49 protein-coding genes are annotated in these 42,937 nt (G+C 73.7%); 24 read left to right on the plus strand and 25 right to left on the minus strand.

The window, feature by feature from the left end; genetic code table 11:
* Both HF577_RS17020 and HF577_RS17025 read left to right on the plus strand, forming a co-directional pair.
* The coding region (locus tag HF577_RS17020) for a DUF6636 domain-containing protein (RefSeq protein WP_169396852.1) at positions 1-617 on the plus strand (617 nt) is incomplete at its 5' end.
* Positions 618-665: 48 nt separating this feature from the next.
* Complete coding sequence (locus HF577_RS17025; RefSeq protein WP_169396853.1) at positions 666-1,460, plus strand: SDR family NAD(P)-dependent oxidoreductase; 795 nt, start codon at positions 666-668, stop codon at positions 1,458-1,460.
* Here HF577_RS17025 and HF577_RS39290 read toward each other — a convergent pair.
* Positions 1,436-1,708, minus strand: coding sequence for a helix-turn-helix domain-containing protein (locus HF577_RS39290; RefSeq protein ID WP_407692215.1), 273 nt, complete (start codon positions 1,706-1,708; stop codon positions 1,436-1,438). The genes HF577_RS17025 and HF577_RS39290 overlap by 25 nt on opposite strands.
* Before the next feature lie 278 nt (positions 1,709-1,986).
* On the opposite strand from HF577_RS39290, the gene HF577_RS17035 reads away from it, so the two are divergent.
* A complete protein-coding gene (locus tag HF577_RS17035; protein ID WP_211174410.1) occupies positions 1,987-2,367 on the plus strand; it encodes a hypothetical protein in 381 nt (126 codons plus the stop codon).
* 7 nt (positions 2,368-2,374) lie between these two features.
* On the opposite strand, the gene HF577_RS17040 is transcribed toward HF577_RS17035, so the two are convergent.
* The gene (locus HF577_RS17040; protein ID WP_169396855.1) at positions 2,375-2,830 is read right to left on the minus strand and encodes a pyridoxamine 5'-phosphate oxidase family protein; all 456 of its coding nucleotides are present in this window, start codon (positions 2,828-2,830) and stop codon (positions 2,375-2,377) included.
* A 72-nt stretch (positions 2,831-2,902) separates the two neighbouring features.
* Positions 2,903-3,508: a TetR/AcrR family transcriptional regulator gene (locus HF577_RS17045; protein WP_169396856.1), complete on the minus strand. Its 606-nt coding sequence runs from the start codon at positions 3,506-3,508 to the stop codon at positions 2,903-2,905.
* A 105-nt stretch (positions 3,509-3,613) separates the two neighbouring features.
* On the opposite strand from HF577_RS17045, the gene HF577_RS17050 reads away from it, so the two are divergent.
* On the plus strand, positions 3,614-4,330 hold the full coding sequence (locus HF577_RS17050) for an SDR family oxidoreductase (RefSeq protein WP_169396857.1): 717 nt from the start codon (positions 3,614-3,616) through the stop codon (positions 4,328-4,330).
* Positions 4,331-4,367: 37 nt separating this feature from the next.
* On the opposite strand, the gene HF577_RS17055 is transcribed toward HF577_RS17050, so the two are convergent.
* The 3 genes from HF577_RS17055 to HF577_RS17065 all read right to left on the minus strand — a co-directional run bounded on the left by HF577_RS17055 (position 4,368) and on the right by HF577_RS17065 (position 7,423).
* Positions 4,368-5,501: an aminotransferase class I/II-fold pyridoxal phosphate-dependent enzyme gene (locus tag HF577_RS17055; protein ID WP_169396858.1), complete on the minus strand. Its 1,134-nt coding sequence runs from the start codon at positions 5,499-5,501 to the stop codon at positions 4,368-4,370.
* Positions 5,498-6,142, minus strand: coding sequence for a helix-turn-helix transcriptional regulator (locus HF577_RS17060; RefSeq protein ID WP_169396859.1), 645 nt, complete (start codon positions 6,140-6,142; stop codon positions 5,498-5,500). Before HF577_RS17060 ends, HF577_RS17055 begins: the two co-directional genes overlap by 4 nt.
* Positions 6,143-6,289: 147 nt before the next feature.
* Positions 6,290-7,423 carry an NAD-dependent epimerase/dehydratase family protein gene (locus HF577_RS17065; RefSeq protein WP_169396860.1) on the minus strand — a complete coding sequence of 378 codons (1,134 nt, stop codon included), beginning with the start codon at positions 7,421-7,423 and terminating at the stop codon, positions 6,290-6,292.
* Positions 7,424-7,474: 51 nt separating this feature from the next.
* Here HF577_RS17065 and HF577_RS17070 point away from each other — a divergent pair, with 51 nt between their 5' ends.
* On the plus strand, positions 7,475-8,635 hold the full coding sequence (locus tag HF577_RS17070) for a geranylgeranyl reductase family protein (RefSeq protein ID WP_169396861.1): 1,161 nt from the start codon (positions 7,475-7,477) through the stop codon (positions 8,633-8,635).
* Positions 8,636-8,647: 12 nt separating this feature from the next.
* On the opposite strand, the gene HF577_RS17075 is transcribed toward HF577_RS17070, so the two are convergent.
* Positions 8,648-9,484, minus strand: a complete 837-nt coding sequence (locus HF577_RS17075; RefSeq protein WP_169396862.1) for a UbiA family prenyltransferase — start codon at positions 9,482-9,484, stop codon at positions 8,648-8,650.
* 27 nt (positions 9,485-9,511) lie between these two features.
* On the opposite strand from HF577_RS17075, the gene HF577_RS17080 reads away from it, so the two are divergent.
* Positions 9,512-10,237, plus strand: coding sequence for a methyltransferase domain-containing protein (locus tag HF577_RS17080; protein ID WP_312859191.1), 726 nt, complete (start codon positions 9,512-9,514; stop codon positions 10,235-10,237).
* The gene (locus tag HF577_RS17085) at positions 10,234-11,301 is read left to right on the plus strand and encodes a type III polyketide synthase (RefSeq protein ID WP_169396864.1); all 1,068 of its coding nucleotides are present in this window, start codon (positions 10,234-10,236) and stop codon (positions 11,299-11,301) included. The genes HF577_RS17080 and HF577_RS17085 overlap by 4 nt, the downstream gene beginning before the upstream one ends.
* Positions 11,302-11,429: 128 nt before the next feature.
* Here the strand turns inward: HF577_RS17085 and HF577_RS17090 are convergent, their stop codons facing one another.
* Entirely contained in the window at positions 11,430-12,944 is a 1,515-nt protein-coding gene (locus HF577_RS17090) for a bifunctional 3-(3-hydroxy-phenyl)propionate/3-hydroxycinnamic acid hydroxylase (protein ID WP_169396865.1), read from the minus strand.
* Between HF577_RS17090 and HF577_RS17095 the strand changes: the two genes are divergently transcribed.
* The 3 genes from HF577_RS17095 to HF577_RS17105 all read left to right on the plus strand — a co-directional run bounded on the left by HF577_RS17095 (position 12,912) and on the right by HF577_RS17105 (position 15,410).
* Positions 12,912-13,145 (plus strand): YciI family protein, encoded by a 234-nt coding sequence (locus tag HF577_RS17095; RefSeq protein ID WP_169396866.1) that lies wholly within the window; start codon positions 12,912-12,914, stop codon positions 13,143-13,145. The two genes, HF577_RS17090 and HF577_RS17095, sit on opposite strands and share 33 nt — an antisense overlap.
* Positions 13,146-13,162: 17 nt before the next feature.
* Positions 13,163-14,371: an RNA polymerase sigma factor gene (locus tag HF577_RS17100; RefSeq protein ID WP_169396897.1), complete on the plus strand. Its 1,209-nt coding sequence runs from the start codon at positions 13,163-13,165 to the stop codon at positions 14,369-14,371.
* Positions 14,372-14,486: 115 nt separating this feature from the next.
* Positions 14,487-15,410, plus strand: a complete 924-nt coding sequence (locus tag HF577_RS17105; protein ID WP_312859192.1) for an SGNH/GDSL hydrolase family protein — start codon at positions 14,487-14,489, stop codon at positions 15,408-15,410.
* Positions 15,411-15,429: 19 nt separating this feature from the next.
* Here HF577_RS17105 and HF577_RS17110 read toward each other — a convergent pair whose 3' ends face one another.
* On the minus strand, positions 15,430-15,864 hold the full coding sequence (locus HF577_RS17110) for an SRPBCC family protein (RefSeq protein ID WP_169396867.1): 435 nt from the start codon (positions 15,862-15,864) through the stop codon (positions 15,430-15,432).
* Positions 15,861-16,190, minus strand: coding sequence for an ArsR/SmtB family transcription factor (locus HF577_RS17115; RefSeq protein ID WP_169396868.1), 330 nt, complete (start codon positions 16,188-16,190; stop codon positions 15,861-15,863). Before HF577_RS17115 ends, HF577_RS17110 begins: the two co-directional genes overlap by 4 nt.
* Before the next feature lie 129 nt (positions 16,191-16,319).
* Between HF577_RS17115 and HF577_RS17120 the strand changes: the two genes are divergently transcribed.
* From HF577_RS17120 to HF577_RS17130, 3 genes are read left to right on the plus strand one after another with little or no spacing between them, the layout of a single operon-like run.
* Positions 16,320-16,667, plus strand: a complete 348-nt coding sequence (locus tag HF577_RS17120) for an ArsR/SmtB family transcription factor (RefSeq protein WP_169396869.1) — start codon at positions 16,320-16,322, stop codon at positions 16,665-16,667.
* Positions 16,651-17,115 (plus strand): SRPBCC family protein, encoded by a 465-nt coding sequence (locus tag HF577_RS17125; protein ID WP_169396870.1) that lies wholly within the window; start codon positions 16,651-16,653, stop codon positions 17,113-17,115. The genes HF577_RS17120 and HF577_RS17125 overlap by 17 nt, the downstream gene beginning before the upstream one ends.
* Positions 17,112-17,774, plus strand: a complete 663-nt coding sequence (locus tag HF577_RS17130; protein ID WP_169396871.1) for a DUF899 family protein — start codon at positions 17,112-17,114, stop codon at positions 17,772-17,774. The genes HF577_RS17125 and HF577_RS17130 overlap by 4 nt, the downstream gene beginning before the upstream one ends.
* 15 nt (positions 17,775-17,789) lie before the next feature.
* Here HF577_RS17130 and HF577_RS17135 read toward each other — a convergent pair whose 3' ends face one another.
* Together HF577_RS17135 and HF577_RS17140 are read right to left on the minus strand one after the other, a co-directional pair.
* On the minus strand, positions 17,790-19,382 hold the full coding sequence (locus HF577_RS17135; protein ID WP_169396872.1) for a bifunctional 3'-5' exonuclease/DNA polymerase: 1,593 nt from the start codon (positions 19,380-19,382) through the stop codon (positions 17,790-17,792).
* A complete protein-coding gene (locus HF577_RS17140; protein WP_169396873.1) occupies positions 19,379-20,953 on the minus strand; it encodes an FAD-dependent oxidoreductase in 1,575 nt (524 codons plus the stop codon). Before HF577_RS17140 ends, HF577_RS17135 begins: the two co-directional genes overlap by 4 nt.
* Before the next feature lie 70 nt (positions 20,954-21,023).
* Between HF577_RS17140 and HF577_RS17145 the strand changes: the two genes are divergently transcribed.
* The gene (locus HF577_RS17145; protein WP_169396874.1) at positions 21,024-21,860 is read left to right on the plus strand and encodes an LLM class F420-dependent oxidoreductase; all 837 of its coding nucleotides are present in this window, start codon (positions 21,024-21,026) and stop codon (positions 21,858-21,860) included.
* 74 nt (positions 21,861-21,934) lie between these two features.
* Here the strand turns inward: HF577_RS17145 and HF577_RS17150 are convergent, their stop codons facing one another.
* From HF577_RS17150 to HF577_RS17160, 3 genes are all read right to left on the minus strand, one after another.
* A complete protein-coding gene (locus HF577_RS17150) occupies positions 21,935-22,315 on the minus strand; it encodes a hypothetical protein (RefSeq protein ID WP_169396875.1) in 381 nt (126 codons plus the stop codon).
* A complete protein-coding gene (locus HF577_RS17155; protein ID WP_169396876.1) occupies positions 22,312-22,551 on the minus strand; it encodes a YlcI/YnfO family protein in 240 nt (79 codons plus the stop codon). Before HF577_RS17155 ends, HF577_RS17150 begins: the two co-directional genes overlap by 4 nt.
* Positions 22,552-22,621: 70 nt before the next feature.
* A complete protein-coding gene (locus tag HF577_RS17160) occupies positions 22,622-24,133 on the minus strand; it encodes an MFS transporter (RefSeq protein ID WP_312859193.1) in 1,512 nt (503 codons plus the stop codon).
* Between the two features lie 197 nt (positions 24,134-24,330).
* Here HF577_RS17160 and HF577_RS17165 point away from each other — a divergent pair, with 197 nt between their 5' ends.
* Positions 24,331-24,675, plus strand: a complete 345-nt coding sequence (locus HF577_RS17165; RefSeq protein WP_211174411.1) for a BlaI/MecI/CopY family transcriptional regulator — start codon at positions 24,331-24,333, stop codon at positions 24,673-24,675.
* Between the two features lie 14 nt (positions 24,676-24,689).
* Positions 24,690-25,595 (plus strand): M56 family metallopeptidase, encoded by a 906-nt coding sequence (locus HF577_RS17170; protein WP_169396879.1) that lies wholly within the window; start codon positions 24,690-24,692, stop codon positions 25,593-25,595.
* Between the two features lie 10 nt (positions 25,596-25,605).
* Here HF577_RS17170 and HF577_RS17175 read toward each other — a convergent pair whose 3' ends face one another.
* From HF577_RS17175 to HF577_RS17190, 4 genes are all read right to left on the minus strand, one after another.
* Positions 25,606-26,505 carry a hypothetical protein gene (locus HF577_RS17175; protein ID WP_169396880.1) on the minus strand — a complete coding sequence of 300 codons (900 nt, stop codon included), beginning with the start codon at positions 26,503-26,505 and terminating at the stop codon, positions 25,606-25,608.
* 46 nt (positions 26,506-26,551) lie between these two features.
* The gene (locus HF577_RS17180; RefSeq protein ID WP_169396881.1) at positions 26,552-27,601 is read right to left on the minus strand and encodes a fatty acid desaturase family protein; all 1,050 of its coding nucleotides are present in this window, start codon (positions 27,599-27,601) and stop codon (positions 26,552-26,554) included.
* An 87-nt stretch (positions 27,602-27,688) separates the two neighbouring features.
* On the minus strand, positions 27,689-29,008 hold the full coding sequence (locus HF577_RS17185) for an MFS transporter (RefSeq protein WP_169396882.1): 1,320 nt from the start codon (positions 29,006-29,008) through the stop codon (positions 27,689-27,691).
* 58 nt (positions 29,009-29,066) lie between these two features.
* The gene (locus HF577_RS17190) at positions 29,067-29,819 is read right to left on the minus strand and encodes a GAF and ANTAR domain-containing protein (protein ID WP_169396883.1); all 753 of its coding nucleotides are present in this window, start codon (positions 29,817-29,819) and stop codon (positions 29,067-29,069) included.
* A gap of 572 nt (positions 29,820-30,391) precedes the next feature.
* Here HF577_RS17190 and HF577_RS17195 point away from each other — a divergent pair.
* Positions 30,392-31,111 (plus strand): GAF and ANTAR domain-containing protein, encoded by a 720-nt coding sequence (locus HF577_RS17195; protein ID WP_169396884.1) that lies wholly within the window; start codon positions 30,392-30,394, stop codon positions 31,109-31,111.
* A 291-nt stretch (positions 31,112-31,402) separates the two neighbouring features.
* Complete coding sequence (locus HF577_RS17200) at positions 31,403-31,591, plus strand: hypothetical protein (RefSeq protein WP_169396885.1); 189 nt, start codon at positions 31,403-31,405, stop codon at positions 31,589-31,591.
* 10 nt (positions 31,592-31,601) lie between these two features.
* Here the strand turns inward: HF577_RS17200 and HF577_RS17205 are convergent, their stop codons facing one another.
* The gene (locus tag HF577_RS17205) at positions 31,602-32,582 is read right to left on the minus strand and encodes a zinc-binding dehydrogenase (RefSeq protein ID WP_169396886.1); all 981 of its coding nucleotides are present in this window, start codon (positions 32,580-32,582) and stop codon (positions 31,602-31,604) included.
* Between the two features lie 134 nt (positions 32,583-32,716).
* Here HF577_RS17205 and HF577_RS17210 point away from each other — a divergent pair, with 134 nt between their 5' ends.
* Positions 32,717-34,105 carry an ATP-binding protein gene (locus tag HF577_RS17210; protein WP_312859194.1) on the plus strand — a complete coding sequence of 463 codons (1,389 nt, stop codon included), beginning with the start codon at positions 32,717-32,719 and terminating at the stop codon, positions 34,103-34,105.
* Complete coding sequence (locus HF577_RS17215) at positions 34,098-36,044, plus strand: vWA domain-containing protein (protein ID WP_169396887.1); 1,947 nt, start codon at positions 34,098-34,100, stop codon at positions 36,042-36,044. Before HF577_RS17210 ends, HF577_RS17215 begins: the two co-directional genes overlap by 8 nt.
* A 108-nt stretch (positions 36,045-36,152) precedes the next feature.
* Here HF577_RS17215 and HF577_RS17220 read toward each other — a convergent pair whose 3' ends face one another.
* From HF577_RS17220 to HF577_RS17230, 3 genes are read right to left on the minus strand one after another with little or no spacing between them, the layout of a single operon-like run.
* Positions 36,153-37,325, minus strand: coding sequence for an N-acetylglucosamine-6-phosphate deacetylase (locus HF577_RS17220; protein WP_312859195.1), 1,173 nt, complete (start codon positions 37,323-37,325; stop codon positions 36,153-36,155).
* Complete coding sequence (locus HF577_RS17225; RefSeq protein ID WP_169396888.1) at positions 37,322-38,389, minus strand: SIS domain-containing protein; 1,068 nt, start codon at positions 38,387-38,389, stop codon at positions 37,322-37,324. Before HF577_RS17225 ends, HF577_RS17220 begins: the two co-directional genes overlap by 4 nt.
* Entirely contained in the window at positions 38,386-39,303 is a 918-nt protein-coding gene (locus HF577_RS17230) for an N-acetylglucosamine kinase (protein ID WP_169396889.1), read from the minus strand. The genes HF577_RS17225 and HF577_RS17230 overlap by 4 nt, the downstream gene beginning before the upstream one ends.
* Before the next feature lie 85 nt (positions 39,304-39,388).
* Here HF577_RS17230 and HF577_RS17235 point away from each other — a divergent pair, with 85 nt between their 5' ends.
* Positions 39,389-39,556, plus strand: coding sequence for a hypothetical protein (locus HF577_RS17235; RefSeq protein ID WP_169396890.1), 168 nt, complete (start codon positions 39,389-39,391; stop codon positions 39,554-39,556).
* 53 nt (positions 39,557-39,609) lie between these two features.
* Positions 39,610-40,848, plus strand: coding sequence for a cysteine--1-D-myo-inosityl 2-amino-2-deoxy-alpha-D-glucopyranoside ligase (mshC, locus tag HF577_RS17240; protein ID WP_169396891.1), 1,239 nt, complete (start codon positions 39,610-39,612; stop codon positions 40,846-40,848).
* Positions 40,849-40,874: 26 nt separating this feature from the next.
* On the opposite strand, the gene HF577_RS17245 is transcribed toward mshC, so the two are convergent.
* The gene (locus HF577_RS17245) at positions 40,875-41,027 is read right to left on the minus strand and encodes a hypothetical protein (protein WP_169396892.1); all 153 of its coding nucleotides are present in this window, start codon (positions 41,025-41,027) and stop codon (positions 40,875-40,877) included.
* Positions 41,028-41,062: 35 nt separating this feature from the next.
* Here HF577_RS17245 and HF577_RS17250 point away from each other — a divergent pair, with 35 nt between their 5' ends.
* Positions 41,063-41,428: a DUF2237 family protein gene (locus HF577_RS17250; protein WP_169396893.1), complete on the plus strand. Its 366-nt coding sequence runs from the start codon at positions 41,063-41,065 to the stop codon at positions 41,426-41,428.
* Position 41,429: 1 nt separating this feature from the next.
* On the plus strand, positions 41,430-41,828 hold the full coding sequence (locus HF577_RS17255) for a pilus assembly protein CpaE (RefSeq protein ID WP_169396894.1): 399 nt from the start codon (positions 41,430-41,432) through the stop codon (positions 41,826-41,828).
* An 82-nt stretch (positions 41,829-41,910) separates the two neighbouring features.
* Here the strand turns inward: HF577_RS17255 and HF577_RS17260 are convergent, their stop codons facing one another.
* A complete protein-coding gene (locus HF577_RS17260; protein ID WP_169396895.1) occupies positions 41,911-42,750 on the minus strand; it encodes a hypothetical protein in 840 nt (279 codons plus the stop codon).
* Between the last annotated feature and the right edge of the window lie 187 nt (positions 42,751-42,937).

Genomic DNA, 42,937 nt, shown 5'->3' on the forward strand with positions numbered 1-42,937 from the left:
TTGCGGCGCGACCGCCGGTCGGTGCACCCGACTCGCCGCCCCGCCGCAACTGGAAGGTGATCGCGGCGATCGTGGTCGCGGCCGTGGCGGGGGCGGGCATCGCGCTGACGGCGGTGCTGCTGCTCACCGGGCCCGGCTCCGCGCCGGATCCGGCCGCGGCGGGTCCGGCCACGACCGCTCCGGCCCCGGCCGACGCGGCCGGTTCCCCCGCCTCGACGGCCCCCGGCGCGGAAGCCCCGGTGATCGACGCCGAGAAGGACCACCGGTTCGGCACCGGCTCCGCGCAGTTCGCCACGCCGAGCGGCAACATCGCGTGCCGCATGTCCAGCGGCGAGGTGCGGTGCGACGTCCTCCAACGCACCTGGCAGCTGCCGCCCACCCCGGCGTCCTGCACCCAGACCTTCGGAACGGGCGCGGTCCTCGCCGGCTCGGGTCCCGGGGAGCTGTCGTGCGTCGGGGACACGGTGGCCGACCCCTCACTCGCGAAGCTCGCCTACGGGGAGTCCGTCCGGTTCGGTGACGTCGTCTGCGCGAGCAAGGAGAGCGGGATGCGCTGCGAGAACCCGCAGACCGGCCACGGCTTCGCTGTCGCGAGAGCGTCCTACAACCTGTTCTGACCGGCCGGCGCAGGGAAGGGATGGGCGCCCGGGCGCCTTGCATCTGTCATGGACATTGATCTGAAGGGCCGCACGGCGCTCGTCACCGGTTCGACCCAGGGGATCGGTCACGCCATCGCCACGGGGCTCGCTGCGGCGGGCGCCCGGGCCGTGATCAACGGGCGCGGCGAGGAGCGCGTGAAGGACGCGGTGGAGCGCCTCCTGGCCGACGTGCCCGGCGCCGACGTGCTCGGTGTCGCGGCGGATGTGACGTCCGAGGAGGGCACCGCGGCGCTGGTGGCGAAGCTGCCGCAGGTCGACGTGCTGGTGAACAACCTGGGCATCTTCGAGGCCCGGCCGGTCCTGGAGATCGGCGACGAGGAGTGGCGGCGCTACTTCGAGGTGAACGTGCTGTCCGGCGTCCGCCTGACCCGCACCTACCTGCCCGGCATGACCGAACGCGGCTGGGGCCGGGTGCTGTTCGTCAGCAGCGACTCCTCGGTGGTGATCCCGGAGGAGATGGTGCACTACGGGGTGACGAAGACGGCGCAGCTGGCCGTGTCGCGCGGCTTCGCCAAGGCCGCCGCCGGCACCGGGGTGACGGTCAACTCCGTGATCGCCGGGCCCACCCACACGGGAGGCGTCGAGGACCTCGTGACGAGCGTGGTCGGCGGTGACGTGCCGTGGGACGAGGCGCAGGCTCGCTTCATGCGGGAGTACCGCCCGCAGTCGCTGCTGCAGCGGCTGATCGAACCGGCCGAGATCGCCAACATGGTGACCTACCTGAGCTCCGACCTCGCCTCGGCCACCACCGGTGGCGCGTTGCGGGTGGACGGCGGCTACGTGGACTCGATCCTGCCGTAGGAGCCCGGCGCACGTCCCGGTTCCGGCACGGTCGGATGCGACGGGGCGCGCAGACGCTGATCCGCTCCACGAACACGACGTCCGGGTGGTCGCGCACAGCGCTCCAGCGCGCCCCACTCGACCAGCTCCGCCGCCCGGCGGTGAGCGGTGGACAGCGACACCCCCGCTCGGCGGGCGAGATCGCTGAGCGTCAGCTCGCCGCCGCTGGGCGAGAACGCCTCGAGCAGGGCGAGGACCTTGCTGGTCACGGATCTTCCGCGCTGGTCGGCCATGGCGCCCTTCCGCTTCGTCCAACAAGTCTTGCATGGGGTGAAATCGGGGATCGTCCGCCGAATCCTGCGCCTGCACAGTTGTCGGGCACCACCCGCCGAACCTGTCGCGGGCTGCCCGGATCGCGTCGTTCCTGTGCGCGGTGCCGGCCCGTGGCAGTGGCGTGACCGGTCGGCGCCCGCACGAGGGGTCGGGCGCCGGCCGGGGTCGGGCCGGCCACTGGGCAGCCGGCGTGATCGGCGGCATTGTGGGCGGTATGACCGCTTCGACGCCCGCCCAGCGCGCCACCACCCAGCCGCCTGCCGTTCCGCCCGCACCGGCGGACGTGGTGGCCGCCGTTGCCGACCGGCTCGGACGCGACCAGGTGTTCGGGCCGGCTGTCCAGAACGGGGACACCACGCTCCTGCCGGTCGCGCGGGTACGGGCGGGCGGCGGGGTGGGCGCCGCCCGGCCAGGGGCATCGAGCACCGGGGCAGGTGCCGTGGCGCGCCCGCTGGGTGCCTTCTCCATCGGCCCGAGCGGGAAGGTGGCCTGGCACCCGGCTGTCGACGTCAACCGGATCGTCCTCGGTGGTCAGCTGGCGTTCGCCGCCGTGCTCGTGGTGGCGCTGCGCCGGCTCCGCGGCCGCCGCCGGTAGCCCCCGGTCAGCTGCCGATCTTGCGGAAGTCCCAGCTGGTGATCTTCTCGGGGACCACGCGCAGCCACGCGTGGCGGCCGTCGCGGGCGATGGTGCCGCCGGTGTACCGGTCGGCGAAGGCCTGCTCCGGGCCGTCCAGCTCGGGCACCGGCTCGCCGGTGCGGGGCACCTCCCCGACGACCTCGGCGCGGCCGCGCAGCTCCACCCCGCGCAGCTCGTCGTAGTCCTCACCGGCGTCGACGACGATCGCGATCCGAGGGTCGTTCTGCAGGTCGGTGAAGCGCTGGCTGCGCGACAGCGAGGTCAGCCAGAGCGCCCCGTCGTGCCAGACGAACCACAGCGGGGTGGCGTGCGGGCCGCCCCGGCCCACGGTGGCGACGCGGCACGTGCGCTCCTCCGCGAGGAAGGCGTCGACCTCCGCGGGCGTCATCGCTATCGCGCGGGCGCGACGTTGCTCCTTCATGGGGCGGACGCTAGCGCCCGCCCCGGGCGCGCGGCGGGGGAGGCCGTGCCCGGCGAGCGTCGAGGGTGAGCGCTAGCTGCGTACTGCAGCCAGGCCCTGGTCGTACAGGGCAAGAATGTCGCCCTGCCCGTCGGCCTCGAGCCACGTCACGGTGGCGGCGTCGAAGCACGCGAACGCTGTCGCAACGATGGCGCGGGCCTGCCCTCTGCCCGTGCCCGAGGGTGCCGGCCTGGCTTCGAGCAGTGGCAGTAGCTCCTCCTGGCAGCGCACGCGCTTCCCCAGATAGGCGGCGCGCAGCGAGTCGGTGTGGTGCACCAGGCGGAAGCGCTCCAGCGCCTGCTCGGGACTTGTGTGGAGGGAGAGTGCGGTCGTGAACGCGGCACGCAACGCCTCCCAGGCGCCGACATCGGCGGGCTGCTCGCGGACGGTGTCCGTCATGAGGGTGACGAACCGCTCCTGGCTGCCGCCGATGAGGTCCTCCTTGGTGCCGAAGTAACGGAAGAGGGTGCGCTGGGAGACCCCGGCCTCGCGGGCGATCTGCGCGATGGTCGTCTCGTCGTACCCCTGCTGCGTGAACAGGCGCAGCGCGGTTTCGAGGATCTCGTGGGCGGCCAGTTGCCGCGTCCGATCCCACAGCGTGGGCGTACTCGCCCCCTTGCCCTGTTCTCCCTGCGCCATGCCCTCAGCTTAGCCAGCCTGCCAGTCTGGCACCCACCAGGACGTTGGCAGCCACTGCCAGGTTGGCGTACGCTGCCGCAAAAGCGATCAGCAAGGAGAACGGCCGTGGCAGCAAAGACAGCACTCATCACCGGCGGAACCAGCGGGATCGGCAAGGCCACCGCAGAACTGCTCCATTCGCGCGGCTATCGCGTCATGGTCACCGGCCTCGGCGGCATCGGTGACGCCGGCCTGCCTGACGACGTCATCGCCGTCCAGGCCGACGCAGGCTCCCTGACCGACATCGACCAGGCCGTGATGCAGGCGCGGGAGCACCTCGGCTCCCTCGGCCTGCTCTACCTCAACGCGGGCATCTCTCGTCCCGGCCCGATCGAGTGCACCGACGAGGCCGCCTTCGACGCCCTGTTCAGGATCAACGTCAAAGGCAGCTTCTTCACACTTCAGAAGGCGCTCCCGCTGCTGGACGAAGGCTCATCCGTGGTGTTCACCGTCGGCGCCGGTGAGGGACTCGGCGCCGCCATGACCGCTGCGAAGGGTGCTCTGCTGCCTCTCGTGCGCTCCCTGGCCCTCGAACTCGCCCCACGGCGCATCCGCGTCAACGCGGTGAGCCCCGGCCTGGTCAACACCCCTGCGTACGGCAAGATGGGAATCTCCCCGGACACGATCGCCTCCTGGGGTGACGGGGTTCCCCTCGGTCGCGTCGGAGCCCCTGCCGACATTGCCGAAGCAGTCGCCTTCCTCGCATCCGACGGCGCCGGCTACGTCACGGGCGACAATCTGATCGTCTCGGGCGGCCTCGGCGTCCATACCCGCCCCGTGTAGGCGATGGCGGCGGCCGCACAGCGTCAGGCGTCGGCCATCACCGGCGCGCTCGCAACCACGTGGCGAAGGCGTCCAGTGCCGGTTCGGGGTCCCGGCGCCCGATGCCGATCCGGAAGCGGTCGGCGGGGGAGTCCGTGAGCACGGAGCGGTAGATGCTGGCCGGCAGCAGGAGCACCCCGGTCTCCTCGACGAGCTCGGTGCAGAACCGCTCGACCCCGTCGCGGCCCCGGTAGCGGGGATAGGCCACGCAGCCACCGTCAGGGGCCTGCCAGTCGAACAGGTCGTCGAACTCGGCGAAGAACGACTCGAACGCCGGCAGGTTCCCGGCGATGATCGCGCGGTTGCGGTCGAGGATCCGGTCGCGCGCCTTGAGTGCGATGCGGGCGAGGATCTCGCTCGGGGCCGAGTTGCAGATCGTGGTGTAGTGCTTGGCCCGTTCCAGCCGCGAGCGCAGCTCCCGGTCCCGGCAGGTGATCCAGCCGATCCGCAGCCCGGGCAGCCCGAGTGCCTTGGACGTGACGTTCAGCGACAGGGCCCGCTCCGACAGGTCCGCCGCCTGTGGGAGGCGACGGGACGGGTCGAGCTCCAGGCCGCGGTAGACCTCGTCGCTGAACAGGTGGATCCCGCGGTCGTCGCACATCCGGGCGAGGCGGGCGAAGTCGGCCGCGTCGATGACCTTCCCCGTGGGGTTGTTGGGGAAGTTGACGGAGACCACCCGGGTGGTGGGGCGGATCGCCGCGGCCACCGCGTCGAGGTCGAGGGCCCAATCCCGCTCGGGATCCAGCGCGACCCCGGTGACCGGGCACAGCGCCAGCGGGACGGTCTCGGCGGCCTGGTAGTTGGGGGTGATCACCACCGCGTGGTCGTCGGGCCCCAGCAGGGCGTGCATGGCCAGGTAGAGGCCTTCCTCCGCGCCCGCGAAGCAGATCACGTCGTCGGCCTCGGCGTAGGTGTACATCTCGGCGATCGCCTGCCGCAGGGCCGGGTCACCGAACGTCTCGGTGTAGCCGAGGGACAGCGTGTCCCACGCGGTGCGGTCTGCGTCGTCGGCCATGGCGAGCAGTTCGGCCATCGTCATGGTCTGCGCGTCGGAGGCCGTCAGGTGGTGGCGGGCGGTGAACTCCCAGCGGGAGAAGTAGGTCTCCAGCCGGAAGTCGGGCAGCAGGGTCACGAGTGGGTCCTTCGGGCTCTGAGCTCGGCGAGCAGGGAGTAGACGGTGGAGCGCGAGGTCCGCAGGGCGCTCGCGACCACGGGGACCGCACGGCGGACCGCGAACACCCCGGCCTGGTCGAGCTCCGCGAGGACGGCGAGGCGGTCCTCGCGCCCCAGGCGTTCGACGGGCCGCCCGCGGCTGCGGACGAACGATCCGATGATCTGGTGCACCCGGTCGGGCCAGTCCTGCTCGAACAGGGCCTGCGGCCGCGGGGCGGTGGGGGCGGCGAAACCGGCCAGCACGGCAGCGGCCTGCTCCAGCGGCGTCCGGTCGAGGTTGACGCAGAGCACGGCGGACGGCCGGCCGTCCGGGTCACGCAGTACCGCGCTGACCGAGGACAGGCGCCGTCCGTCGGCCAGCAGCTTCTCGTAGGGCCCGTAGACGTCGTCGGCCGATGGTTCGAGCTGGTCCAGCTCACCCAGCAGCGAGGGGTCGCCCGCCCGGCGGGTGGTCATCGGGTTCCAGATGGCCAGCACACGATCCTGCTCCGCGTCGTGCAGGACCACCTCGGCGTAGGGCCCCAGCAGCAGAGCCACGGCACGGCAGACCGCGGACCACCTGTCCACGCGCGGGTCGGCGGACTCCTGCACGGTCTCCATGTCTGGACGGTACGTCCAGGCTGGAGACTTCGTCCACGCCGTGTGGTGAGCCGGACAGAGTGGGGAGCAACATCGCCGGAGGCGGGAAACGGGCGACTCGCGGACACAGAACGGGCGACTCGCGGGGGGAACGGGCGACTCGCGGGGTCAGGGGAGGCGGCGGCTGGTGATCGGCTCGCCACGGGCGATGGCGGCCAGCTCGGCCGGCACCGACCGGGGACGCAGCGCCGGGCTCGTGGTGGCGGCCGAGTCGGCCATGCCGCCGACCACCTGGGCCAGGGCGGCGTCGGCGGTGACCGCAGGCGTCCAGCCGAGCTCCCGGCGGGCCCGGCCGCAGTCGAGCAGGGGGACGGCGAACGCGAGGTCGATCCAGCCCGGGTCCAGCGGTTGCAGCCGCAGCCGCCACGCCACGTCGGCCACCGTGTGCAGGACGGTGCGCGGCAGGTGGACGGGCCAGGCGTGCAGGACGGCGGCGATCAGGTCCCGGGTGACCGGTGGCTCGGCGGCGAGGTTGAACGGGCCGGTCGCCCGTTGCTCGAGGACACGGACGATGGCGTCGGCGACGTCGGACGTGTGCACGAGCGGCACCACCAGCTCGCGGTCGACCGGCAGCAGCGGCAGGTGCCGCAGGAGCGCCGCCGGGACGTACGGCGGGACGCCGTAGCGGAGCAGGGCGCTGCCGCTGTCGCGCTGGACGATCAGTGCGGGCCGCAGCCGGGCGACCGCGGTGCCGTCGGGATGCGCGCGCTCGTGCTCGTCGAGCACCCGCTCGGCCGCCACCTTCTGCCGGCTGTAGGCCAGGGAGTCGATGCCCCCGGTCGGCCACGACTCGTCCACGCGCCTGTCGTCGTCCGGGCCGGGGGAGTAGGCACCCACCGACGACATGTGCACCAGATGCGGCACCCCGGCCGCCTGCGCGGCGTTCACCACCGCACGTGTGCCGTCGACGCCCAGCCGGGCCAGGTAGGAGATGTCGTGCGCGGGCTGGAAGCCCCAGGCGAGGTGCACCACGGCGTCGGCACCGTCGAGCACGGGTGTCAACGCCGCCTCGACCGCCGGGCCGGCGAGGTCGAGAGCCACCCAGCGGGCGTCCGCGTACGGAGGGCCACCGGACGGTGGACGCCGGCAGATCCCGACGATCTCGTGCCGCCCGGAGGATCCGTCGCCGTTTCCGGCAGCGCTGCCGTTCTCCTTCTCACCAGGCGTGTCGCCGCGGCGGGCGAGCCGACGCAGCAGGGCGGTGCCGACGTTCCCGCTGGCTCCGGTGATGACGATGCGCACACCCGGCAGGTGCCCGCGGTGAGCCCCGGCAAACTCGGGTAGAACCGCAGAGTGAATGAGAAGTACGACGTCGCCGTCGTCGGCGCGGGTCCCGCCGGATCGGCGAGCGCGTTACGGGTGCTGCAGCTCCGTCCGGACGCGCGTGTCCTGCTGCTGGACGCGGCGGAGTTCCCGCGCGACAAGACCTGCGGGGACGGCATCGCCGCGCACGTGCTCGAGCTGCTCCAGGCCTTGGGTGTGCCGGATCTGACCGATCTGGGCCCTGCCGTGCCGCGGCTGCAGCTGCGCAGCCCCGGCGGCCGGGTGGTCTCGCGGCCCTGCGCGCGCCCCAACCGGGTGATTCCGCGGGCGGTGTTCGACGCGCACCTGGTCTCAGCGGCCGTCGCGCGCGGCGCCGAGCTGCGCCGCCACCGGGTCCGCCGCATCGACGTCCACGCCGGCGGTGTCGTACTCGACGAGAGCATCGAGGCCGCGGTCGTGATCGGGGCCGACGGCGCGAACTCGACGGTCCGCCGCCTGCTGGGCGCGCCGGACACGGCGCCGAAGCACACGGCGGTCGCGATCCGCGGTTACGCGCCGACCACGGTGGAGCCCGACGCGCTGGTCATCGAGTTCGCCCGCACCCGCTATCCGGCGTACGCCTGGTCGTTCCCCCTGCCCGGGGGCGGTTCCAACGTCGGCTACGGCGTGTTCGACCGGCGCGGCGCCGGGTCGCGGCAGGAGCTTCTCGACGCGCTGCGCAGGCTGCTGCCCGGCCACGAGCCCGCTCCGGACACGGTGCGCGGGCACCATCTGCCGCTGTCCACGGGCCCGCGCCACCATCCCGACGGCCGGGTCCTGCTGGCGGGCGACGCCGCGGCGATGATCAACCCGCTCACGGGCGAGGGGATCTTCGACGCCGTGGCCTCCGGGGTTCTCGCCGGCCGGGCCGCTCTGCTGGGGGCGGATGCGGGTGCGGCGCACCGCCGGGCCATGGAGCACTCCTTCTCGCTGCACCACCGGCACGGCGCCCTGCTGGCCGGTCTGGTGGCCTACCCGCGTTTCCTCGATGCGGCGGTCACCGCCGCGGCCCACCACAAGTCCGTGTTCGACGCGGCGGTGGACCTCGGCCTAGGCCGCGGCACGGCGCCGGTGGGCGCTCTGGCGCGGGTGGCCGCCGCGTACGTGACCCTCGGGCTCCCAGGGAGAGCAGGGCGCCCCCAGCCAGTCTGACGGCCCGCACGGCTACCGGAGCAGCGCAGGCCCCGACGCCACCAGGAGCACCACGGCCACGGCGGCCACCACCAGCACGGCCCGGAACGGTGCCCGTGATCCCGGGCTGCGGCCGGCCCGGAACCCCGCCGCGAGGATCACCACGGCGAGCACGGGCACGCCCCAGGTGGCCACGGCAGGCAGCGGGGCGTTGAGAGCCAGCACCACCGTGGCGGCGAGCAGCAGCACCGCCGCCGCGGCCCGGCTGCCGGCCGCGCCGAGCCGGTGCGGCAGCCCGCGCACGCCGGTGGCCGCGTCGTCGTCGAGGTCGGGCAGCACGTTCGCGAAGTGCGCCCCGGCGCCCAGCAGGGCGCCCGCCACCGGGAGCCACCAGGGTGGTGCCGGCGCTCCGGGGAGCCCGAGCACGACGAACACCGGCAACAGCCCGAAGCAGACCACATACGGCAGCACCGACAGCACCGTCGACTTCATGCCCAGGTCATAGGCCCACCCCGCGGCGACGGCGACGAGATGCACCACCCCCGCGAGGAGGCCCGACGCGAGCGAGAGCGGCACGCAGGCCACCGCGGCCAGCACCGTCGCCACCCCCACGGTGCGCGCCGAGATCGCGCCGGCGGCCACGGGCTTGTCCGTACGGGCGACGGCCACGTCCCGCTCGGCGTCGAGCACGTCGTTGAGCCACCCGATCGAGAGCTGCCCGGTGAGCACCGCGGCGGCCACGAGCAGCACGCCGGGCAGGTCGCGCCCGGTGGTCACGGCCAGGGCCGTGACCATCACGGTGACCGCGACGGTGGGTTCGGGATGGGAGGACCGCAGCAACGCGACCGCTCGATCGGCGACAGGCCGCATGCGCCCCAGTCTGGCAGCCTGGACCGCGTGCCCGACGTCCGGAACCATCGAGCCGGCGGGCTGGCGCGCAACGATCCGGCCCAGTACGACGTCCTCGCGCAGCACTGGTGGCGTCCCCGCGGACCGTTCGCGATGCTCCACTGGCTCGCGGCGGCACGGGGCGCGCTCATTCCCCCCGCCACCCGGGACGGCGCCGTGCTGGTCGACCTCGGGTGTGGAGCGGGCCTGCTCGCCCCGCACGTCGCCGGGGCGGGTTACCGGCACATCGGCGTGGACATCGGCGCGTCCGCGCTGGCCCAGGCGGCGTCCCACGGCGTCACGGCCGTGCGCGGGGACGTCATGGCCGTGCCACTGGCCGACGGGTGCGCCGACGTCGTCGCAGCCGGGGAGATCCTCGAGCACGTCACCGACCTCGCGGCCGCGGTCGGTGAGGCGTGCCGGCTGCTGCGGCCCGGCGGCCTGCTCGTGATCGACACGCTCGCCGCCACCGCTCTCGGCCGGTTCGTCGCCGTCACCGTGGCCGAACGCATACCCGGCGCGGCGCCACCCGGGATCCACGATCCGGCGCTGTTCGTCGACCGCGCCGCTCTCGTGCGGGAGTGCGCCCGCCACGGCGTGACACTGCGGATGCGCGGCATCCGCCCGTCCCTGCCGGGCCTCGTCCGGTGGGCCGCCGGCCGGGCCGACACGGTGGCGATGGTGCCGGTACCGACCACCGCGGTCCTGTTCCAGGCCGTCGGGAGGCGAGGATGACGGCCTACGTCGCCGGCTTCGGCATGGCCTTCCCCGGTGGCCGGGTGAGCCAGGCCGACATGTGGGACGGGTTCTTCTCGCAGCACTTCGCGGGCGACCGGATGGCCGAGCGGATCTTCCGCGGCGCCGGGGTGGTGCACCGGCACGCGGCGGTGAACCCGGTGGAGGAGGACGTCTCCCGCTGGTCCACCGGCGAGCGGATGCGCCGCTACGTCGCCGAGGCGCTCCCGCTGGGCAAGGAGGCGGTGGCCGCAGCGCTCACCGACGCGGGCCTCGCCCCCGACGAGGTCGGCCTGCTCGCGGTCGTCTCGTGCACGGGGTACGTCACGCCCGGTCTCGACATCCGGGTGGCGGCCGACCTCGGGATGGCACCGGACGTGCAGCGGCTGTTCGTCGGGCACATGGGCTGCTACGCGGCCATCCCCGGGCTCGGCGCCGCCGCCGACTACGTGGTGGCCCGCGGCCGGCCCGCCGTCGTGCTGTGCCTCGAACTGACCTCCCTGCACGTGCAGCCCGCCGCCGACGACGACGGTCACGTCGACCGCGGGCAGGTCGTCTCCCACGCCCTGTTCGGTGACGCCGCCGTGGCCGTCGTCGTCCTGCCGGACGCGCCGCAGCGGCACGCGGGGCTCGAGGTCGTGGAGATCGCGGCTCTGACCGACGCGGCCACCGCCGACCACATGACCTGGGACGTCACCGACCTCGGGTTCCGCATGGGACTCTCGCCCGAGGTGCCGCGGGTGCTGGCCCGCCACGTCCACCCCATGATCACCGACCTGCTCGCCCGGCACGGCATGACCATCGCCGACGTCGACGCGTGGGCCGTGCACCCAGGGGGTCCCCGCATCCTCAGCACCGTCGCGGAGCGGCTCGCGCTGCCCGACGACGCACTGGACGCCTCGTTGGGGGTGCTCGCCGAACGTGGCAACTGCTCGTCGGCCACCGTGCTGCTCGTGCTCGACGCCCTGCGCGCCACGGGCCGGCCGCGGACGGGACGCGCGGCCGTCGCGATGGCCTTCGGCCCCGGCCTCACCCTGTACGTGACCCTCCTCCGGGAGGCGTGAGACCAGCCCCGGATCGCAGCAAAGCCACGTTGCTGCCACCTGGTTGCCTGAAAGTGGCTTTGCTGCAACGGGCGTGCGCGAGTCGCCCTTTTCGCGTGCGCGAGTCGCCCGTTCCCGGGGACGTGGGGTCAGCCGGGGGCGGTGGCCTGGACGATCCGGTCGGGGCGGACGAGGGCGGCGGCCGCGCGGCCGCCCGCCAACCACGTGCGCAGCTCCCCGCCGTCGTCGAGGACCGTGTCGGCGGGGCCCGGGCCCAGCCGCAGGGTCGGGGCGCCGAGCCGTTGTGCCGTGGCCTGCAGGTCCGGAGCGACGGGGCCCGTGGCGAGGAGCGCGTAACCGTCGCCGAGCACCTCGTCGAGACGCACCGAGCGCCCGTCCACCCGCACCGTCGGCTGTGGGCAGGGGGTGCCGGTGAGGTCGCGGCGGTGGCGGCGGCGCTCGACCAGCGGTCCGGGGGCGTATCGGGTGCTGATGCCGCGTTGGGCCGCCGCTCGCACGCCCGGTACCCGCAGCAGCAGCCCGGTCAGGGGCCGGCGCAGGGCGGCGGCGATGTCCTGGCCTCCGGTCATGGCCCGCCCGACCCGCACGGCGCCACGGATCACGGCCTCGGCGTGCGGCGCGCGCTCGGCCTGGTAGCTGTCGAGCAGGGCGTCCTCGTCGGCACCGCGGAGGACGGCGGCGAGCTTCCAGGCGAGGTTGTGGGCGTCGCGCAGCCCGGCACCCAGGCCCTGCCCGATGAACGGCGGGGTGAGGTGGGCGGCGTCACCGAGGAGCAGGACCCGGCCGTGGCGCCACCGGTCGGCGAGCCGGGCCCGGAACGTGTACTCGGCGGCGCGCAGCACCTCGAGCCCCCCGGCGGGGACGCCCCACGGTGCGGTGAGCGCAGCGAGCCGCTCCGGTCGCGCGAGGTCCGTGGCGGTCTCGCCGGACCGCATCCGGAACTCCCACCGGCAGCGGTCTCCGGGCAGCGGCAGGAACGTCGCCGCGCGGCGGGGGTCGCACACCTGGTCGACGCCGCCCCAGGTGGACGGCGGCCGGCTGCAGCGGGCGTCGAGCACGAACCACCGCTCGGTGAACCGCAGGTCGCGCAGCGTGGCTCCGATGGCGTCGCGGACGGCGCTGCCTGCACCGTCACAGCCCAGCACGGCGTCCGCCCCGACCTGCTCCCGCGCGCCGGTACGGGTGTCGCGCAACGCCACGAGCACGGGCCTCCCGTCGGGCGGGCCGATGCCCGTCACCTCGACCTCCTCACGCAGCCGCACCGACGGGTGCCGCGTCAGCTCGGTGCGCAGCAGCCGTTCGAGGTCGGGCTGGTCGAACAGGTTGGACTCGGGGTGGCCGTGCTCGCCGACCACCCGGTCCCGGCGGAACTCCGCGAACGGCCGCAGCTTCGCGTCGAGCAGCCGCAGGCCCGCCGCCGGCCTGCTGATGTCGCCGAACGCGGCGACCCCGGCCCGCTGCAGGATCCGCACCCCCTCGTCGTCGAGGTGCACCCCACGCGGCAGTGGATGGATCCCGGCGTGCCGCTCCACCACCGTGCAGGCCACCCCGAGCCGGGCCAGCAGGAGGGCGGCGGTCAGCCCGGTGGGGCCGGCGCCGACGATCAGCACGTGCCCGCCACGCTGCGCCCCGTCCAGCTCCACCGCTCCCACCTCCGGTTCGACCCTGCCAGCGCCGGCGGACCGCTGCAGCGACGGACCGGACCGTTCGCCGAATCACCGCACCGGTCGATCGGCTTCCGGCTGGTCGGCTGCGAGAACCTGGACCGGGTCCGCGAGCGCGGGGCCCGTGTCGCCGCGGTCGAGATCCGACCGCTGATGGACCCCTCCGGGATGGAGATGTGACCGACCGGCCGACGGAGATGGGGGAGCTGCTGCGCCCGCTGGCGCCGCAGGTCCTCGCGGTGCTGGTGCGCCGGTACGGCCAGTTCGACGCGTGCGAGGACGCCGTGCAGGACGCGCTGCTCGCCGCCGCCGTGCAGTGGCCGGTCGAGGGGGTGCCGGACAACCCCCGCGCATGGCTGATCACGGTCGCGGGGCGGCGGCTGGCCGACCAGTGGCGCAGCGAGAGCGCCCGCCGCCGCCGCGAGAGCACGGCGGCGCTCGCCGAGCCGGACCTGCCGGCGCCCGCCGCCGACGTCGACCACGCCGCCCAGGACGACACGCTCACCCTGCTGTTCCTGTGCTGCCATCCGGCGCTGTCGCCGCCGTCGCAGGTGGCGCTCACGCTCCGGGCCGTCGGCGGGCTGACCACCGCCCAGATCGCCCACGCGTTCCTCGTGCCCGAGGCCACGATGGCCCAGCGGATCAGCCGCGCGAAGCGCACCCTCGCCGGTGTCGGTTTCGGTGCGCCGGCCGCCACCGAGCAGCCCGACCGGCTCGGTGCGGTGCTGCACGTGCTGTATCTCGTGTTCAACGAGGGGTACACCGCCACCTCGGGTCCCGACCTGCAGCGCCCCGAGCTCACCCGCGAGGCGATCCGGCTGACCCGCAGGCTGCACCGGCTCCTGCCCGAGGACGGTGAGGTCGCGGGGCTGCTCGCCCTGATGCTCATCACGGAGGCTCGGCGTCCCGCCCGCACCCGTCCGGACGGCGCCCTCGTTCCCTTGGCCGAACAGGACCGGAGCCGCTGGGACGCGGCGTTGATCGCCGAAGGTGTGGAGCTGGTCAGCGCGACCCTGGCCCGCGCGCCGGTGGGTCCCTACCAGCTCCAGGCGGCGATCGCGGCCGTCCACGGCGAGGCCAGGAGCGCGCAGGACACCGACTGGCCGCAGGTCGCCGCCCTCTACCGGGTGCTCGACGTGCTCGCCCCGAGCCCGGTCGTCACGCTCAACCGCGCCGTCGCCGTGGCGATGGTGGACGGCCCCCGCGCCGGCCTGGACCTGCTGGCGACGCTCGACTCCGACCGCCGCATCGCGGGGCATCACCGGGTGCCGGCCGTGCGCGCCCACCTGCTCGACATGGCCGGGGACGTGGACGCGGCCCGCGCCACCTATCGGGAGGCCGCTCGCCGCAGCACGAGCGTGCCCGAGCGGCGCTACCTCGAGGACCGCGCCGACCGGCTCGGCTGAAACTGGCGACTCGCGCGCTGAAACCGGGCGACTCGCGCGCTGAAACCGGGCGACTCGCGGGCAGTGGCGGCGCAACCTCCAGTAACGCCCGGGCGGTGGTGATCGTTAGGCAACCGTGCGTCATCACACCGGCCGGTGGGCCTTCCCGCTCGTTCTGGCAGCGCTCACGACCGGTCTGGTGGCCGCTCCCGCGGCCGCGGACGTCTCGCCCGTTCCGGCGCAGGACGTCCCGGCGCAGAGCTACGTGGCGCTGGGCGACTCCTACGCGTCCGGACCGTTGATCCCGGTGCAGACCGGCCAGCCGGCCGGCTGCCTGCGCTCCACGAACAACTACCCGGCCATCGTGGGCCGCACCCTCGGGGTGCCCGGCTTCCAGGACGTGAGCTGCAGCGGCGCCACCACGGAGAACCTTGCAGGTCCCCAGGCGGTCAGCGGGGGTGAGAACCCTCCGCAGCTCGACGCGCTGTCGGAGGACACCGAGCTGGTCACGCTGACCATCGGCGGCAATGACATCGGCTTCAGCTCGATCATCAGCGAGTGCGCCGTCCGGTCCCCGCAACAGCCGGCGGGCGCGGCGTGCCGCGACTTCTTCACAGCGGGCGGCAACGACCAGCTCGCCGAGCGGATCGACGCCACCGCACCGAAGGTCGCCGCGGCGCTGGAGCAGATCGGGGAGCGCGCCCCGGACGCGAGGGTCCTGGTGGTGGGCTACCCGGCGCTGCTCCCCGACGAGGGGCCCGGCTGCTTCCCGCTGGTCCCGTTCAGCCCCGGCGACGTGGCCTACTTCCGCGAGACCGAGAAGCGGCTCAACGCAATGCTCGCCGACGAGGCCGACAGCGCGGGCGCCGACTTCGTCGACACCTACACCCCCTCCATCGGGCACGACATGTGCCAGCTGCCCGGCGTCAAGTGGATCGAGGGACTGGTCCCGACGGCTCCCGCCGCCCCGGTGCATCCCAACGCGCTGGGCACGGCCGGCATGGCCGCGGCGGTCGTCGAGGCGGTCTCCGAGGAGTCCGTCCCGGTGCTGGCCCCCTGAGGGCACGCCCCAGCGCCGGTCAGCACATCTTCTCCAGGCGGTTGACCCACTCCTCCCAGCCGCTGCGCAGGTCCTCGTAGTAGGAGGGCTCGAACTCGGGGCCGGTCCAGCTGTTGGTCACCGTCACCTCGGTGCGGCCGGGCTCGACCTCGCGGAGGGTGACGGTGACGGTCTCGTCGCTGATCCGGTCCTCGGGCGTCTGCGAGTGGTGGGTGAACGTGAAGGCGATCCGGGAGTGTGGCTCGAGGGCCAGGTACTCGCCGGTGAAGCGGTTGACGCTGCCGTCGGCCTCGTGCAGTTCGATCCGGTAGCGGCCACCCACCCGTACGTCGGCGTCGACGACGGTGGCGTACCAGCGCCGCATCTGGTCGGGCTCGGTCCAGGCCGCATAGATCGCGGCGGGGGACGCCGCGACGATGCGGGTGACGGTGACGGTGTGCGGAACGAGGGTCATCGGGGTTCCTCCGGCCGTGAGGTGACGAAAGCGTCGAGGGCGTCGAGGCGGTCGGTCCAGAACTGCTCGTAGAAGCGCAGGTGGTGCGTGGCCTCGGCCAGCGGCGCCGCTTCGAGGCGGCAAACGTGCCGCCTGCCGTGCACGGTGCGGCGCACCAGTCCGGCCCGCTCCAGGACCTTGATGTGCTTCGACGCGGCGGCGAGCGAGATGGGATGCGGGGCGGCGAGCTCGGTGACCGTCTGCTCGTGATCGGCGAGCCCGCGGACCATCGCACGGCGCGTCGGGTCGGCGAGAGCGTGGAACACCGCGTCGAGTCGTTCAACCACTCGGTTGAGGATAGGGGCGATCTCGCACGATGGTCAACCGTTCGGTTGAGCTTCAGAAAGGCCTTGACGGCGGCGGGGATCGGGCTATGGTAAACCTCGTAGTTAATTAACCGACTGGTTTGGCAGGTCATGACCGACGATGCTCTCAGCGTCACCTTCGCGGCGCTGGCCGATCCCACCCGGCGGGCGATCCTCGCGCGCCTCGCCCACGGCGAGGCGTCGGTCACCGAGCTGGCCGCACCCTTCACGATGAGCCTGCCTGCCGTCTCCAAGCACCTGAAGGTGCTCGAACGCGCCGGCCTGATCACCCGTGGCCGCTCCGCACAGTGGCGCCCGTGCCGCCTCGACGCCGGCCCGCTCGCCGACGTGGCCGACTGGGTGGGGCGCTACCAGCAGTTCTGGGACGGCAGCTTCGACCGCCTCGACGACCACCTGCGACAGATCCAGGAGGGACGCACCGATGACCGACCGACGTGAGACCGGCGAGCGCGAGCTCACCATCACCCGCGTCCTCGACGCGCCCCGGCGGCTGGTCTTCCAGGCGTGGACCGACCCCGCTCACGTCACCGCGTGGTTCGGGCCGCGGGGCTTCACGACCCCGATGTCGACGATCGCCATGGACGTCCGCCCGGGCGGGACGTGGCAGGCGACCATGATCCGCGACGACGACGGCGCCGAGTATTCGACCGGCGGCTTCTACATCGAGGTGTCGGAACCCGAGCGCCTCGTCTTCACCTGGGGCGCTCCCGGCGACACCCGGCAGGAGTCGGTGGTCACCGTCGAGCTCGCCGACCTCGACGGGCGCACCGAGATGACCCTGCACCAGGCCGGCTTCACCACCGACGACAGCCGCGACAGCCATCACGACGGCTGGTCGAGCGCCCTCGACCGGCTCACCGAACGGTTCCGGGAGGCAACCGCATGAGTACCACTGGCACGACCTCCACCAGCACCCTGCCCGACATCGTGTCCCCGGCGGAATGGGCGGCCGCCCGCGCCGATCTGCTCGCCGCGGAGAAGGACATGACCCGCGCACGCGACGCGCTGGCGGCGCGGCGCAGACGCCTGCCGATGGTCGAGTTCGGCCCCTTCACGTTCACCGGTGAGGCGGGCGAGCAGACCCTGCTCGACGTCTTCGAGGGACGCCGGCAGCTGATCGTCTACCACTTCATGCACGACCCGAACTGGTGCTCGGGCTGCGCGCTGTTCACCGACCAGGTCAGCAACCTCGCGCACCTGCACGCCCGCGACACGTCGCTGGCGATCGTCTCCCTGACGCCGTGGAGCGACCTCGAGCCGTTCCGTCGTCGCATGGGCTGGACCCTCCCGTTCTTCTCCTGCGGCCCGGACTTCGCCGACGCCACCGGGACCCCCGAGGGGTTCGGGCTCAGCGTCTTCCTCCGGGAGGGCGACCGGGTCTTCCGCACCTACTTCACGGCCGGGCGCGGGGTCGAACAGCTCGGCAGCGTCTGGAGCTTCCTCGACCTGACCCCGCTGGGTCGTCAGGAGCAGTGGGAGGACTCGCCGGCCGGGTACCCGCAGACCGCGCCGTACCAGTGGTGGAGACTGCACGACGAGTACTGAGCCCGCAGGGCGGCGTCACCGCTGGTCGTAGCCCTCCACGATGCGCAGCTGCATCGGGAACCGCACCGGTGACGTGCCGAAGAGACGACGCCCGGCTGTCTCGGCGGCCTCACGAACGGCGGCCGCGGCCTGCTGCGCCGCGGCCGCCGGGGCGTGCAGCAGCACCTCGTCGTGCTGGAAGAACACCAGGTGGGCCGGGCTTCCCGCCGCTCGCAGCAGCAGCCGGAGCTCGGCCAGCAGCACCAGCGCCCACTCCGCGGCGGTGGCCTGCACCACGAAGTTGCGGGTGAACCGCCCTCGTGCGCGCGCCGCGGCCGGCTGCTCGTGGCCGGGCCGTGCCGGCGGGCAGGTGCGCCCCAGGTGTGAGTGCACGAGCCTGCCCTCCTCGCCCGCTCTCGCCGCCTCCTCCACGTAGGCGATCGCGGCCGGGAACCGCCGGCGCAGCGTGGCCATCAGCGCACCGGCCCCGCCGGAGGTCTGGCCGTACATCGCCGAGAGCAGCGCGAGCTTGGCCTTCGGCCGGTCGCCGTCGAACTCGCGGGCGGCGAGCGCGGAGTACAGGTCGTCGTCGCCGGGGGCGAGCGCGTGGTCGCCGGACAGGGCGGCCAGGACCCGGGGCTCCAGCTGGGCGGCGTCGGCCACCACCAGCCGCCAGCCCGGGTCGGCGCGGACGGCGGAGCGTACGGCGCGGGGAATCTGCAGGGCCCCGCCGCCGCGGGAGGCCCACCGGCCCGACACGACCCCGCCGACCACGTACTCGGGGCGGAACCGGCCGTCGTGGACCCAGCTGCGCAGCCAGGACCAGCCGTGGGCGGAGTGCAGCCGGGCGAGCTCCTTGTACGCGAGCAGCGGCTCGACCGCCGGGTGGTCGATGCGGCGCAGCTCCCACGACCGCGTGGTCTCCAGCTCGTGGCCGGCCCGGGCGAACGCGCGCAGTACCTCGGCGGGGGAGTCGGGGTTGAGCGGACGGCCCCCGAACGCGGCGGCGACCTCGTCGGCCAGCGCGGCCAGCTTCGGCGGCCTGCCCCCGAGCACGGGGCAGGGCCCCAGCAGCTCCGTGAGCAGCCGGTCGTGGACGTCGGGCCGCCAGGGCAGCCCGTGGCAGGTCATCTCCTCGGCCACGAGCATCCCGGCGGACTCGGCGGCGGCCAGCAGCCGCATCCCCGGCCCCGCGGCGGCGAGCGCCCGCTGCTGGGCCGCGTGCACGGCCACGACGTCGGCGAGCTCGTCGGTGGCGTCGCCGGTCTCGAACAGGGCCGGGGGTCCGTCGCCGTCGTCGGGCGGATCGGGATCGGGGGTGCGGCCCTGCAGCCGGGCGGTGGCCGCGGCCAGACCGTGCGGCTGGCCGTACTGGCCCGCGGCTCCCACCAGCAGGCCTTCCACCAGCTCGACGTCGTGGGCGCGCGCCACCTCCACCCCGGCGGCGAGCAGCCGCCGGTAGCTGCGGGCCCGGGCGAACACCCACCGTGGCGCGTGGTCCCGCTCGAGGTCGGCGACGCTCGCGAGCGCGGTGAGAGGTTCCGGGGCGCCGAGCGTGGCCCCGTCGTCGGCGAGCCGTTGGATCCGGGCCGGTCCGTCGCGTGGCCCCGGATCGAACGCGATCCTCACCCGCGTCGCGGGGTGAGCCGAGGTTGCGCGCGCGAGGGGAGGAGCCCGGCGAGCAACCCACGCTGGGGGACGCCCAGGATCTCCTCCGGACCGGCACCCACCTCGGCGAGCACGTCGTTGGCCGCCAGCACACCGGACGCGGCAGCGCGTTCCATCAGGCCGGTGAGCATGGGTGTGTCGACGAAGTCGCCTGCGACCCGGATGCCCCGGGCGTCGCCGGTGACCGTGGGCCGGGTGCCGGCGCCGCCCGGCGGGAAGGTGGGGGCGGTGGCCTCCAGCCGCTGCTGCAGGTGCACGACGGGGGCGTCGCGGGTCTCCGGCCACAGCGTGGCGAGCTCGGCGCGCATCCGCTCCGTGGCCGAACCGACGTCGGGCGCGGTGCACCCGTAGGAGTGCAGCTCCACCACCGACCCGCCGGTGCGTGCCGCCCACTCGGCGGACGGCCGCTCGAGGCGGGAGTAGACGGTGATGGAGTCGAGCGTGGCCTCCCGGCTGACGGCGCTGAACACCGGACGCTCTGGCGCGACGTCGCTGCCGAGCCAGAGCCGGGTGACCGCGAACGGTGGGGCCAGCGCCAGCGCTGCCGCCTTCTCCGCGAGCCGGGGCGCCGCGGCGGCCGCGGCCGGGGACGCCGCCAGCAGGCGGTGCAGGGCGCCCGGGTCGGTGGCCAGTACCAGGTGGCGCGTGTCGAGCGGGGCGCCGTCGGTGAGCTCGACCCGCCAGCGGTGCCCGACGGCGGGAACCACCGCGCTCGCCGCGGTGGCCGTGCGGACCTGCGCGCCGTGCTTCCCGAGCACGGCCCGGAACGGCTCCCAGATGCAGGTGAGGTGGTCGGTGGTGGGCGCGTCGAAGCCGATGCCTTCGGGATTGCCGAGGAAGTAGTAGTGGAACATCGCGATCAGCTCCGCGGCGGACAGCGCGGCGGGCTCGGCGAAGAACGACCGCGCGAACGCCTCGAACAGCATGGCGAGCGCGCGGTCGGACATGCCCAGCCCGGCCAGGAACTCCGCTGCCGGTACGGCGTCGAACGCCGCGGTGGTGCGCTCACGGTCGTAGGCGAGGAGCTCGGCGGCCAGGGACTGCCGGGAGCCGAGGAGATCGCGCAGGCCCAGGCTCGGGGACCGGGCGAACAACGCCAGCAGGTTGAGCGGCGGCGCCGCGGGCAGCCCGGTGAGGTCCTCGGGCGGCCACTCGCGGGAGATCACCGGATAGCCGCCGACCGGGCGCAGGAAACCCAGCTCCGGGTCGATCCGCCGCAGCACCGCCCGCCACGTGTAGTAGTGGCGGAAGAAGGCGTGGAAGCCGTGCTCGACCACCTGCTCGGTGCCGTCGGGCAGCGTGTGGGGCCAGGCCCCGAGCCGGCCGCCGAGCGTGGGCGCGGCCTCCAGGAGCGTGACGGCCACGCCCCGCTCGGCCAGCACGACCGCCGCGCTGATGCCGGCCACCCCGCCCCCGACGACCACCGCCTCCGTGCCGGCGGGTGCATCGCGGGGCTTGCGCGGATCGGCGGGCACCACCACCCGGGGGCGCATCCGCAGCGGCGCAGCCCGGGTGGTCGACTCTCGGCTCACGAAAACGACCTTATGTGTACCCACCGACAGTTGCCGGAATGTGACGGCGCGCGCCGGGGTTGCCGCGAACATGACGGTAGAACTGGGTCGGTACGGCATCTGGCGGAGCGCGGCGGGGCTCACCCCGGAGCTCGCGACAGAGGTGGAGGCGCTGGGCTACGGCGCCATCTGGATCGGCGGCTCGCCCCCCGGGGACCTCGCGCTCGCCGAGTCGATGCTCGCCGCCACGCAGCGGATCGCGGTGGCCACCGGCATCGTCAACATGTGGACGACACCCGCCGAGGAGGTGGCCGCGTCCTACCACCGGATCGAGGCGGCCTACCCCGGCCGTTTCCTGCTCGGGGTCGGCATCGGCCACCCCGAGGCCACGAGCGAGTACCGCAAGCCCTACGACACGATCGTCGACTACCTCGACCGGCTCGACGCCGCGAAGGTGCCGTTGGAGGGGCGGGCGCTCGCGGCGCTGGGCCCGAAGGTGCTCAGGCTGGCCGCGGAGCGCACGGCGGGCGCGCACCCCTACCTGACCACTCCCGAGCACACGCGTGAGGCCCGGGCGATCCTGGGCGAGGGCGTGCTGCTCGCGCCCGAGCACAAGGTGGTGCTCGACACCGACCCGGAGCGGGCCAGGGCGGTCGGACGCCCCGTCGTGGCGAAGCCCTACCTGGGCCTGCGCAACTACACCTCGAACCTGAAGCGCCTGGGGTGGAGCGATGAGGACCTGGCCGACGGCGGGAGCGACCGGCTGATCGACGCGCTCGTCGCCCACGGGGACGCCGCCGCCGTGGCCGCGCGCCTCACCGAACACCTCGACGCGGGCGCCGACCACGTGTGCGCGCAGGTGCTGCCCAATGACGAGGACCCGCTGCCGGCCCTGCGTCAGCTCGCGGAGGCGCTCGACCTGCGCTGATCCGACCCGTTCTGCGTCACGGAGGCCCCCGCACCAGCTCGGTGCGGGGGCCTCGTCGTGGCAGGAGCGCACTCTTAGGGCAGCTGCTCGACCTCGACGCCGGCCCGGTCGACACCGGTGTACTGGCCGAAGTTCTCGGTGACCAGTGCCCACCCTCGCTCGTGGGCGCAGAGCAGGGCGTGCGCGTGCAGCTGGTCGCCGCCCCTCACCCCGACCGTTCGGGCCCGGCCGGCCGTGAGGTCGTCGACCAGGGTCACCGGGAGCTGCAGCAGGACCTCGAGCACGGGGTGGGCCTTCTCCGGTAGCTGCGCCCACGCGGTGGCGACGGCCGTGGACGGAAGCACCAGCACGATGCCCTCCTCGACGGCGGTCCACACCAGCGCGGCGGCGTAGATCGAGCGGCCGTTCGAGAAGGCGATGATGGCGGAGGCGTCGAGGACGCGGCCGCCGATCACGCTGCGGGAACTGAGGGCAGGCCCAGATCACGGCGCACGGCGTCGATGACCTCCTGCGGAGGCCGGCCGCCGAGCGCCCGTTCCAGTATGGCGAGCGCGCGGGCCCGCGACAGCTTGGACTCCAACGCGTCGGCGACGAACGCCGACAGGCTCTTGGCGGCGCCGCCCGCGACGGCGGCCTGAGCCTCCTCGAGGATCTCGGGCGGCAGGCTCACCGTCACACGCTGGGCGGTCATACTGAAAGGGTAGCGCAGTCATACTCTGCTCGACGCCCGGTGAGACCCGACCCGCCGTGCCGTGCCGTGCTCAGTCGCGCATCCGCTCGGCCCCGGGGCAGACCTGGGGCGCGACGATGTCGCAGTGGGCGTACTCCTCGATGGGCACGCGGTGAGCGGTGGTGCTGTCGGGGCGGTCGGCCTCGGCGGCCCGCAGCGGCCGCCGGACCAACGTGAACGCCAGCAGCGACGCCAGCACCAGGAGCCCGGCGCCGATCATCATCGCCATCCGGAACCCGGCGTTGAAGGAGGCGGCCTCGGTGTAGTCGCTGCCGCGGATGCCCGCGACGCCGGGGATCACGGCCACCGAGAGCAGCCCCGCCGCCCGCGCGACCGCGTTGTTCACCCCGGACGCGGCGCCGGCGTACCGGTCGGGGGCGCTGTCGAGCACGGTGGCGGTGAGGGGGGCGACGGTGAGAGTCAGGCCGGCGCCGAAGACGAGCACGGCGGGCAGCACGTCGGCGGCCCACGACGCGCCGGGGCCGATCCGGAGCATGAGCAGCAGCCCGGCCGCGCTCACCAGCGGGCCGAGCGTCATCGGCAGCCGGGGCCCGATCCGTCCGGCGAGTGCCCCGGAGCGCGCGGAGAACGCCAGCATGATCAGCGTGACGGGCAGCAGCGACGTGCCTGCGGCGAACGCGCTGAACCCCGCGACGGTCTGCAGTTGCAGCACCAGTAGCAGGAACACCACGCCGAGTGCGGCGTAGACCAGCATGGTCACCGCGTTGGCTGCGCTGAACGTCGCGTTCCCGAACAGCTCGGTCGGTACCAACGGACTCTGGGAGCGCCGCTCGTGGAGCACGAACGCCACCAGCGCCAGCAGCCCGATCGCCAGGGCGACCACCAGGTCCGTCGTCACCCCTCGCTCACTCAGCCCCGTGAGCGAGTACGTGAGACCGGCCAGACCGAGCGCGGCGAGCGCGGTGCCGGAGATGTCGAGGCCCGGCGCCGCGTCGGGGTCGCGGCTCTCGGGCACGTGCCGCAGTGCCACCACGACGACGAGCACGGCCAGCGGGAGGTTGATGAGGAACACCGCGCGCCAGTTCCACTCCACCAGCCAGCCGCCGAGGAAGGGCCCGACGGCGCCGGCGATGCCGCCGAGGCCCGACCACGCCCCCACGGCTGCCGCCCGGTCCGGGCCGTGGAAGGACGCCGAGATCAGCGCCAGGCTGCCCGGGGTGAGCAACGCCCCGCCGACGCCCTGGAGTGCCCTGGCCACGATGAGCGTGTTGACGTCCGGGGCGAGTCCGCACATCAGCGACGCCAGTGCGAACCACACGACGCCGATCAGGAACACCCGGCGTCGCCCGAAGTGGTCGCCGAGTGACCCGCCCAGCAGGATCAGGGCGGCGAGCGTGAGCGTGTAGGCGTTGACCGTCCACTGCAGCGCGGTGAACCCGGCGTTGAAGTCGGCACCGATCCGTGCCAGTGCGACGTTCACCACCGTGCCGTCGATCAGCACGAGACCGGACCCCAGCACGGTGGTGAGGAGCACCCATCGACCGCGTGCCGTGCCCATCCGGATTGCGCCTGGTTCCGCCACGCACCTCACTATGCACCGCCCCACCATGAGAGGTGCCGGGCACGAGCCCTGTCTCCGACGGGCCTGGCGCGCCCCCGCCGGCACTGATCGCCGGGCTGCGGGGATTCGTCGCCGAACGGTCCGACTTCCCGCAGGTGAGAGTGACGAACAGATCGAATGGAGGCTCCCCAGAAGCCTTCTACCTGAAGTAGAATGGGATGGTGCCGACGCTGGGTGAACTGGAACGTGCCGTGATGGAGACCCTCTGGTCGGCCACGGGGCCCGTCACCGCTCGTGACGTGCAGGATGCGCTGGCGAGTCGTGATCTGGCCACCACCACCGTGCTCACGGTGCTCGGCAGGCTGGAGCGCAAGGGTCTCGTCACGCGCGAGCGCGAGGGCCGGGCGCACCGCTACCGCTCCGTGGCCAGCCGTGAGGACCATGTCGCCGAGCTCATGCTCGACGCCCTGGATGCGGCGCCGGACCGGGGCGCGGCCCTGGCCCGGTTCCTCGGTTCGATGCCGGAGGACGAGCGCGCCGCTTTGCGTGACCTGCTCGACTGAACCAGTCTGCTCCGATGACGCTCACTGCGTTCGGCCTCTTCGTGCTCGGCGTGGTGCTCGCCGAGCCGCTGAGCCGAGCGATGGCCACAGCGGAGTGGCCGGCCCGCGACCCCGTCGGCGCACTGCTCGTGTGGCAGGCGATCGGGCTCGCCGGCGGCCTGGCGCTCCTCGGCTCCGGTTTCGTGTACGGACTGTCCCCGCTGGGGCCCTCGCTGTCGGTGGCGGTTCCCGCCGCGGTCGACGCGATGGCCGTCGGCGAGGTACCCCGGGAGCTCTCGCTCATCCACATCGCCGCGTTGCTGGCGGCGCTGGCGCTGGCGCTGCGGCTGGTCGGGGTGCTGCTCGCGGTCACGCTGCGCACGCTCAAGGTGCGGCGCCGTCATCGTGACCTGATCGACCTGCTCGGCACGCCGTGGCCCGCCGTCCCGGGCGCGCGGGTGCTCGACCATCCCGTCCCCGTGGCGTACTGCCTTCCCGGGCTGCGGTCCCGGCTCGTGCTGTCGGCCGGGGTTCTCGACGCTCTCGACCCACCTGCGGTCCGGGCCGTGCTCGCCCATGAGCGGGCCCACCTGCGGGAGCGCCACGACCTGGTGGTGCTGCCGTTCGTGGCCTGGGGTGCCACCGCGCCGTTCGTGCGGGGGATGGTCTGCGCCCAGCTCGCCGTGGCCGCGCTGATCGAGATGCGAGCCGACGACGTGGCGGCGAGCGAGGTCACGGCCAAGCAGCTGACGGGGGCGTTGCGGACGATGGGCGGCGCAGCACCTGCTGCCGCACTGAGCTCGTTCACCGACAAGCTGGACCACCGGCTGTGCCGGATCGTCTCCCCGCCCGCGCCGCTTCCTGCTGCGGTCCGGGTGCTCGTGCGGGTGGCCGCCGCCGGGCTGGTGGCGGTGCCGACCGCGCTGCTGCTGGTGCCCTGACCCCGGCCGGTCAGATCGCTGCATCGCCCCGCAGGACCGCCACCGCCCGTACCGTGGCGTATCCCCGCCAGTCCATGGCGCTCGCGGGGGAGAACTCCGCGAACTCCACACGCCAGCCCCCGTCGGCCTGCTGCGCGCCGGCGAGCCGCCGCAGCTCGGCGGTGACGACCTCGGGCGCGAACAGCGCCCGCACCGGGCGGTCGGGCTCGGGCGCGATGTCGAGTGCACGGATGGTCTCGTCGTCGCTGCCCCCCTCGACCGGAAGGACGCCGTTGTCCGGCAGATGAGCACCGAGCCGCCCGAGCAGAGCGGCCGCGGCCGGCTCGCTGTCGTACACCGCGTCGAGGAACCGCAGCGCGAAGGCCAGCACGAGGGCCGGGGGACGCTCCTCGACCGCGCGTACGGCGTCGAGGCAGTACCGCGTCGCCCGCGCGAGCCACGGGTGCACGGCCACGGCGGGGTCGTGGCGGGCCGCGCGCTGAGCGACGGCCGCGATGATCGCGGTGATCTGCAGCGAGGACGTCCGCGGGTCCGCCTGCGCCCACCATGCGGCGGTGCCGGCCCGGTCGGGCGCCGGCAACGCGAACGGCAGCCCGCCGTCGGGGAGGGAGACCGACTCCAGCCAGTCGCACAGCGCGACCGCGTGCGGGGTCGTCGTCGGGGCGACCTCCGCGAACACCTCGAACGCGTGCAGCGCCGCTCCGGGCTGGCTCGACACCGACCGCAGGTCCGGCTCCAGTCCCCAGCCGTACCCGCCGTCCGCGTTGCGGTACGCCGCGAGGGCGGCGAGCACCGGATCCGGGCCGCCCGTGCCGAGGAGCAGCCGGAACCGGTGGCGGTCGAGCAGCCGCCCGTGCGTGGCCATGAAGTCCGCGGCGGCGGGCAGATCGATGGTCGTGAGCGCCGTCATGGGGTGAGCCTCCCGTCCCGACGGGTGCCTGTCGTGAACGAATCGGTCAGCCACCCTCTCCGCGCAGCGGCGCACTGGCGTGGCGCAGCTGTCCCAGCGCCTCCGCCCAGGACCGCACCAGCCCGGTCTCGTGGTAGGGCACGCCGATCTCGGCGCAGAACTCCCGCACGACCGGGCGGGCCCGGCGCAGGTTCGCTGTCGGCATGCTCGGGAAGAGGTGGTGCTCGATCTGGTGGTTGAGCCCGCCCATCGCCACGTGCAGCAGACCGTCGGTCAGCCGGCCGCCCCGGACGTTCCGCGCGGTGATCACCTGCTTGCGCAGGAAGTCCAGGCGACCCTGCGGCATCGCCATCCCCTTGTGGTTGGGCGCGAAGATCGAGCCCAGGTACACCCCGAACAGCCCCTGGTGCACCACGAAGAAGGCGATCGCGAGCCCGGGCGGCAGCACCATGAACAGTGCGGCCAGGTACCCGGCGGCGTGCGCGGCGAGCAGTCCGAGCTCCAGGCGGCGGCCGCGCACCGTGGCGCCGCGCTCGCCCAGCAGCCCCCGCACGCTGCTGCGGCGCAGGTCGATCCCGGCCAGCGTGAGGAGCGGGAAGAACAGCAGCGCCTGGTGGCGGTTGACGAAACGGGTGACGCCCCGCGCGGCCACCGCCTGCTCCCCGGTCCAGACCAACGCTCCCGCAGCCACGTCGGGGTCGAGTCCTTCGTGGTTGGGGTTCGCGTGGTGGCGCGTGTGCTTGTCCATCCACCAGCCGTATGACATCCCGATGCCGAGGTTGCCGAGCAGCCTGCCGGTGACCGTCGCCGCGACCCGGGAGCGGAAGACCTGCCGGTGCGCGACGTCGTGTGCGAGCAGTGCGACCTGCCCGTACCCGACGGCGGCGGCCGCGGCCACGAGCAGTTGCCACGGCGAGTCCCCGAGCAGGACGAACGCGGTGGCCGTCAGCGCGACCGCCGCACCGACGAGGAGGAACCGGACGACGTAGTAGCCGGGCCTGCGGTCCATGAGCCCGGCGTCGGTGATCCGGCGGGACAGGTGCGCGTAGTCGCTCCCGCGCGGCGGTGCGTCGGACATACCGCTGAAAGTGGTCATGCGGCGAGCCTGCGCGGAAGCGGCCGCCGGGTTGAGCCGGTGAGCCCCCGGACGACACGGGGGCAATCCCCATCCCGTGCGCCCCGCTCAGGCGGCGTCGGCCCCCACGCGGTCGGGTCCGCCGGCCAGCAGAGCCACCAGCCCGGCCACCGGGAGCGCGATGAGCATGCAGAACGCGCCTGGGATGCCGATCACGTCCGCCAGCCCGCCGACGAGTGCCGCACCGACGCTCGCTCCGGTGAGGAACACCAGCGTGGCGATACCGAGCGCCACGCCCCGCTGCGCCCCGGGGACGGCTGCTCCCACCGAGGCGATCATCGCGGGCTGCCCGACCCCGAACGCGGCGGAGACCAGCACGACCGCTGTGGCCAGCAGGACGGGCGACTCCGTGGCACCTCCTGCTGCGGCGGTGAGCAGCGCGACGATGGCCGTCGGGCACGCGAGAGCGATGGAGCGCCGGGACCCGAGGCGGGCGAGGAGGACGCGGGCGAGAGCCGGTGAGGCGAACCCGACGACGGCCGCGGGCACCAGCAGCGCCCCGGTGGCCAGCGGCGTCCAGCCCCACGAGGCGGCGGCGAGCGGCACTCCCAGCAGCAGGGCGAACCAGCTCGCCGGGACCGCTGCCGCTGCGAACGCGCTGCGCAGCACGGTGGGGTTCGTGATGATCTCGCGCGGCAGGAACCCGTGCGGGTGAGCCCTGACCCACAAGGTCACCAGCGGGGCGCCGACGACCAGGAGCGCCGCGCCGAGAACCGCGGTGCCGGTGCCGGACGACGGCGACTGGATGAGCAGCACCAGCCCTGCCGCGGCGACGGCCACGAGCACTGCGCCCGTCCGGTCGATGGCGTCACCGCTGCCCCCTGCGGGAGCGATGCGCCAGAGGGGAGGGATCGCCAGCAGGGCGAGCACGGGGATCGCGACGGCCCACCGCCACCCGCCCAGCGTGTCGAGCCCGCCGCCCAGCAACGGCCCGAGCGCGCCGATCGTGGCGGCCACCCCGGCCACGCGGCCGAGCGCGGCGCCCTGCTCGGACCCGCTCCAGCGGGCGCTGATCAGCGCCGTCGCGAGCACGGGGATCGCCGCTGCACCGGCGCCCTGCAGGACGCGCGCGACGAGCAGCGCGGGGAAGGACGGGGCGAGTGCGGCGGCGAGCGCGCCGAGCGCCATCGTGGCGATGCCGAGGCAGAGCGGGAGCCGGATACCCACGACGTCGGCGAGGCGGCCGTGGATGGGGGTCGCGACGGCGAGCGTCACGGTGTAGCCGCTGACCATCCACGCCGCGGTCGCCGCGCTGACCTCCAGGTCGCCCGCCAGTTCGGGGAGAGCGACGGTGACCGCGGACGTGGACGTGCCGGCGAGGCCGAACAGCAGCCCGAGCAACGCGGCGAAGCGGTGGGGAGAGCGCACAACGGGACAGAACGCCCACCCCGCAGGGGTGCATTCCTTCCCGAGGCGTTCGGTGCGGCTAACCCGCCCGTCCGGGCGGCTCGAGCGCGCCGAGCTCGAGCTCGCCCTCGACGACCTGGCGGGCGACCTCGCTCAGGCGCTGGTTGCGGTTGCGGGAGTGGCTGCGGAGCCGCTCGAACGCCGCGTTCATGCTCAGCCCCGCCCGCTGGGCCAGCACCCCCTTGGCCTGCTCGATGATGACCCGGCTGTTCAACGCCGTCTGCAGCTGTTCCACGAGCACCTCACCCCGGCGGACGGCCCGCTCCTGCAGGATCCCCACCGTGGCCACGTCGGCCAGCGCCTGGGCCAGCGCGAGATCGGCTTCGGGCAGGGCGCCGGGCAGCCGGCGGAACAGATTCATGGCGCCGACGGCCTTGCCGCGCAGCCGCAACGGCATCGCGTGCACCGACCGGTACAGCTGGTGTGTCCTCATCGCGTCGGTGAGTACCGGCCAGCGGTCGCCCACATCGGCCAGATCCGGGGCGACCACCGGGGCCGCGGTGCGCACGCACTCCACGCACGGACCGTCGTCGGCCTGGAGCTGCAGCAGCTCCATCAGGCTCACGTCCTCGTCCGAGGAGGCCACGACCTGCAGGTACCCGCGGGAGTCGACCAGCAGGATCCCCACCGCGTCGGCACCGCACAGCGTGACGCCGTGCCCGACGAGCTGATCCAGGAGGTCGATGATGTCGAAGTCGTCGATCAGGGTGTCGGCGAGCCCGACGAACGCCGTGCTCAACAGCCCCTCACGGCCCTGCACCGTTTCACTCATCGCCCGTTTCTCCCCTGCCGAAGAACTGTCTCGAACCAACCCCCGTGCGGTCTGTCCGATTACTGCTGCCGGCCGTCGAGCAGACGAATCGAGCCGGAGCCCGAGAGCACCCGGCCGTCCGCTGCCGAGGCCGAGATCAATGGTGCGGCGCCGTGGCCGGACCCCCGCTCTCCAACCCGGCAAACCGCTCGCTCGAATGGAGCGACCGACACTGCTTCCTCGTCGCGCGTTTGCAAATCATTACATGAGTCGCCCGTTCGGGCCGAACTGAACGGTCGGAAGATCGGCCGAAAGATCGGCAGCTCGATGATTCTTTGAGCAAGATAATCAGTTCTCGAGATCCAGAGCGGGGGCGCCGGAAATTGCGTAGCGCTAAGCGTGACCCACGCTTCGGGGCGACCTTGGTCCGACCGGCGCACCCGCCCGTGAGCAGTGTCACGTAAAGTGCGCGCAACGAGCGGCGGACGGCCTCGGAAGGGAACCCGGTGCAACGCCGATCGAGTGGCCACGACAGCGCCATGGGGCATCCGCATCCGGCGCACGAGCGGCCGCCGGCAGGAGTTCCCCGGGGGATGAGTGGCACGGTGGACGAACAGGACGGCCCCGTCGGTCGGGCGCTGCTGGCGGCCTTCGAGGCCACCCACGACGACCGCGGCCTCGCCGAGCAGGTCTGCCGGACATGCCTGAGCGGGCTCGACGTCGACGGCGCGTCCCTCGCGCTGCACGCCGTGAGCGCCGCCCGCGAGACCCTGTGGGCCAGTGACGCCGTCGCCGGTCTCCTCGACGACCTCGAGTTCAGCCTGGGCGAAGGTGTCTGCATGGAGGCGGCCACCACCGGCCGTCCGGTCTTCGTCGCGGACATCTGCGCCGACATGCGGCGATGGCCGGTGTTCGCCGACGCGGTCGTGGAACGCACGCCGGCCCGGGCGCTCTTCGCGCTGCCGCTGCGGTGGGGCGCGGTCAACCTCGGCGTGCTCCACCTCTACCGCCGCACGCCCGGGCCCCTGCCCGCCGAGCAGCGCCGCGACGCGGTGGCGGCCGTCAACACCGCCGCACTGATGATGCTCGGCGCCCGTACCGATCCCGGCGACGGACCGTGGCTCGACCCCACGGTCAGCAACCGTGCGGAGATCCATCAGGCCACCGGTATGGTCCTGGCACAGTTGGGCATCGGCGCCACCGACGCACTTGCGAGAATGCGCGCCCACGCCTTCAGCGAGAAACGCCTCCTCCTCGACGTCGCCCATGACATCGTCACTCGGCGTCTGCAGTTCACTCCGGACGAACCCTGATCGTCTGATCGGCCGTGCTCACGTTCTGGTGACCCTCGGCCGGGGGTCGCGGCAGACGTCCCCCGGTCGGCGCACTCGAATTCCCGGTGCGCTCACCAGGCGTGATGGAGGACCCGTGGGTTCACTCGACCGATGAGGGCTCGGCGCTCGGGCTAATGACGGTCCGTGCCGGGGCCGGTAAGGTACGCCTTGGTCTTCTCGCGGAGGCTCGGCTTTCGCCTCCGACCTTCGTAGCGGCGTGCAGCTCTCGGATACCGATGGGATTCTCGAATGCCGGCCAGGAACGATGCTGTGCGTCGCGGATCAGGTGCGGACACCGAGGACGACGACACCGTCGTCGCTCTCCCGGCGCTCATCGACGACGACGCCCTCATCGATCTGATCGTGGCCGTGGCGGCGCACCACGGGTTCGACGGGCGCAACTGCGCCGACCGTCACCTGGTGCAGTGGTTGGCGGCGTGGCGGCGCCACCTGGACTGAGCCGCGGGGCTCAGGGAACGAGCACCACCTTGCCGCTCGTCGCACGCTCCTCCAGCGCGGTGTGCGCCCGAGCCGCCTCGGCCAGGGGGAACGGATGCACCACCGGCACCAGCCGTCCCGCCGCGGCCTCGGCCAGCGCGCGTGTCTCCAGGGGCCGCAGGCCGCCGTAGCGGCGCAGCATGCGCGGCCCGGTCACCCAGACGACCGCCAGACTGCCCGCCACGACGTCGGCGCTGGTGAACTCCGTGACCGCGCCGGACGACCAGCCGAACATCACCACCCGCCCGCCGACGTCGAGGATCTCCAGCGCGGTCCGTCCCACGGCACCTCCGACGCCGTCGAGCAGCAGGGTCGGCTTGCGCCCGGCGAGGGCCTCCAGGACCTGGTCGCGCCAGCCGGGATCGCGGTAGTCCACGGCGACGTCGGCACCCAGCCTCCGTACCTTCTCGACCTTCTCCGGTCCCCCCGCCAGGCCCACGGCGGTCGCACCGGCGGTCCGGACCGCCTGGACGAACAGCGTCCCGAGTCCGCCCGCCGCCGCGGGGACGAGCACCACGTCGTCGGCGGCGAGGTCGGCGACGTCGAGGATGCCCAACGCCGTACGTCCGGTGCCGATCATGGCCACGGCCGACTCCGGTGCGAGCCCGTCGGGCACGGCGTGCAGGGCCGCGACCGGTGCCACCGCACGTGCCGCGTAGCCGCCACTGGCCATCCCGAGATGCGCGACCACCGGGCGACCCACCCAGGCGCCGTCCACGCCGGCCCCGACCTCGCTCACGACGCCCGCCACCTCGCGACCCGGCGTCATGGGCAGTTCCGGGCTCGGGAACGGGCCGCCCGTCGTGCCGGCCCGGATGCTCGTGTCCAGCAGGTGCACGCCAGCGGCGGCCACGTCGATGACCACCTGCCCTTCGCCCGGCGTGGGGTCGGGGACGTCCTCGAACCGCAGCGTGTCCGCCGCCCCGAACTCGTACTGCCGAATCGCCTTCACCCGGTGTCCCCTCTACGTCCCGTTGTCCGACCTGCGGCGATGACGCTAGGAGCTCAAGCCGGGTAGAGGTCAACGGTCGCATCGGGGAGCGGACGCCGCGCGAGGCCCCGGGCTCGCGGCGTAACGTTGATTACGTGCCCCATGATCTTCCCCGCACCCTCGGTGCCCTCCGGGCGTCCGGCCACGAGATCCGTGGTGTCAAGGACGAGATCCGCCAGAACCTCCTCTCCGCGCTCCGCGAGGGGCGCGACGCATGGCCCGGGATCGTCGGGTTCGAGTCCACCGTGCTCCCGCAGCTGGAACGTGCCCTCCTCGCAGGTCACGACGTCGTGCTGCTGGGCGAGCGCGGTCAGGGCAAGACCCGCCTCCTGCGCTCGATCGTCAACCTGCTCGACGAGTGGACCCCCGTCATCGAGGGCTCCGAGCTCGGCGAGCACCCCTACGACCCCATCACCCCGGCATCCCGCCGGCGCGCCGCCGAGCTGGGCGACGACCTGCCCGTCGCATGGCGCCACCGCGACGAGCGCTACACCGAGAAGCTCGCCACCCCCGACACCGCCGTCGCCGACCTCATCGGTGACGTCGACCCCGTCAAGGTCGCCGAGGGCCGTTCCCTCGGTGACCCCGAGACCATCCACTACGGCCTCGTGCCCCGCGCCCACCGCGGGATCGTCGCCATCAACGAGCTGCCCGACCTCGCCGAGCGCATCCAGGTGTCGCTGCTCAACGTGATGGAGGAGCGCGACATCCAGGTGCGCGGCTACACGCTGCGCCTGCCGCTGGATGTGCTGCTCGTCGCGTCGGCCAACCCCGAGGACTACACCAACCGCGGGCGGATCATCACCCCGCTCAAGGACCGTTTCGGGGCCGAGGTCCGCACCCACTACCCGCTGGAGCTGGCCGACGAGATCGCGCTGGTCCAGCAGGAGGCCGACCTCGCGGCCGAGGTGCCGCGGCACCTGATCGAGGTCGTCGCCCGGTTCACCCGGTCGCTGCGGGAGTCCAGTGCCGTCGACCAGGGCTCGGGGGTGTCGGCACGGTTCGCCGTGGCCGCCGCCGAGACCGTGGCCGCCGCCGCGCTGCGCCGCGCCGCGATCACCGGCGAGGAGCGGGCCGTCGCGCGTCCCGTCGACCTCGAGTCGGTGCCCGCCGTGCTGCGCGGCAAGCTGGAGTTCGCCTCCGGCGAGGAGGGCCGCGAGTCCGAGCACCTGGAGCACCTGCTCCGCCGGGCCACGGCTGACACGGCACGGGCCCGGCTGCGCGGCATCGACCTCAACCCGCTCGCCGAGGCCGTCGCGGGCAACCCGGTGCGCACGGGGGAGCGGGTCGCGGCCGTCGAGGTGGTGGCCGCACTCCCCGCGGTGGACGCCCTCACCGAGATCGCCAAGCGGCTCGACGCGGGCGGCACCGAGGACCCCGGCCCCATGGCGAGCGCGGCGGAGCTGGCCCTGGAACTGCTGTTCCTCACCCGCCGCCTGGCGAAGGACGAGTCCGACGACGGCGACACGGTGAGCTATGGCTAGACGCGACCGCAGGTACGCCTACGGGCCCTACACCGACGGGCCCGACCCGCTCGCCCCGCCGGTCGACCTCCGGGCCGCGATGGACGAGATCGGTCGCGACGTCATGGAGGGCTCCTCGCCGCGCTCGGCGCTGCAGGAGCTGCTGCGCCGGGGCATGCAGAACCGGCGCGGGCTCGACGAGCTCACCCGTGAGGTCTGGCAGCGCCGCAGCAGGCTGCAGCGGGAGAACCGGCTCGACGGCACGCTGCAGGAGGTCCGCGAGCTCTTGGCGCAGGCCCTCGACGCCGAGCGCGACTCGCTCGGGCGCCAGGACACCGACGACGCCCGGTTCCGCGAGATGCAGCTCGACGCGCTGCCGTCGGACACGGGCGGGGCGGTGCGCGAGCTGAACTCCTACGACTGGCAGTCCCCCGATGCGCGGGAGGCCTACGAGCAGATCCGTGACCTGCTCGGCCGGGAGATGCTCGACCAGCGCTTCGAGGGCATGAAGCAGGCGATGGAGAACGCCACGCCCGAGGACGTCGAGCGCATCCGGGAGATGCTCGACGACCTCAACAGCCTGCTCGCCAACCACGCCGCCGGGCAGGACACCGCCGAGCAGTTCCAGCAGTTCATGGCGCAGCACGGCGAGTTCTTCCCGGAGAACCCCACGAGCACCGAGGAGCTCGTCGACCTGCTCGCGCAGCGGGCGGCGGCCGCCCAGCGGATGCTCAACTCGATGACTCCGGAGCAGCGGGCCGAGCTGATGGAGCTGTCCCAGCAGGCCTTCGGCGACCCCCGGCTGGCGCAGTCGCTGTCCCAGCTCGACGCCCAGCTGCAGGGTCTGCGGCCGGGCGAGGACTGGGACGGGCAGGGCCGGTTCCGCGGGGACAACCCGATGGGCATGGGCGAGGCGACGCGCGCGATGGAGCAGCTCGGCCAGCTCGACGCGCTCGCCGAGCAGCTGTCGCAGAGCTACCCGGGTGCGCGGATGGAGGACATCGACCTCGACGCACTCGGCCAGCACCTGGGCGACGAGGCGCGGGTCGACGCCCGAGCCCTGGCGGAGCTGGAGCGTGAGCTGCAGCGCCAGGGCCTGTTCGAGCAGGCGCCCGACGGGTCGCTCCAGCTCTCGCCCAAGGCGCTGCGGCGGCTGGGGGAGTCGGCTCTGCGCGACGTCGTCGACAAGATCGGCGCGCGGCGCGGAGAGCGGGAGACGCACCGGTCCGGCGCGTCGGCCGAGGCCACCGGGGCCACCCGGCCGTGGGCGTTCGGTGACACCGAGGCGTGGAACGTGCCGAAGACCCTGCTCAACGCGCAGCTGCGGCAGGCGGCCGGGGACCCGAGGAAGCTCGACGTCACCGACGTGGAGATCGTCGAGACCGAGCAGCGCTCCCGCGCGGCGGTGGCGCTGTGCGTCGACACGTCGTGGTCGATGGTCCAGGACGGGCGCTGGGTGCCGATGAAGCGCACGGCGCTGGCGCTGCACCAGCTGATCTCCACGCGGTTCCGCGGCGACGACCTGAAGCTCATCACCTTCGGCCGGCACGCGCGGTCGGTGGAGCTGGGGGAGCTCGTCGGGCTGGAGGGGGCGTGGGAGCAGGGCACCAACCTGCATCACGCGCTGCTGCTGGCCGGACAGCACCTGCGCCGCAACCCGGACGCGCAGCCCGTGGTCCTCGTCGTCACCGACGGCGAGCCGACGGCCCACCTCGAACCGGACGGCAACGCCGTCTTCGACTACCCACCCAGCCGGGAGACGCTGCGGGCCACGGTGGCCGAGCTCGACCGGATCACCGGTCTGCGGGCGTCGTTCACGTTCTTCATGCTCGGCGACGACCCGCGCCTCGCCGCGTTCATCGACGACGTGGCACGCCGGTGCGGCGGCCGCGTGGTGGCCCCCACCCTGGACGGCCTCGGCGCCGAGGTGGTGGCGGACTACCTGCGCACCCGCCGCTGACCCGCCGCCCGGACTGCAGGCCCGGTGATTGCAGCAAAGCCACGTTCATGCAACCTCGTTGCGTGAACGTGGCTTTGCTGCAATAGGGGGTCGGTGTTCCGCGGCCGGTCAGCCGGCGAGCGGGACGGGCGTGAGGCGCACCCCGGCCCGGTAGACCTCGCGCACGCGCAGGTCCGGGTCGAGCACCACGAGGTCGGCCCGGCGGCCGGCCTCGATCGCCCCGACGTCGGCCAGCCCGAGCGCCTGCGCCGGTGTGCCCGCCGTCATCGCCACCGCCCGTGCCAGCGCCTCCTCGCGCGGCAGGGCCGCATGCCGCACGACGTTGGCGAACAGCGCGTCGGTCGTGGCGGTGCTGCCCGCGATCGTGCCGGTGTCGGCCACCCGGGCCACCCGGTCGGTCACGGTCACCCGCAACGCGCCGAGGTGGTACTGGCCGTCCGGCATCCCGGCGGCCGCCATCGCGTCCGTCACGGCCGCCACGCGCCCGCCGCCGGTGCTCCGGAGCACGTGCTCCCACAGGGCGGGGTGGACGTGCAGCCCGTCGGTCACCAGCTCGACGGTGACCCGGGAGTCCTCCAGCAGGGCCACCGCGGGCCCCGGCTCGCGGTGGTGCACCGGCGCCATCGCGTTGAACAGGTGGGTTCCCACGCGCGCGCCCGCGGCCACCGCCGAGCGCGTGAGCGCGTAGGTCGCGTCGGTGTGGCCGAGCGCGGCGATCGCCCCGGCGTCGACGATCCGGCGGACGGCGTCCAGGCCGCCGGCCCGCTCCGGGGCCAGCGTCACCATGCGGACGGCTCCGTGACCGGCGCGCAGCAGTCGCTCCAGCTCCCCGGGATCGGGGTCGCGCAGCTGCCGTGGGTCGTGGGCGCCGCACCGGGCCCCGGCCAGCCACGGCCCCTCCAGGTGCACCCCGGCGAGCTCGCCGTCGGCCACGAGGCCGGCGAGGGCGTCGACGGCTCGGAGCAGGTCGGCGGGTGCGGCCGCGACCAGGCTCGCCATCATCGTCGTGGTCCCGTGGGCCCGGTGGAAGCGCACCGCGTGCAGCGCCTGGTCGGGGTCCCCGTCGGGGAACGCCGCCCCCGCGCCGCCGTGTACGTGCATGTCGACGAACCCGGGCACGAGCACGGCGTCGCCGAGATCGACATCGGCCGGGCGCGGTGGTGCCCCCGTGCCGGCGCCGGCGATGCGGTCGCCTGCCACCTCGACCCACCCCGGTCCGACGGCCAGAGGCGTGACCACCGTGTCGGCCGCCAGGAGCAGGGTCGTGCCACTTGGGGTCACAACGTCTCCGTGATCTTGCTGAGGCCGCGGGGAGCGTCCGGGTCCTCGCCGCGGTCGACGGCGACGTGGCGGGCGAGAAGCTGGAACGGGAGGATCTCCAGCAGCGGGGAGAGCTCCTCGGGCACGCCGGTCGGGAGCGCGAAGCCGACCGCGGCCCGCGCCACGGCGGCCGGGTGTCCCACGCAGCACACGTCGGCCCGGCGCTCGGCCAGCCGGGGCAGCACGTCCTCCATCGCGGTGCCGCCGACGCCCTCGTTCACCACGGCGAGCACCGGAACCTGCGGGTCGACGAGGGCGAGCGGGCCGTGCAGCAGGTCGGCCCCGGAGAACGCCTGTGCCGAGACGTAGGCGGTCTCCATCAGCTTCAGCGCGGCCTCCCGCGCGGTCGGGTAGGAGTAGCCGCGGCCGGTGGTGATCATCCGCTGCGCGAAGCGGTAGCGCTGCGCGATCGCGGCGATCTCCGCGTCGCGGGCCAGCAGGGCGTCGCCTAGGTCGGGCAGGGCCTCGGCCGCGGAGGTGCCCCCGCCGTTGCCGTCGACCACCCGGTCGAGCAGCAGGTACAGAGCGAGCAGCTGGGCGGTGTAGGACTTGGTGGCGGCCACCGAGCGTTCCGCTCCGGCCAGCACGTCGACATGCGCGTGGGCGGCACGGGCGAGCGCGGAGTCGGCGTTGTTGGTGACCGCCACCGTCAGCGCACCCTGCGCCCGGGCCACCTCCAGCGACCGGACGAGGTCGGGCGAGCCGCCGGACTGGCTGATGCCGATCATCAGCACGTCGCGCAGGTCGGGCCGGGCCCCGTAGGCCGTCATCGTCGACGGCGAGACCAGACCGGCGGGCAGCCCCAGCCGGATCTCCGCCAGGTACTTGGCGTACAGCGCGGCGTGGTCACTGGTACCGCGGGCCACGAACAGGACGGTCCGCGGCGCTCTGCGGCGGATCTGGGCCGCCGCGGCGTCCAGCCCGGCGGCGGGCCCGTCAGCGAGCAACCGCCGCCAGACGGCGGGCTGCTCGGCGATCTCCGCCGCCATCAGGCGGCCTGGCTGGTGCGACGCCACGGCGGTCATGCCCGCGGCTCGGAGGCGTTCGACGCGACGGGTTCCTGGTCGAGGAACGCCTCGGCCAGCCGGACGGCTCCGGCGGCGGGTGCCTCGGTGAGCACGTGGACCTCGACGGCGGGCAGCCGGTGGCGCACCGCCTGCTGCAGCAGCGGCTGGTGTACCGCGAGACCGCCCCCGAGCACCACCGGCTCGTGGCCGCCGAGGCGTCCGAGCACCCGCGTGGCCAGCGTGGCCAGCGCGTCGGCGGCCGTGTCGAGGATGGCGGTGGCCGCGACGTCACCGCCTCCGGCCAGCTCGACGACGACACCGGCGCGTTCGGCCCAGTACCGCCGGTCCTGCGTGCTGTAGACGTGGTCGATCAGCTGCTCGCGGTCGGTGAGGCCGCAGCCGGCGAGCAACGCCCGGCTGAGCGGGTCGGGCGGGGCGCCGGCATCCATCCGGTCCAGCGTGTGGCGCACCGCGTCGAGGGCGATGCGGTAGCCGCTGCCCTCGTCACCGAGGAGGTGGCCCCACCCGCCTGCGCGCGCCTCGGTGCCGTCGGCGCGCATGCCCCACGCCACCGAGCCCGTCCCGGAGATCAGGGCGACCCCGGTGTCGAGACCGGCGGCGGCCAGCAGCAGCCGCGCGTCGTGCACGACGAGCACCCTGGCCCCGGGCGCGTGCTGGGCGAGCAGCCGTTCCAGGGTGCCCACCGACGCCGGTCCGTCGGCGCCGGCCGCACCCACGCAGACGGCGTCCACGCCGGTGGCGCCGAGCCGGGTGAGCAGCGCCTCGAGCTGGCGCCCCGCCTCGGCGACGCCGACCGCGGCGATGTTGGCGCTCCCGGCCACGGCCTCGGCGTCCGGAACCCCGTCCACCGAGCGAAGACCGTGGGTCTTGGAGCCACCGATGTCGATACCGATGACGGTCCGCAACTGCATCCCTACCCGACTAGATGTTTGGTCTAGACAACTTGGCTCAGGTTGGCAGAGGAGGTGCCCGGGAGCAAGCGGGCATGCTGGGCACGTGCCGACCTGCCGCCACTGCGGCGCCGTCCGTGACGACGCCGACGCCTCCGCACTGACGTGGGTCCACGAGCGCGACCCGGGCGGGCAGGTGCGCTGGCTGTGCCCGAGCTGCGCTCGGCGCCACCTGCGCGACATCGAGGCCAGGCTGCGGGACCCGTGGCAGTGAGGCCCACGACGAATCTGGCGATCCGCCCGTCTTGAACGCGTAAGTTGTTCGGCATGCAAACCTGGGCAACCGTCGATGTCCCGCGGCTCCCCGGCGGTGGTCCGCCGCTTCGCCTGTACGACACCGCCACCGGTCGCGTACGGCCGACCGCGCCCGGGCCCACCGCCACGATGTACGTCTGCGGGATCACGCCCTACGACGCCACCCACCTCGGTCACGCCGCGACGTACCTGGCGTTCGACCTGGTCAACCGCCTCTGGCGCGACCTCGGCCACGACGTGAACTACGTCCAGAACGTCACCGACATCGACGACCCGCTGCTGGAGCGGGCCGCCCGCGACCACGACGACTGGGTCGTGCTGGGGATGCGCGAGACGGCGCTGTTCCGCGAGGACATGGAGGCCCTGCGGGTGCTCGCGCCGCAGCACTACATCGGCGCGGTCGAGGCGATGGGCGAGATCGCCGAGCTCGTCGGCAAGCTGCTCGCCTCCGGGGCGGCCTACCGCATCGACGACCCCGAGTACCCCGACGTCTACTTCGACAGCTCCGTCACCGGCCACTTCGGCTACGAGTCCCACTACGACGAGCAGAAGATGATCGAGCTGTCCCGCGAGCGTGGCGGCGACCCCGACCGGCCCGGCAAGCGCCACCCCACCGACGCCCTGCTGTGGCGGATGGCCCGGCCGGACGAGCCGTCCTGGCCGTCCGACCTCGGCCCCGGGCGCCCCGGCTGGCACGTCGAGTGCGCCGCGATCGCGCTCAACCGGCTCGGCACCCAGATCGACCTCAACGGAGGCGGCTCCGACCTGATCTTCCCCCACCACGAGTTCGGGGCCGCCCACGCCGAGGCGTTCACCGGCGAACATCCCTTCGCCCGCCACTACACGCACACCGGGATGATCGGGCTCGACGGCGAGAAGATGTCCAAGTCGCGGGGCAACCTGGTGTTCGTCTCCAAGCTGCGCTCCCAGGGCGTCGACCCCAACGCCATCCGGCTGGGTCTGCTCGCCGGCCACTACCGCGAGGACCGGCCGTGGACCGACGACCTGCTCACGCAGGCGCAGGAGCGGCTCGCGCGCTGGCGGGAGGCCGTCGCGCTCGACGCCGGCCCGCCCGCGGACGACCTGGTGCAGCGGCTGCGCACCCACCTGGCCGACGACCTGGACACCCCCGCCGCGCTGGCCGCCGTCGACGGGTGGGCCGCGGAGGCACTGGAGCGCCGGGGCACCGACCCGGACGCCCCGGCGCTCGTCCGCACCGCGCTCGACGCGCTGCTCGGAGTCGCGCTGTAGGCACGCCCGGCCGGCGGGGGGCACGGTCAGTCCGGCGGCTCGACCGCGCCGGCGTCGGGCTCGACGTCCTCGCCGTCCGGCACCTGTGCGTCCTCGGCGTCGATCGGGACGTCGAGGTCGCGCTCCGGCGCCCCAGGCGGACGAGGGGGTTCCGGGTCAGGTTGGGGCGATTGCGTCATGCCATCGAGCTACCCGTTCTGGTTGAGTGGGGCACATGGCGGGCAACGTGCTGGGCGGCGAGCTGCAGACGTGCGGAACCGACCCGATGACCGGCTTCACCCGCACGGGCTGCTGCGAGGCCGCGTCCGACGACCCGGGCGTCCACACGGTCTGCGCCATGGTCACCGAGGAGTTCCTCCGGTTCAGCGCCGAACAGGGCAACGACCTGTCCACGCCGCGTCCCGAGTACGGCTTCGCCGGGCTACGGCCCGGTGACCGCTGGTGCCTGTGCGCCGACCGCTGGGCCGAGGCGCTCGCCGCCGGCGTCGCACCCCCGGTGGTGCTGGAGGCCACCCACGTCCGCACCCTCGACTGGGTCGACCTCGCCGACCTGCGCCGGCACGCCGCCACCGCCGGCTGACATGATCACCATCGACCTGGCACTGCGGCTGCGCACCGCCGGACTCGAATGGACCCCGGCGTCGGGCGACCGGTTCGTGATCCCCGGCCGGGACATGGATGCCGACGTCTTCGTCGTCAGCGAGCTCACGATCGACGTGCACGACGCCCCCACCGGCCGCCTGCTGCGCTTCAACGGCACCACCGAATGGGCCCTGGACAGCGTCGAACAGGACGCCGTGGTGTGGCTGCCGTCGGAAGGCCAGCTGCGCGCCGCCCTCGGCCCCCGCTTCCGTCGCCTCGAACCGATCGGCGACGGGTACGCGGTGGTGATCACGGCTCCCGGCGGCGAGGAGCGCCACCTCGACGTGGACGCCGAACGCGCCTACGCCCGGGCCCTCCTCGCAGTACTGAGCACCTGACTCCACACCCGGCCCGGCCGCGACATGGACACATGTCGCTGTTCTGAGGCCGTTTCAACAGCGACATGTGTCCATGTCGGGCTCAGGCCGCCGCCAGAGCGGCTTCCACCGTGCGGACCAGCTTGCGCGGGGTGGACAGCAGCGGCTGGGTCACGAACACCACGTCCCACCCGATCCCGTGCACCCGGTTGAGCCGCTCCCGGTCGTGGTTGAGCGCCCACAGCTGCCCGTCGCGCCACTCCCCGTCGTACTCGACGGCCACCTTCCGCTCCGGGAAGGCCAGGTCGACCCGTACGACGCGGCCCGTGGCGTCCTCGATCCAGTACTGCGGCACCGGGTGCAGCCCGGCCAGCTCGAGCCACACGCGCACCTTCGACTCGGGCCGCGACTCCGCGCGGGCGTCGGTGAGCTCGACGGCTCGTCGAGCAGAGACGATGCCGCGGTCCGACCGCGCAGCCACCAGAGCGGCCACGGCGTCGCAGTCCACCAGCCCGGCCCGCAGGATGACGTCGAGATCGGCGACGGCGTCCGGTAGCGAACGGTTGAGCGCGAGGTCGAGCGCCATTCGCAGCGGCGCGGCGATCCGGCCGCCGTACCAGGGTTCGGAATCGTCCCGGCCGACCTCGGTGCGCCGCAGGTCGATGCCGTCGCGCCAGGTGATCCGGCGGCGCAGCGGAGCCACCACCGCCACCGGGTCGTGCGCCCGCGCGAGCTCGCAGCCGCGGATGGTGGCAGCCGAGCGGCCGATGATCACCGCGTCGGCCGGCAGCACCAGCGTTGCGCCCCGGCAGCGGACCGGGTGCGTGACCTTCGTGCGCGCGTCCACGTAGACGTCTCGGAAGAGATTCGCGACGCGCGGGCCGCGCAGCTGCGCCGGGGTGAGCAGACCGGCCGCGACGGCCTCGGAACCGAGGAAGACCATGCCGACACGATCAGGCCGGCGGAGACGGTCGTCGAACGCCCGCCCACACCCGGGCCACTGCGCGGACATCGATCCCCAGAACCGCTCGCCCCCTTGCGCACGACCCCGTTCTCGTGTTCGGGCGCGACATGGCCACATGTCGCTGTTCTGCGGCCGCTTCAACAGCGACATGTGGCCATGTCGCGGG

It is taken from the genome of Pseudonocardia xinjiangensis (assembly GCF_012911925.1).
GTDB classification, from domain to species: Bacteria; Actinomycetota; Actinomycetes; order Mycobacteriales; family Pseudonocardiaceae; genus Pseudonocardia; species Pseudonocardia xinjiangensis.

What these genes read in the sequence shown, in the direction of transcription:
- HF577_RS17255 (WP_169396894.1), top strand. Translation starts at nt 41,430, where the DNA reads ATGATCACCATCGACCTGGCACTGCGGCTGCGCACCGCCGGACTCGAA.
- HF577_RS17040 (WP_169396855.1), bottom strand. Translation starts at nt 2,830, where the DNA reads ATGAAGGAGCAACGTCGCGCCCGCGCGATAGCGATGACGCCCGCGGAG.
- HF577_RS17175 (WP_169396880.1), bottom strand. Translation starts at nt 26,505, where the DNA reads ATGACGGCGCTCACGACCATCGATCTGCCCGCCGCCGCGGACTTCATG.
- HF577_RS17120 (WP_169396869.1), top strand. Translation starts at nt 16,320, where the DNA reads ATGACCGACGATGCTCTCAGCGTCACCTTCGCGGCGCTGGCCGATCCC.
- HF577_RS17165 (WP_211174411.1), top strand. Translation starts at nt 24,331, where the DNA reads ATGGTGCCGACGCTGGGTGAACTGGAACGTGCCGTGATGGAGACCCTC.
- HF577_RS17085 (WP_169396864.1), top strand. Translation starts at nt 10,234, where the DNA reads ATGACGGCCTACGTCGCCGGCTTCGGCATGGCCTTCCCCGGTGGCCGG.
- HF577_RS17180 (WP_169396881.1), bottom strand. Translation starts at nt 27,601, where the DNA reads ATGACCACTTTCAGCGGTATGTCCGACGCACCGCCGCGCGGGAGCGAC.
- HF577_RS17125 (WP_169396870.1), top strand. Translation starts at nt 16,651, where the DNA reads ATGACCGACCGACGTGAGACCGGCGAGCGCGAGCTCACCATCACCCGC.
- mshC (WP_169396891.1), top strand. Translation starts at nt 39,610, where the DNA reads ATGCAAACCTGGGCAACCGTCGATGTCCCGCGGCTCCCCGGCGGTGGT.
- HF577_RS17230 (WP_169396889.1), bottom strand. Translation starts at nt 39,303, where the DNA reads ATGCAGTTGCGGACCGTCATCGGTATCGACATCGGTGGCTCCAAGACC.
- HF577_RS17190 (WP_169396883.1), bottom strand. Translation starts at nt 29,819, where the DNA reads ATGAGTGAAACGGTGCAGGGCCGTGAGGGGCTGTTGAGCACGGCGTTC.
- HF577_RS17170 (WP_169396879.1), top strand. Translation starts at nt 24,690, where the DNA reads ATGACGCTCACTGCGTTCGGCCTCTTCGTGCTCGGCGTGGTGCTCGCC.
- HF577_RS17225 (WP_169396888.1), bottom strand. Translation starts at nt 38,389, where the DNA reads ATGACCGCCGTGGCGTCGCACCAGCCAGGCCGCCTGATGGCGGCGGAG.
- HF577_RS17035 (WP_211174410.1), top strand. Translation starts at nt 1,987, where the DNA reads ATGACCGCTTCGACGCCCGCCCAGCGCGCCACCACCCAGCCGCCTGCC.
- HF577_RS17130 (WP_169396871.1), top strand. Translation starts at nt 17,112, where the DNA reads ATGAGTACCACTGGCACGACCTCCACCAGCACCCTGCCCGACATCGTG.
- HF577_RS17060 (WP_169396859.1), bottom strand. Translation starts at nt 6,142, where the DNA reads ATGGAGACCGTGCAGGAGTCCGCCGACCCGCGCGTGGACAGGTGGTCC.
- HF577_RS17045 (WP_169396856.1), bottom strand. Translation starts at nt 3,508, where the DNA reads ATGGCGCAGGGAGAACAGGGCAAGGGGGCGAGTACGCCCACGCTGTGG.
- HF577_RS17100 (WP_169396897.1), top strand. Translation starts at nt 13,163, where the DNA reads ATGGGGGAGCTGCTGCGCCCGCTGGCGCCGCAGGTCCTCGCGGTGCTG.
- HF577_RS17025 (WP_169396853.1), top strand. Translation starts at nt 666, where the DNA reads ATGGACATTGATCTGAAGGGCCGCACGGCGCTCGTCACCGGTTCGACC.
- HF577_RS17195 (WP_169396884.1), top strand. Translation starts at nt 30,392, where the DNA reads ATGAGTGGCACGGTGGACGAACAGGACGGCCCCGTCGGTCGGGCGCTG.
- HF577_RS17110 (WP_169396867.1), bottom strand. Translation starts at nt 15,864, where the DNA reads ATGACCCTCGTTCCGCACACCGTCACCGTCACCCGCATCGTCGCGGCG.
- HF577_RS17260 (WP_169396895.1), bottom strand. Translation starts at nt 42,750, where the DNA reads ATGGTCTTCCTCGGTTCCGAGGCCGTCGCGGCCGGTCTGCTCACCCCG.
- HF577_RS17155 (WP_169396876.1), bottom strand. Translation starts at nt 22,551, where the DNA reads ATGACCGCCCAGCGTGTGACGGTGAGCCTGCCGCCCGAGATCCTCGAG.
- HF577_RS17075 (WP_169396862.1), bottom strand. Translation starts at nt 9,484, where the DNA reads ATGCGGCCTGTCGCCGATCGAGCGGTCGCGTTGCTGCGGTCCTCCCAT.
- HF577_RS17245 (WP_169396892.1), bottom strand. Translation starts at nt 41,027, where the DNA reads ATGACGCAATCGCCCCAACCTGACCCGGAACCCCCTCGTCCGCCTGGG.
- HF577_RS17215 (WP_169396887.1), top strand. Translation starts at nt 34,098, where the DNA reads ATGGCTAGACGCGACCGCAGGTACGCCTACGGGCCCTACACCGACGGG.
- HF577_RS17145 (WP_169396874.1), top strand. Translation starts at nt 21,024, where the DNA reads ATGACGGTAGAACTGGGTCGGTACGGCATCTGGCGGAGCGCGGCGGGG.
- HF577_RS17250 (WP_169396893.1), top strand. Translation starts at nt 41,063, where the DNA reads ATGGCGGGCAACGTGCTGGGCGGCGAGCTGCAGACGTGCGGAACCGAC.